Source organism: Xenorhabdus anantnagensis, from assembly GCF_028598555.1.
Lineage (GTDB): Bacteria > Pseudomonadota > Gammaproteobacteria > Enterobacterales > Enterobacteriaceae > Xenorhabdus > Xenorhabdus anantnagensis.
On the sequence record NZ_JAQRFN010000022.1, the window covers coordinates 1 to 57671 of the forward strand.

Here is a 57671-nt window from a genome sequence, read left to right on the forward strand (position 1 = left end):
AAGTGCTTCCGGGTTGCGAGGCTGCGTATCTTACGCGTTTCGCCTCCGAAGTCAAGCGCTTATTTTCGCTTTTTCTTCGCTGCCCGCCGCGGCGTGTCTCAGCTCAGCGTCGGTCAGTGGTGGCGCATTATAGGGAGTTTTCCGCCGCTGGCAATAGTTTTTTTGAAAAAAATTACCAACTGATGATTATTACAGCGAATTGCACTTAATCTGCTAGTTTTTCCAGCGTTAGGAAGCCTAATTCGCGTAAAACAGGGCGCAGAACTTCACTTGCTGGCTCTAATTTAGTGCAATACGCTAAGTTATCCGCTGTCGTTAAAAACAAATCTTCCCGATTTTTAATCAACCATGCAGTTCTACGGGCAATTGCAGCCCCCGAATCAATTAATCTTGTTCCATTTGGTAAAACTTGTGAAAGTTCTTCTGCTATCAGGGGAAAGTGAGTACAACCCAAAATGACAGTATCCGGTGGCTCTTTCATTTTCAGCCACGGTTTCAGTATTTTCTCTAATTCTTCTAGTGGAACATCCTTGCCATGTAATTTTCGCTCAGCTAATTCGACCAATTCAGCGGAACCAATTGAATACATCTGACAATTCGTCGCGAACCTTGCTATTAATTCTCTGGTATAGTCGCGATTCACTGTAGCGCGTGTCGCCAATAATCCTACAACACGATTACAAGTTAGCTTCGCAGCAGGTTTTATCGCCGGCACAGCACCAACAACAGGGAAAGAAAAACGTTCACGCAAGGCGGGTAAGCTAATTGTACTGGCAGTATTGCAAGCAATAACGACAACCGCCAACGGGTGTTTTTTCTGAATCGTATCAATAATCTGAACGACCCTTTCTATAATCACTTCCGCTGTTTTCTCGCCGTAAGGGAATGCTTCATTATCGAAAGTATATATATAGTGGAGATCCGGCAAGAGTTTCCGAATCTCTTGATAGACAGATAAACCACCCACTCCGGAATCAAAAACCAAAATCGTTGGGCGGGCGGTTTTGTTTAAATCAGAGGTCTTGTACAAATCAAAAATTGTAGCTGCCAGTGAGGTAGTATTCTCTTCCAGAGGTGCGATAGCCATAGGCTGTCTCATAATTCTTATCAAACACATTAGCTATTCTAGCACGAATTGTAAGATGGTCAGTGATTGAGTATGAGGCGTTGATATCCCATAAATTCACGCCACCTAGTTTCACTGCCTTTGGAGGATATGTACGATGGTCTTGGTCATAACGCCGACCAATGTACTGATAGGTTATTCCCCAATCGACATTAAAGGCTTCCCAGTCTAATTGGTATTTAACTTGCTGCTTAGCTCTGCGAGCTAACTGTTTATTATCGCCATCACGTGGGTCAACGTACTGCAATGTAAGCTGATGCTGAAATATGCCGGTGTCCATTGTTCCCGTCCATTCGGCACCGTTTATTTTTGCTTTACCAATGTTTTCATAACGGTCATTGGCAAAATTTATCAATTGCTCAATATCGTTACGATAAGCAGATAAACGCCAATTAAGTGGCCCACTCAACCCTTCAATTCCGATTTCCCATTGCTTGCTTTTTTCTGATGCCAGATTTTCATTTCCCCATTTACTATAAAGCTGACTTAGGGTAGGAGCCTTGAATGCTGTTCCATACGAAGAGATAAAGCGATAACCATCAATAAACTCCCAGCCGACACCAATTTGCCCCGTCGTATTCCATTCATATTCAGAATGATGATCTGAACGCACTGCGCCTTCTAAAATGACATCCTGAACCTTTTGCTGCGCAGTTAAATATAGCCCCGTGTTATCAACATCTTTTTGTACGGGAATATTATTGGAACCTGCGGCAACCGATTCTCTTTTCCAATCAATCCCACTGCTGATTGCACCATAACCAATCTGCCACGTATTTCCCCATTGGACATTATATTGTTTCGAATCGCTCAGACTGGAACTCTTGCCATAACGTCCATACTCAGGAACATAATTGTGATCTTTGACATGGCTGTAGCTAGCAATGAATTGAGAAGAATAAATGCCTTGATTAAATTGAATGCCAGCATCATAAGTACGATTGAATAGTTCGCGAGTATCCGTATCGCCGATACTCCATGAATCATAAGCTGTCCGATTATTAAAGCCATAGGCTCGAACAAATCCACTAATTTGCTCATTTATTTTATGATCTATTTCCAACCACAGCATTTTACTCATAAATCCATCACGATCCGGCTGACGATATCCCCCTGTTTTGCCATCAACTATCACATCAAACCCTTTGGTATAGTTATAACTTGCGGCTGTAGTTAATAAAGTATTCTCGCCGAGTTTTTGCTGTGTCGAACCATTATAGTTTTGGTATCCGTTCGAGCCGAATCCTGCATTCAGAGTTGTTCCCTGTTGCGTTCGCTTTGTGATGATATTGATCACTCCACCAATCGCATCAGAACCATATACGGCAGAACGCGCACCACGGATATATTCTATCCTTTGCACCATTGAAATCGGGATTTGGCTAAAATCGGCAGCTCCGGTAATACCGGCCTGATTCAAACGAATGCCATCCACCAGCACCAGCGTATGACTTGAATTTGTGCCACGAACAAATAAAGAAGAGTTTTGTCCAATTCCGCCATTCTGCGCAATATCAACACTCGGTAAGCGTCGCAAGACGTCAACCAGATTATTGGATTGCCAACGATCTATATCCTCACGTGTCACTACCGTCATTGGAGCCAAAACTGAAGAAATCGGCTGCTTAAAACGATTGGCGGTAACCACCAGCGGATCTTGATTATCAGCAACTGCAAAATGGCTCCAGCCAGAAAATACCGTCACAGATAAAATAATATGTTTTTTATTTTTCATACGATTTGTGATGAGAATGTGTGTGGTGTCTAGCTATATAAAAACCATGCTACGATGGAAGACCTTAGCGTGTCCAGAATGCCTTCCCATCAAAAAAGGAGCTGATAAACCAGAAAACTGGACATCCTTTGCACTTCACCTACAATGCCGCTCGGAAATTTTTCTTAACGCGACCATACGAGAACCAGATAATGCAGAATGTCTTGCCAACGGAAGATTATGAAAATCAATTGATGGAGAAGGCTCATCGTCTAAAAGGAATGATGACCCCCTTTAGCGCACCTGAGCCTGAAGTTTTCCGTTCCCCTGCATCACATTACAGAATGCGAGCAGAATTCCGTATCTGGCATGAGGAAGATGACCTCTACCACATTATGTTTGATCAGCAGACCAAACAGCGTATCCGTATTGATCAATTTCCAGTTGCCAATCAGCTAATCAATAAAATGATGCAAGCCATCATTGCTGGCGTAAAAGAAAACCCAGTATTACGTCACAAACTGTTTCAAGTGGATTACCTTTCCACACGCAGTAACAAAATCATTGTTTCCCTGCTTTATCACAAAAAACTGGGTGATGAATGGCGTGAACATGCAACCACTCTGCGTGCTCAACTCATAGCAGCAGGCTTTGATATCCAGCTTATTGGTCGTGCTTCAAAGACCAAGATCATGCTTGACCATGACTATATAGATGAAGAGTTGCCTGTTGCAGGTAAGACCATGATTTACCGTCAAGTTGAAAACAGCTTCACACAGCCGAATGCCAGCATCAATATTCATATGTTGGAATGGGCGATTGATTGCACCCAAAATTCCAAGGGTGACCTGCTTGAATTGTATTGTGGTAATGGCAATTTTTCTCTGGCACTGGCGCGAAACTTTGATCGGGTACTGGCGACAGAAATTGCTAAACCTTCGGTTGCAGCCGCACAATTTAATATCACAGCGAACCAGATTGATAATGTGCAGATTATCCGCATGTCAGCGGAAGAGTTTACACAAGCGATGAATGGAGAACGTGAGTTCAATCGCTTGCAAGGAATCGATTTAAGCAGTTATCAATGCGAAACCATTTTTGTTGACCCGCCACGCAGTGGGCTGGATGAAGAAACGGTCAAAATGGTTCAAGCGTATCCCCGCATTCTTTATATTTCCTGCAATCCAGAAACGCTCTGCCAAAATCTGGAAACACTGACGCAAACCCATAAAATCAGCAAATTGGCACTCTTTGATCAATTCCCTTATACCCATCATATGGAATGCGGTGTACTGCTGGAAAAAAGAACATAATAATCAGTAAACGGGCTTAAAAACAAAAACGCCACAGAGCTAAGGTTTGTGGCGTTGTTTGCTGAGACGTTCTCGATAAAAGTCGTTCTCGATAAAAACGATCAGCTTTGACTTTCTGACATCAGCGTTGATTGCTGCTTGCGCCCTTTCATCTTTAGGTAGATCCAAAACACCAAGGCAGTACTAATAATGACAGGCAGGAAATTAGAACCAATTCCTGGATATTCCATCCGAATGAATGCGCTGTACATGAACATACCTAAGAAGAAGCATCCCATGGCCAGTTTTGGCAATCCTTCAGCCATTGGATAATTCAAATAACGTTGATGAAGACAATACAGAGAAAGGACCAATGCAATAATAGGGAAAATAGAAAAAGGTACAAATGAATTGAAAAATGCTGAGAAAGTTCCGTGTGTTGCCATTCCAACGATAAGAGCCAGCAACATAGTGCTTTTATCTTGGCGGTATTGTTCCATCGTATTATTCTCCTTTCATTATTATTCAGAGGTTTTAGGGATCGCTTTAGGGACAGTGTTTTTTTCTTGCTCACGACGATACCAATAGTAGGCGCCTTTGGAAATCATGCGGAGTTGTAAAACCAAACGCTCTTCGAGGCGACGTCTTTTTTCTTCATCAATATCCAATGCTTCTGCACCTGCACTGAATACGATGGTCACCATCGCCTCGGCTTGTATTTCAGTAAAATGACGCGGCATATGACTGGCTTGCTCAAGATAGTCTGCCAATTCGGCGATAAAATGTTGGATTTCTCGTGCTACAGCTGCACGAAATTCAGCTGATGTGCCGGAGCGTTCGCGCAGCAACAGCCGGAACGCGTTGGGATTGTTGCCGATAAACTCCATAAACGTTGAAACAGAAGTACGGATGACACTGCCACCTTTTGCAATGCGCTGACGTGCCTGACGCATTAACTGACGCAGCATCAGACCGCTTTCATCCACCATCGTCAGCCCCAATTCATCCACATCCCTAAAATGTCGATAAAAAGAAGTCGGTGCAATGCCAGCTTCCCGAGCCACTTCTCGTAGACTCAGGCTTGTAAAACTGCGTTCAGCACTGAGTTGGCTGAATGCCGCTTCAATCAGGGAGCGACGGGTTTTTTCTTTCTGTTTTGCTCTGACTCCGGTTACGTTACTCACAACAATCCTGATCTATCTCGCCTCTGTAATCAGGCAAATATAACAGATTCTGTTAGGTTTGCTGTGATTGTTCTCTTAAAGATATTATTCGATGTTTTCCTGTTTTATTTCTAAACAATGAGATAAAAACCGTATGGTCATTGGGTTATTACATTAAGTAATGTTAAGATAGAGTTGTTATTTTGTGTAAAAACAGGTCATTCCTCTATGCAACATACTCATTTTGATGCCATTGTGATTGGCTCTGGTCCCGGAGGGGAAGGAGCAGCAATGGGGTTGGTGAAACAAGGCAAAAACGTTGCTGTTATAGAACGTTACAATAATGTCGGCGGTGGCTGTACTCATTGGGGTACAATACCGTCGAAAGCTCTCCGCCACGCCGTCAGTCGTATTATTGAATTTAATCAAAATCCCCTCTACAGTGATAACTCCCGCATTCTTCGCTCCTCGTTTTCAGAAATCCTGCGCCATGCTGAAGTCGTTATTAACCAGCAAACCAAGATGCGCCAAGGGTTTTATGAACGCAACCGTTGCCGAATGTTTGCAGGAGAAGCCACTTTCATCGATGAACATCAGGTAAGTGTTCGCTATGCCGATGATAGTGTTGATATCTTGAGTGCAGACAAAATAATCATTGCCACAGGTTCCCGCCCTTACTGCCCTCCTGATGTCGATTTCACCCATTCCCGTATTTATAACAGCGATACCATTCTGCAACTGGATCACGAACCACGCCATGTAATTATTTATGGTGCCGGGGTGATTGGTTGTGAGTATGCTTCTATTTTCCGGGGATTGGGTGTTAAGGTGGATTTGATCAATACCCGTGATCATCTTCTGTCCTTTCTTGATCAAGAAATGTCTGATGCCCTCTCCTACCATTTCTGGAATAGTGGCACTGTCATCCGCCACAACGAAGAATATGAAAAGATTGAAGGTCTTGATGATGGTGTCATTGTTCACCTGAAATCCGGCAAGAAAGTCAAAGCGGATTGCCTGCTGTATGCCAATGGTAGAACAGGTAATACAGACACGCTAGGTTTAGAAAATGTCGGGTTGGAAACAGATAACCGAGGCTTACTGAAAGTCAATCGCGTCTACCAGACCAGCAATGAAAACATCTACGCAGTGGGTGATGTTATTGGCTATCCAAGCTTAGCTTCCGCAGCCTATGATCAAGGGCGGATTGCTGCAAAAGCGATTACGACAGGCGATGCTAGTCTGTATCTGGTGGACGATATCCCAACCGGAATTTATACCATTCCTGAAATCAGCTCAGTTGGCAAAACCGAGCAGCAATTGACCGCAATGAAAATCCCTTATGAGGTAGGACGCGCTCAATTCAAACATCTGGCAAGGGCGCAAATTGCCGGCATGAACGTTGGCAGTATCAAGATCCTGTTCCATCGTGAAACAAAACAGATTTTAGGTATCCACTGTTTTGGCGAACGTGCCGCGGAGATCATTCATATTGGTCAAGCCATTATGGAACAAAAAGGTGAAGGCAATACTATCGAATATTTCGTTAATACTACCTTCAATTATCCAACAATGGCAGAAGCCTACCGTGTTGCAGCACTCAATGGACTAAACCGATTATTTTGATATTTTTCCGAGTACTTCAAAATAATTGCCCATTTTAATCCGAATCGCCTCTGCCAATTGCTCATAGCGACCACGCAGAGGTGAGCCGGGACGATAAACCAATATGACGGACCGCTTGGGTTCCGGTTCATAACATTCCAGATAACAAACCCCATCACGGCGTCTCTCATTCGGAACTGACAAATCTGGTAATAATGTAATTCCGCTGCCCGCTGCCACCATATTACGCAGCGTTTCTAGGCTAGTCGCCCTAAAATGCGTATCTTCTTTGGCCCCCGCTTGAAAACAGAACCCCATCGCCTGATCCCGCAAACAGTGCCCATCTTCCAGCATCAATAATTTCTCACCGGATAGCTCACTCATCTTAACTTTATCTCGCCCTGCCCATTTATGCTCTTCATATACCGCCAGTTTCATGGGTTCTTCAAACAGCGGCACTTCGATAAATGCTTCAGTTTCTTTCACCAACGCCAAGATAACGCAATCAAGCTTTCCACTATCGAGCTGTGCCAACAAGTTTTGAGTTTGTGCCTCATGCAGGTACATTTCCAATTTGGGGAATAATTTATGCAGTTCAGGGATGATAATAGGTAGGAGATAGGGGCCGATTGTTGGGATAAGACCGATATGCAACGGCCCGGACATACTTTCACCTTGAAGGGAGGCCATTTCCTGCAAGACCTTGACTTCTCTCAATACAGTTTTGGCCTGTTCCACCAGCAACATACCCTGTTGGGTAAATAATACCTTGCGGCTAGTGCGTTCCAGCAGCATCACGCCAAGCTCATCTTCCAGCTTGCGGATTTGTCCGCTCAGTGTCGGTTGGCTGACATGACAAGCATCAGCGGCTCGGCGAAAATGCCGGTATTCAGCAAGTGCTACAAGGTATTCTAGATCGCGGATATTCATTCCCAACCTCAGCATTTGATATCAATGAAAGTATTGATCAATAAATCATTATATCCATGAGGTGAAAAAACTATCAACTGCTTGTGATTATTGGTGTTTTTACCTAAAACGCTGTTTTGCCTGAGCAATCGCTTGCTTTACTTGTTTTTGCGCTACACCACCTTTTGCCAGACGTTTGTCCAGACAGGATTGCAGCGATAAAACATCATAAACATCCACAGAAATAACATGACTGAATTTTTGCAATTCAAGGAGAGAAAGCTCTTCCAGCGCCTTGCCTTTGTCGATTGCCACAACGACGACTTCACCAACAATGTGATGAGCCTCACGGAACGGAACACCTTTTGCCACCAGATAATCAGCCAATTCAGTCGCATTGGCATATCCTTGTTTTGCCGCTTCCTCACAACGGGAACGTTTTACTTCAATGCCATCCAGCACCAGTATCGCCATATGCAGACAATCCAACCAACTATCCAGTGCATCAAACAAGCCTTCCTTATCTTCCTGCATATCTTTATTGTAAGCGAGAGGCAGCCCTTTCAAAGTCATCATCATCCCTGTTAATGCCCCCTGAACTCGCCCACATTTACCACGGATAAGTTCCAATGCATCAGGGTTTTTCTTTTGTGGCATCAAAGAAGAACCAGACGTTACCCGATCCGACAACTCAACAAATCCGGCCTCTCCGCTATTGAAGAAAATCAGATCTTCAGCAAAACGCGAAAGATGGATCATACTAATGCTCGCATCTGACAGCAGCTCCAGAACATGGTCACGATCAGAAACGCTATCCAGACTATTGCGTGTCGCGGAAGAAAAACCTAGCCATGAAGCCAACTGCTCACGATCAATATCATAAGCCGTTCCTGCCAGCGCCCCACATCCCAACGGACTGACATCCAACCGTTTTAGCGCATCTTGCAAACGGCTTTCATCACGACTAAGCATTTCCACATAGGCCAAGCACCAATGGGCAAAAGTGACAGGTTGCGCCCGCTGCAAATGGGTATAACCCGGCATGACCGCATCCTGATTATTTTCAGCAGTGAACACCAACGCTTGTTGCAACTCGACCAATGCTTGCAGAATGTGAGAGATTTGGTCTTTACACCATAATTTCAGGTCAGTCGCAACCTGATCGTTACGGCTGCGTCCCGTATGGAGTTTCTTACCCAAATCCCCCACTTTCGTGATAAGTTGCCCTTCTACCCAGCTGTGAATATCTTCCGCCTCACTTTGCAGAATAGCTTTGGGGTTAGTACGCACTTCATCCAGTAGCTCATTTAAAGCCAGCTCCAGCTTTTGCTGCTCTTCGGAAGTTAATACTCCCACCGTAACCAACGCTTTTGACCACGCAACCGAGCCAACAATATCCTGCTCCGCCAAACGATAATCAAAACGCAGTGAATCATTAAATTGCTTGAATCGCTGATCGGCTTCCTGACTGAAACGCCCGCCCCAAAGTGCCATAATATCGTTCCTGTTCTCTCTTTATTTATTGCCAATATATTTATTGCCAATAGTTAAATTGATTGCCCAAAAATTATTTTTTGCCGTTCAGTGCCCGAATGCGTGAAGAAAGCGAATAGAGACGAATAAACCCTTCTGCATGGCTATGATCGTAAACTTCATCCTCGCCAAAAGTGGCAAACTCTTCAGAATAGAGACTATTGGCCGATTTTTTCTGCACCGCCGTGACTTGACCTTTATAAAGTTTCAGGACAACTTCACCGCTGACACCTGCCGCTAAAACTTCTGCTGCCGCTTGAATTGATTGACGCAATGGTGCAAACCAACGACCATCATAAACAACATAAGACATTTCCAGCCCCAGTTGTTGGCGCCACTTAAAGCTATCGCGATCCAAAACCAATTGCTCAATGCCACGCAACGCTTCCATCATGATGGTTCCCCCCGGCGTTTCATAACAACCACGGGATTTCATGCCTACCAGACGGTTTTCCACGATATCTATCCTGCCAATGCCATGCTTGGCCCCCAAACCATTTAACTCATTAAGGCATTGATAGGGTGAAAGCGCCTGACCATTCACGCCAACCACCTCACCATTTTCAACCGTCACCGTGATAAATTCCGCTTCATTAGGTGCTTCTTCTGGAGCAACAGTCCATGCCCAACAATCTTTATTGGCAGCATTCCACGTGCTTTCCAAAACCCCACCTTCGGTTGAAATGTGCCATGCGTTTTCATCACGGCTATAGATTTTTTCCAGCGTTGCGGTTGTCGGAATATCACGAACTTTCAAATAATCCAGCAGCGCTTCACGGGAGCGCAGATCCCATTCCCGCCATGGAGCAACAACCTTCAGATGTGGCGCCAACGCGGTATAAGTACTTTCGAACCTAACCTGATCATTACCTTTACCTGTTGCGCCGTGAGCGACGGCATCTGCCCCCACTTTTAATGCCAGTTCAACCTGTGCCTTGGCAATGATTGGACGAGCCATTGACGTACCAAGCAGATAACTTCCTTCATATAAAGCGCCAGTTTTCAGTACGGGATAAACATATTCTTTGATAAATTCTTCACGCAGATCGACGACATGGCATTCGGAAGCACCAGAACTCAATGCCTTCTGTTCCACGCCTTCCAAATCTTCACGACTTTGGCCAACGTCAGCGACAAACGCAACCACATCACAGTTACCATAATGTTCTTTCAACCACGGAATAATAGCGGATGTATCCAAACCACCCGAATACGCCAGAACGATTTTTTTAATGTTTGTAGTTATAGAAGTGGTTATAGAAGTAGTTATAGAAGTAATAGTCATAGGGATAACCTTTTTAATTTTATTTGTTTCAGCCAAGAGGCCGTGCTTTCAATCAACCCAAAATCAATCAACCCAAAATTCGAGTGCCAATGGGTATGCCATTAAATAACGCAATCAACTGATCCGCATGCCGCCAACACGCGATATCCACTGGTTGACCAAGTGTTTTCGCCGCCTCCAGCGCTGCTTTCACTTTAACGATCATGCCATCGGTGATAATGCCTTGATCGATAAGCTGCTCAATCTTCTCTGCCGTGATCTCTGGGATTTTTTGCCCTTTCCCATCCAGAATACCGCTGACATCGGACAACAAGATCAAATCCGCATTCAGCACTTGTGCAATGGCAGTAGCAGCTTGATCTGCATTCACATTCATCAGTTCTCCCTGCTCAGTGATACCAATTGAACTGATAATCGGCATATAACCCACATCCAGCAAAATTTTCAGGAGATCGGGTTTTCCTGACTGAGCCTTCCCGGTGTGGCCGAATTCTTCATCAAGTTGGGAAACCTTAACCATCTTTCCATCCCCCAGACATAATCCGATGGCAGGCAAACGATACTTTATTGCCCATGCCAGCAATTTTTTATTGGCCGTTCCGGCTAACGTTCCCGTAATGATGTCGATTTGCTCTTCTGGCGTGACCCGCAAGCCTTGTTTTTTCACAATCGGCATCTGCAATTGTTGCATCAACTCATCAACCAGACAGCCACCACCGTGTACAATAACCAGCGGACGTTTATGGGTTTTGCGGTATAACTGTAATGTGGTAAATAACCGTTCCAGTGCTTCTTCACTGTCTAACAACACACCGCCCAACTTGATAACTAATGGCTCCATCGGATTTATCCTCTGTCGGTATTAAAATCTGTGGGAATCTTAATTTTTCGGAATTCAGTTATTAGAAATTCAATCATTAGAAATTAAAGCAATGCCTCAATTTCTTCATAGCCAAAACGAATGTTCATGCACTGTACTGCTTGGGCTGCTGCACCTTTCAACAAATTATCCTCAGCACCTACGATGATCAGGTGTTGCCCCTGAACAGCAAAACCAATATCGCAGAATGGCAAACCAACAACCGCTTTCAACGCAGGAACCCCGTCACTGTATAAACGTACCAACGGCTTGTCATGATATGCCTGCTGATAAGCCTCTCTAATCTGTACCTCTGTCACACCTGATTTCAATTTACAGGTAATTGTGGCAAGAATACCGCGTGAGAAATTGCCCAAATGAGGGGTAAAAATCACCTCAGTCCCTAAATGTGTGGCGATTTCAGGTTGATGACGATGGTTAAAAATCCCATAAGGCCGCAAACTGACTTCACAAAAGCTATTTGTGATCGATGCTTTCCGGCCAGCGCCACTGACACCACTGACAGCATTGATAACCGGCCAATGTTCTGTATCTAATAAATTTTGCTCAAGCAATGGTTTCAAAGAAAGTTGGGAAACGGTAGGGTAACAGCCGGGCACTGCAATCAATTGTGCTTGCTTGATTTTCTCTGCTTGCCATTCAGCCAGTCCATACACCGCTTGCTCCAGCCACTCAGAATTTTTATGTTTAAAACCATAGTATTTTTCATAAAACTGTGTATTTTGTACGCGATAGGCACCAGATAAATCAAACACAATACAGCCCGCTTCCAGAAATACTGGCGCAATGTCATGGCTGACTTCATGGGCCGTGGCGAGGAAGACTACATCAATCCCCTTCGCTGCCTCAGTCACATCGGTCAACGGCTGTAAGGGCAAATCAAGAATACCCTTATATTGTGGATGAAGTTCTGAAAAACATTTCCCCGCATCTAAACTTTGAGAAGAAACCATCAAGCCGGAGAGATGGACATGGGGATGACGTTGCAGATATGCTGCTAACTCAGCTCCGGTATAACCACTGGCACCAACTATCAGCGTATTCAACATGGGATTTATTCACCTTATAGTATTAACCCAATAGTATTAGTTTAATCAGCTCATTGAATTTATATGCAATTAATTTGCATGAATATTGATACTATTATGAGTAAGGGCTGTCAACAGTGAATATGAAATTACCGTCTTTTATTAAATTATATCACCAGCTCATTGCGGCTCCTTCTATCAGCGCAACCGATGCTGAGCTAGATCAAAGCAATGAAATTGTTATCAGTCTGCTGGCTGAATGGCTAAAAGAGATTGGGTTTTCCATTGAAATTCAACCCGTCCCCGAAACCCGAGGCAAATTCAATCTGCTGGCAACATTGGGCAGTGGTTCGGGCGGTTTATTACTATGCGGTCATACAGATACCGTTCCTTTTGATGCGGGGCGCTGGACACAAGATCCATTCACACTGACTGAACGTGATAGCAAGTTATATGGGCTTGGGACTGCTGACATGAAAGGCTTTTTTGCCTTTATTGTTGATGCGCTGCGGGATATTGATGTCAGTAAACTCTCTCATCCCCTTTATATTCTGGCTACCGCTGACGAAGAAACATCAATGGCAGGTGCTCGTTACTTTGCTGCTAATACCCATATTCGGCCTGATTTTGCGATCATTGGCGAACCCACATCATTACAGCCAATCCGCGCCCATAAAGGGCATATGGCTCAAGCGATCCGCATTGAAGGAAAATCTGGGCATTCCAGCGATCCGGCCCGAGGTGTCAACGCCATTGATCTGATGCACGAATCCATAACCCAGCTGATACAGCTGCGCAATACCTTACAAGAGCGCTATCACAATCCGGCTTTCGTCATTCCTTACCCAACCATGAATTTCGGTCATATTCACGGCGGCGATGCCGCAAATCGCATTTGCGCCTGCTGCGAGTTGCATATGGATATCCGCCCGCTTCCCGGATTGACCTTACAGGATTTGAATGGATTGCTGAATGACGCACTGGAACCCGTAAAACAGCGCTGGCCTGGACGACTGAATGTGACTGAACTTCATCCCCCCATTCCGGGTTATGAATGCCCAACAGATCACAAACTGGTTGGCGTAATTGAAAAACTCTTGGGAACGAAAGCAGATACCGTCAATTACTGTACGGAAGCACCTTTTATTCAGGAATTGTGCCCAACCTTGGTCTTGGGACCGGGTTCGATTGAACAGGCGCATCAACCCGATGAATTTTTGGATATGGCGTTTATTGAACCCACAAGGAAACTGCTTTCACAGCTGGTGGAGCATTTTTGTTTGAATGCGGACGGACAATACATTTGACCTCGGTGGATGCATCGGGGTTTTTCGCTATCTCCAATCATGATGCAGTTTCGCATCCGCAAAACTGCGCTCTATCGTGGTCAGTCTTAGCTGACCACTATTCTTAGCCAACCACTATGATAGCCAAGAGATATCCTTTCTTATCGATGATTGCACTTGCTGCAAAAAAATAATTAAAGCCCGTATTCTGAAAGTCCAGGGTGATCATCAGGTCTGCGTCCCAACGGCCATAAAAAGAGACGTTCTTCTTCCCTGATCGACATATCATTAATACAGGCATATCTGTTGATCATGAGCCCTTGTTCATTAAATTCCCAGTTTTCATTACCATAGCTACGATACCAGTTTCCTGAATCGTCATGCCATTCATAGGCAAACCTGACAGCAATGCGGTTCTCATCATAGGCCCATAACTCTTTAATCAATCGGTATTCCATCTCTTTTGACCATTTCCGGCGTAAAAATTCCACTACAGCTTCACGTCCGTCAACAAACTCGGCACGATTGCGCCAGTGAGTATCCGGAGCATAAACACCTGAAACTCTCTCAGGGTCACAACTGTTCCATGCATCTTCAGCCAGACGTACTTTTTCAGTCGCTGTTTTTTTGTTAAAGGGAGGCAATGGAGAACGAATTTGCATAGCGTTATTCCTTGTTAATTACGTAGACAGGTCTGTCTACATTTTTTATCGTAATACAAGTAGACAACTCTGTCTACTTGGTTGATAATTTTATTAAAGGAGCCACTATGTCAAAAAATATCTCAACCGCACGTGAACGTATTCTTCGGGTTTCCCATGATCTTTTTTATCAGGAAGGGATTAGGGCAACAGGGATAGACCGTATCATCAAAGAAGCAAGTGTCACAAAAGTCACCTTCTATCGGCATTTCCCCTCTAAAAATGATTTGATTATGGCTTTTCTCGAATACAGACATCAGCGCTGGATCAACTGGTTCAGTACGACATTAACCGCTGAAATGTCTGTCTCTGGAACCCTCATAAAAGCACTTCCAGCAGTACTGAAAAAATGGTTTATGAGCACAGAATTCCGCGGCTGTGCTTTTATCAATTCTGTGGTTGAATTTTCTCAGGCATTACCTGAAATACAGCCTGTCGTGCAATTACATAAACAGGAAATGACAGAAATTCTCACAGAATTCCTGCCTGCCACACCTGAAAGATTGGTTCTGGCTAAGCAAATTGCATTGCTCATCGATGGAGCCATTGTAATGGCACAATATGGTGAAGAGAGTAACCAAGTCGTATCTCTAATGGAGAAGTGGTTGTCGTTGCACTCGGAGCTTTTGAATCAGTAATGCATGATTCACACCACGATTAACTGGAGTCATTATCATCTTATGGTGAAACTTAAAAGTTCCAGGTGAATAGATAGCAATAAGTTCCTTGATGTGGATACATTAGGACAATCGATGGCGGAAGATCACAGGAGTCGAACCTGCCGGGGGCCGCTGGCGGTCCCATCTGGATTTGAAGTCCAGCCGCCCCACCGGGGACGATGATCTTCCATTAAATAAATTGATGAGCGGAGGATTATAGCGCGTCTCCAGTCATATCTAAACTTCTCTGTAACCTCACAGATATCTGATAGAAAAAGAGTCCAATTATTCGCATAAAAGTGCGGCATCAGCATTGAACTCACGATATCTTATCCCCATCTATCGTCAACAACCCATTGGGATATAAAGCTGGTTTCAGCCTATACTCAACTACACATATAAGGCGCTCATTATGACTAATCCGTTACTGACATCTTCTGCATTGCCTAAGTTCTCTGCAATTGAACCAAAATATGTCGTGCCTGCTGTGAGAGAGGTGTTAGCCAACTACCGTCAAGTAATTGAGAAGATTTTATCCGAAAACTCCGCCTTTACTTGGGATAATCTGTGCCAACCTATTTCAGAAGAGAAAGATAAACTTTCCCGCGTATGGTCTCCTGTCGACCACCTGAATGCTGTCAAAAATAGTCCAGAGCTTCGCGAAGCCTATGAGCAAAGTCTGCCCCTGCTCTCCGAGTTCTATACTTGGCTGGGTCAACACAAAGGGTTATATCAAGCATATAAGTCTCTGAAAGAGAGCGACGCTTTCAAAGCACTTTCCCAGCCACAGCGCAAGGTTGTTGAAGATACTTTGCGTGATTTTGAATTGACCGGCATCAGCTTGCCAGAAGAGAAACAGAAACGTTACGGTGAAATTACTGCTCGTTTATCTGAGCTGGGCGCGAAGTTCGGCAATAATGTGCTGGATGCCACAATGGGATGGACCAAACTGATTACCGATGAGTGCGATCTGAACGGTATGCCTGAAAGTGCCAAAGCCGCAGCCAAGGCCGCTGCCGAAGCCAAGGAGCAAGAAGGATGGTTACTGACGCTGAATATGCCAAGTTATCTGCCAGTCATGACTTATGCCGATAATAGTGAACTGCGCAAGGAAATGTATTACGCCTCTACGACCCGGGCTTCGGATCAAGGGCCTGATGCCGGAAAATGGGATAACAGTGAAGTCATGGCAGAAATACTCGCGTTGCGCCATGAATTCGCCCAATTGCTGGGGTTCAAGAACTATGCTGAAAATTCCCTCGCAACCAAAATGGCTAAAACGCCTCAGCAAGTTCTCGATTTCCTGAACGACTTAGCCAAACGCGCCCGCCAACAAGGTAAGGAAGAGTTGGAGGCACTCGCCGATTTCGCCGAATCTCATTACTGTATTGATGAACTGGAAGCATGGGATCTGGCCTATTATAGCGAGAAGCAAAAACAGCATGATTTTTCCATTGATGATGAGCAGCTTCGTCCTTACTTCCCTGAACAACGCGCACTGGAAGGCTTGTTTGAAGTGGTTCATCGCATTTATGGTATCACCGCCAAAGAGCGACATGATGTAGATACATGGCATCCTGATGTGCGTTTCTTTGATCTGTATGATGACAAACAAGTATTACGCGGCAGTTTCTATTTGGATCTCTACGCACGTGAGCATAAACGCGGTGGAGCATGGATGAACAGTTATATCGGCAGAATGCGTCGCTCGTCTGGCGAATTGCAAAATCCTGTCGCTTATCTGACTTGTAACTTCAACAAGCCTGTCGGTGATCAGCCAGCCCTGTTCACGCACAGTGAAGTCACAACGCTGTTCCATGAATTTGGGCATGGCCTGCACCATATGCTGACTCAGATTGAAGCTCTGGATGTTGCCGGCATTGATGGTGTGCCTTGGGATGCGGTGGAGTGCCCAAGCCAGTTTCTGGAAAACTGGTGCTGGGAGCCGGAAGCGCTGGCGTTTATCTCCGGTCACTACCAAACAAATGAACCACTGCCGCAAGAGATGCTGGATAATATGCTGGCAGCCAAGAATTATCAGGCCGCGATGAGAATTCTGCGCCAGCTTGAATTTGGTCTGTTCGATTTCCGTCTGCATGCGGAATACGACCCAGCCAAAGGGGCACAAATTCTGGAAACGCTGCGATCAGTGAAAAAACAGGTTTCTGTTGTGCCATCACCAGATTGGGGGCGTTTCCCGAACGCCTTTAGCCATATCTTTAATGGTGGCTACGCTGCGGGTTATTACAGTTACCTATGGGCGGATGTTCTGGCAGCAGATGCCTATTCTCGCTTCTCGGAAGAGGGAATTTTCAATCGCGCAACGGGGCAGTCATTCCTTGACAATATTTTGACCCGTGGTGGTTCAGAAGATCCAATGACACTGTTTGTCCGCTTCCGTGGCCGTGAACCAAAACTGGATGCAATGCTGAAAAGCTATGGCATCGGCGGATAATAACTTGTGAAGATTTGTTTGATTTGTGAAGAAGGCGCTGATCGCAGCGCCTTATCGCTGTTGGCTGAACGCTGGAATCTGATCCACGATGAAGAATCAGTCATGGCGCTGGTATTAACTCCCGAACGGCTGGAATTGCGCAAGCGTGATGAACCAAAGCTGGGCGGGATTTATGTCGATTTTGTTGGCGGAACAATGGCACACCGTCGCCGCTTTGGTGGAGGTCGTGGCGAGGCCGTCGCTAAGGCTATAGGCATCAAGAAAGATTATTTACCGAATGTTGTGGATGCCACCGCCGGATTGGGGCGTGATGCCTTTGTTCTGGCGTCTATTGGTTGTCACGTCAGAATGTTGGAGCGCCATCCAGTGGTAGCAGCATTACTGGATGATGGTCTACAACGTGGCTATCAGGACAAAGAGATTGGTGGCTGGCTGAAAGAACGCATGACATTGATCCATGCCTCAAGCATTACGGCATTGACAGATATCACACCGCTACCGGATGTGGTTTATCTTGATCCAATGTATCCACACAAACAAAAAAGCGCGCTGGTCAAAAAAGAGATGCGGGTTTTCCAATCTCTGGTTGGGGCTGATGAGGATGCGGACAACTTGCTTGAACCCGCCCTAGCGCTGGCGAAACGGCGGGTTGTAGTGAAACGGCCTGATTATGCAGAGCCGTTGGCAGGGGTTAAAGCATCCGCAGCAATTACTACCAAAAACCATCGGTTTGATATTTATCCTTGCTGATCACATATCAGGAAAGCCGGCCTTATAAAGTAAGCGCCTTATATTAGACACGTTATATAGCGGTTATATGGTCTGAAGCCGATATTGTACCGGGTTCAGGCCGTTTAACTTAATGTTCATTTTTGGAATTTAAATTTCATTCAAGAAATTTCAGATTTTATCATTACTAAGTAAGTAAAATAAGAACAGAGCCACATCACCCAAGAACATGGTTTATTGTCTGACTAATTCAGAGTGTTTTGAGATGTTCGTTTTGAGATGTTCATTTTGAGATTCTATGGATTTCTTATCTGATTGATTTTGATTGAGTGGGATCACAATCCCACCCTATTGAAACTGGCCGTACTGTTTAATCATTTCAGCGGCCCATCCACGAAATTTGCGGGCTTATCCGCATTTCTTACTTCTTATTTCCAACTACATTCTTACCAATCTACACAATGCCTTGTGCCAACATCGCATCCGCCACTTTGACAAAGCCAGCGATATTGGCGCCCTGTACATAATTGATCTGCTTCCCTTCTCCACCATATTCGACGCAAGCGTGATGAATATCGAGCATGATGTGATGTAAGCGAATATCTACTTTCTCTGCCTTCCAACTCAGGCGTGCTGCGTTCTGTGCCATCTCCAGCCCCGAAGTTGCCACTCCACCCGCATTGGCAGCCTTACCCGGTGCAAACAAAACGCCTGCTTCACGGAAAGCATCAGTAGCCGCAATCGTCGCTGGCATGTTGGCTCCTTCTGCAACCGCTTTCACGCCATTTTTAATCAATGTCTTCGCCGCTTCCAAATCCAATTCGTTCTGAGTCGCACAAGGCAGGGCTATATCCACAGGAATGGCCCACGGATCTTGCCCCTTAAGGAAAGTCAGCCCACGCTCTTTGGCATACTCCTCCACACGACCGTAACGCTGATTTTTAATTTCTTCAAGATGAGCCAGTTTCTCCGGCGTAAAACCGTCTTCATCCAAGACCGTACCGCCAGAATCCGACGCAGTAACGACTTTCGCTCCCAGTTCCATACATTTTTCAATGGAATATTGGGCGACATTTCCCGCTCCAGACACAGATACCCGCATGCCTTCAATCCCCATGCCATGACGTTTAAGCATTTCATCGGTGAAATAAGCCAACCCATAGCCGGTAGCTTCAGGGCGGATCAGGCTGCCACCAAAGGAAAGTCCTTTGCCCGTAAAAACGCACGCCGTATTGTTGGACAGTTTTTTCATCATGCCCGCCATAAAACCAACTTCACGGCTACCCACACCAATATCTCCGGCAGGCACATCAGTATCAGGCCCTAAATGACGGTAAAGTTCAGTCATCAATGCCTGACAGAATCGCATGATTTCACCGTGGCTTTTCCCTTTGGGATCGAAATCAGAACCCCCTTTTCCGCCTCCCATTGGCAGCGTTGTCAACGCATTCTTCAGTGTCTGCTCAAAGCCCAGAAATTTCAGGATAGAAAGGTTCACAGAAGGATGGAAACGCATCCCACCTTTGAATGGCCCAATGGCAGAATTGAACTGTACTCGCCACGCACGGTTTACCTGCACTTTGCCTTGATCATCCACCCAGCAGACGCGGAATTGAATGACTCTTTCCGGCTCGACCAGACGCTCCAATAATCCTTGCTCACGATATTGCGGGTTTTGTTCAAGAAAAGGCCAAAGAGAGGTCAACACTTCTCGTACTGCCTGTAAGTATTCTGGTTGATGCGGATTGTGGAACTGGATCGAATCGAGAAATGAGACTAAAGATGATGAAACATTCATGTAGAGCTTCCTTTATTGTCATACAGAAGTGATGACTCCCAGCCATTTTCCATATTATTTTTTTGTCGAAAATGCGAGGTAAGTACGGTTTGCTTTCTGAATATAGCACTGTTTTACGCTTAAATTTCAACAACTATTTTTTATAGGTTTTCCTAAAAATATCTTTGACAATTTCTAAATCAGTTTCATCATCTTTTCTGGGGACAAAAAAATCGCCTGCATAAGCAGGCGATTTTACAGAATAAAATATCAACCGAAGATTATTCTTCGTCACGCAAAGGTACAATCAACATATCAACATGAACAGTGTTAATAAGCTGACGAGCTGAAGACATCAACTTGCTCCAAAAATCCTGATGGTGACCACATACAACCAGATCCATATCGTATTGTTTGATAGCATCAACAAGGACTTGCCCTAAATCACCACTCCCACTCAATGTTTCCTGAACGGGGTAGCCTGCACTGGCAGATAATTCTTTCAGAGAATTACGGGTTTCATCCGCGATACGCTCCTGCATATCGCCAAGGTTTACATCAATCAGGCCGGTATAAAGATCGGAGTAGTTAACATCAACATGGATCAGGGAAACTTTGGCATTGTACGGTTTCGCCATTGACACAGCTTTCTCCACCAATATCTGACTTTCTGGAGATAAATCAACCGCAACAAGAATATGTTTGTAAGCCATAAGAACTCCTTCCATAACGTTGATTAGACGGATTGGCAGTGTTAAACGCCACAATTCGATATTTATACTATAACTGTTCAATGTGTCTTTTGAGTGTTGTTTTGATCACAACTTATTGTTTTTACCTTCTTTACTAATTGAAAACATAGAATCCGTCCCAGAAAAAGACAACATGACTGGCAAATTCCCCATAATGGCTGATTATAAACCCAATAGATTTCCAGTTGCCGTGTAGCGAATAAAGCAGCAACTTAAAAAATGGCGGGGATAAGTGCTTCCCTCACTTTTTCTCTGCTATAAGCACATTAAACACTATATCTTTAACTAATATTTAACATAGTTATTATTGAGATTAAAACTTTTCCTATTGGTTTCTTCTTTACTGGCAACGTTTGTTGCCGCGATCAGGAGGGGGAAGTATGTTCAGTACCACCGCGCTATTTTGGGCAGTTTGCCTTATCTGCATTATTAACATGATTCGCTATTTTTCTTCGCTCCGTGTACTTCTGTCAATTTTGCGCGAATCAGACCCAATGCTGTATCAAGCCGTTGATGGAAATGGTTTTTTTAAAACTCATGGTCAGTTCAATAAACAGTTTCGGCTAGTGCGTTATATCAATTCACAAGGTTATATCAACCATCACAACCCTGACATCGTCTTATTGTGCGAAAGGATGAGGAAGCAATTTATATTGACGGGAATGCTATGTGGCGTTGTTCTGCTATGTCTGATAGCAATGATGATTTAACGTAAATTTGAGATATGAATGTGAACAAAAAACAAGTGATAATAAAAAAGGGTTGGCTTGCAATAACAAACAGCCAACCCTTTTTCTAAAATAGATATTAGATCAGTTTCAGGGCGATCCAATACAGTAAGCCTGACAATCCAATCGAAATCGGCAGCGTCAAAACCCACGCCAACATGATGTTTTTGATAGTCTTACTTTGCACACCACCACCATCAACCAGCATCGTCCCCGCTACCGCAGAAGAGAGCACTTGCGTTGTGGATACTGGCATTCCTGTGTAACTGGCAACACCAATAGAAACCGCCGCAGTAACCTGAGCAGAAACACCTTGGGCATAGGTCATGCCTTTTTTGCCAATCTTCTCACCGATAGTCACAGCAACACGTTTCCAACCAACCATTGTGCCCAAAGACAAGGCAAGAGCCACTGCAACAATGATCCACATCGGCGCATATTCCACCGTCTTCAATATATCTTTGCGGTAATCGTTCAGGAAACGTGCGTCTTTAGGTTTAGTTTCTGGCAGCTTGGCCACATCGCTTGCTGTATCAGCAATACACATCAGCATACGGCGCATTTTGCTACGCTGGTCCGGGGTCAAATCGCTGAAACTCTGAACATTCACCAGCATGTTTTCAGCGTTGTTCAGCATCACTAATGCACGTGCATTATCGCAATGGAGTGTCATGTCCAGTTGATCTCCAACAGAAGAAACAACCGGATTCAGTTCAATCGCATGAGCCAACTCTGAAGCATGCTGCTCATAATGAGTCCGCAAGTTGACAACAGCATCACGAGTGCGAGTGATGTCATAAGAGGCTGAATTCATATTGAGGACAAAGCCCGCAGGTGCAACGCCAATCAACACCAGCATGATCAAGCCAATACCTTTCTGACCATCGTTCGCTCCGTGGGAAAAACTCACACCAACAGCAGAGAGAATCAGGGCGGTACGCGTCCAGAATGGAGGTTTACGTTTACCATCCTGTTTTTCACGTTCGGCAGGCGTCATGTGGATACGGCGACGTTTTTTCGTACCGCTCCAGTAGCGGCGCAGCAAAAACACCATCGCTCCGGCAATCACCAGACCAACCAGAGGAGACAAGATCAAGGACATGAAAATCTGAATCATCTTCGGAATATTCAACGCATCCACCACCGACGAACTGGTTACTATCGCATTGGTCAAACCGATGCCAATAATAGAGCCAATCAACGTATGGGAACTAGATGCTGGAATACCGAAATACCACGTACCCAAATTCCAGATAATTGCCGCCAGCAGCATGGAAAAAACCATAGCCAAACCGTGAGCCGAACTGACATTTAGTAGAAGATTCGTAGGCAGTAGATGCACAATCGCATAAGCGACACTTAATCCACCAAGGAGAACACCCAAAAAATTAAAAACCCCTGCCATAACAACGGCAAGCTGCGAGCGCATCGCACGGGTATAAATAACAGTTGCTACTGCGTTTGCGGTATCATGAAACCCATTGATGGCTTCATAGAAAAGCACAAACAACAGAGCAAGCACTAACATAAGGCCGGTATAAAATTCCAAGCCAGTAAACAGATGTAGCATAAACGTTAAGCCAGTTAGTAGGACATGAACGCGCGCATTATCAGTGACAAACGTTAGCGGGAAAAGAGAAATATGACCTTTTTTTGATTTAATAACGTTCAATCGACATAGAAACCATTATATTTATCATATATATCAAATAGTTACTAAATTTTAATATTTTAATATTTTTTTGACGAAAAATGACTTTCTGCCGTAAAAAGTTAAACCAAATGCATAATTTTCTCTATGGTTCGTGAACGTAGCCCTCACAATGCAGTAAATTCCTACAAATAACTCGGCCAAAAGAGACAGACGAATGGAAAAATTTGATGTAATTGTTTTTGATGTAATTGTTATTGGTGCCGGCGCTGCTGGCTTATTCTGTGCTGCGCAGGCAGGACAAGCCGGATTAAACGTTCTGGTGCTAGATAACGGCAAAAAAGCAGGCCGCAAGATTTTGATGTCCGGTGGAGGACGCTGCAATTTTACCAACATGTATACCGAGCCGGCAGCATTCCTTTCTACCAATCCCCATTTTTGTAAGTCAGCACTTGCTCGCTATACCCAGTGGGATTTTATTAATCTGGTACAACGCCATGGCATCCCTTATCACGAAAAAACATTGGGGCAGCTTTTCTGTGATGACTCATCTCAACAAATTATAGACCTACTTTTAAAAGAGTGTGAAACAGGGCAAGTCACTATTCGATTGCGCAGTGAGGTCACTCACATCGAGAAGAAAGAGCAGGGTTTTGTCATTACAGCAGCAGGAAAAGAAGTAAGTGCGCACTCACTTGTTGTGGCATCCGGTGGATTGTCCATGCCCGGATTGGGAGCCTCTCCCCTTGGTTACCGTATCGCAGAGCAATTTGGACTCAATATCCTGCCTACGCGTGCAGCATTAGTTCCCTTTACCCTACATAAACCGCTACTGGATCAACTTCAAACTCTCTCCGGGGTCGCAGTTCCTTCCGTTGTAACTGCAAAAGATGGCACAATATTCAGGGAAAATATTTTGTTCACCCATCGCGGTCTTTCCGGCCCCGCTATTTTGCAGATTTCCAGCTATTGGCAATCTGGTGAGTATGTGAGTGTTAACTTACTTCCTGACACGGATTTAGAAAGTTTTCTGGATAAAGAACGGGAGTCTCATCCCAATCAGAGTTTGAAAAATACCCTGTCTAAATTACTGCCTAAGCGTTTGGTCGAGTGTTTGCAGTCTCTTGGGCAATTGCCGGAGCTGTCTCTGAAACAACTTAATCCCGCACAGAAAAAAGAGTTGCTCACCACCCTGCAATACTGGCAGGTACAACCGAATGGTACGGAAGGCTATCGCACGGCGGAAGTCACTCTTGGCGGAGTGGATACTAATGAGTTGTCATCAAAAACGATGGAATCTCATAAAGTGAAAGGGTTGTACTTTATTGGAGAAGTGGTCGATGTGACCGGCTGGCTTGGCGGGTATAACTTCCAATGGGCGTGGAGCTCAGCGTGGGCTTGTGCACAAGCGTTGGTTGCTGCGCAGCGACAATAAAGATTACCAATACCATTTCATAAATGGGACGAAAAATAAAATAATGCGAATTGGTAGTTAAGTGATGACCTGTCTATCAGCTATCCCAACATTGAGGTAACCGGATAATCTACCCATTAACGGTTCTCTGAGTGTCAACTCTAGACCGCCGAAAAAAGCTGGAAGGTTACCCGAAGTCTTCCAGCTTAAATAACCCACCGATCTGTACCTTATCCAAAAAAGTTCAAATTTAGACATCGTATCCTGCCATAACCATATATTTAGTGCGCGTAAAACGCCATTCACGTGTCAAAAGAAATTTAAGCCAATCATCATATAATAATAAATAATGAAATAAGTGTGTTAAATAATAATTGCGTTAAATACAAAAACAACCTTAAACATTAGAAAAATAGTTTGATTGTTACCATTTGGTTTGGAATAATGCGCCCCGCAAACACAGGACTGACATTAACTATAAAAATGGCAAAAAACACCTATTATTATCCATAAAATCGCCTTTTTACCACAAAATAGACTTAATTACTGTCAGAGACCAACGCATCATCCTCCAACAAAGCGCAAAGATTTAATTAAAATAGGCAACTCTATTCATTAAGTTAAATAACGAATAAATCCTATCAAAAATTATTAAGTTCAATAGAAGAATAAATAATTAATTAATTTTTTTAATTAATAACCCTTTGTAGCGATTACTGAAGAATGAGTGTTAATATGCAAAACTTACCTCACGTCAAAGCACTGTGTGCTATCACACATCCTTACCGTGCTTGTGCCGAATATGACGCATTATTTACTGACGCTATGCGTGAATTGACGCTATACCACTGTGAACATACCTCTGGTTATGAGCAGTGGCTGGCAGATCATGGTCTGGATAAACAAGCGATAATGACGCTGGATGACTGGTCAACTCTGCCTTTGCTATTTGCCAATTATTTCAAGCGTAATCTGATACTCAGTGATAGTGCTCAGGATGCTCTGGAACTGACTTCTTCCGGCACCACCGGGCAGAAAAGCCGCATGCGCTATGATTCTGAAAGTATTGCCGCCGCCCAGCATATGGTGGACTGTATTTTTGACTATTATGGCTGGAATACCCCTGATCAACCCTGTAACTATCTACTGCTTAGCTACGAACCCGCTGGTGCCATCACTCTGGGTACAGCCTACACTGATCAGTTCCTGTGCAAATATGCTCCCGTAAATCGGGCCTATTATGCTTTGCGCCATAACGGGCAAGGTAATGAATTCGATCCCTTCGGTACAATTACCGCACTCCAGCAATTTGCTCAGGAAGGATTGCCTGTGCGTATCTTCGGTTTCCCTGCCTTTTTGTGGTTTACCCTGCAAAGAATGGCGCAAATGGGACTGCCTGCATTGAAATTACATCCTGAATCGCTGGTTTTCCTCGGTGGAGGCTGGAAAACACATGCCGATAAATCCATTCCTAAAAAAGAATTGTATCAACGGTTGACCGAACAACTGGGTATTCCTGATATTCGCTGTCGTGATGGTTATGGTTCAGTTGAACATCCAGTACCTTATGTTGAATGTTCTCACCATAATTTTCATATCCCAATCTATGCCCGCGCATATGTACGCCATACCGCCAATTTGACATGCCAACCTTATGGAGAGCCGGGCTTTCTGCATTTCACATCTCCTTATATCACTTCCTGCCCAGCCCACAGCATCGTCACCAGTGACCTGGCCGTGCTGCATTCCGGCAAAAGCTGTGGATGTGAACTTGAAACAGATTGGTTTGAACTGCTTGGCCGAGCAGGTACTAGCAAAAGCCGTAGTTGTGCCATTGCCGCTTCTGAATTGATTAAGAGATCTTGATATGTCTTCCGTAAATACCGTTTCTACAAAAATAATGAATAACCCGGTTTCTTCAAAGCCTTTAGCAGGACAAAACGCGTTAGCAGGACAAGAGCAGTCGGCCGGACAAAAAATCGCGAAATTACGTGAGCAATTACCTGCGCTGCTGGCTCGCCCCCACACTTCTGAGCAAGTACTTAATTGCGCGCAACGCTTTGCCGAATATCTTTCCAATCTGAGTGAACATCCCCTGTTTGATGCCCAGACTCGGGAAGCGCTTATCGATTTTTGCCAACGCGAAGCGCTGGAAGCCAAACTGGAGCGGGAACTCGGACAAAATGCTTTTTCGCTGCGTCGATTCGATTATAACCAGAATCGATATGAGGCTTGGAAACCATTGGGATTGGTTGTCCATATTACGCCTTCCAATGCTGAACTTCTGCCCTTTATGGCTGTAATAGAAAGTTTGTTGGTGGGTAATATTAACTGGTTACGCCCAAGCAGCAGCGACAACGGGTTTAGTGCACAACTTCTGGCAGAATTTTTAGCCCACGATATTTCAGGTGATTTAGCTAATCGGGTAGCAGTATTGCCGTTGCCAGTGACACAATTAGCAGAATTGTTCAGTCAGGCCGATGCGGTTTCTGCTTGGGGAAGCGACTCATCTCTGGCATCCATTCGTGCTCAACTGCCCGCAGGTTGCCGCTGGATAGATTGGGGACATCGCATCAGTATTGCTTGGTTGAGTCCTGAAGCCGTCGATGATGCCCAATTGGATGCCTTGGCTGATGATATCTGTTGTTATGACCAGCAAGCCTGTTCCAGCCCCCAATGTTTGCTGATCGATAGCGATGATCCTGAAATTTTACAACATATCGGACAACGCATGGCTACCGCCCTGCAACGTCGTGCTGGATTGCATCCAGCCATGAAACAGGATATTCAGGAAGCCGCTGAAATTACGACTCAAACGGCTTTCCAACAACTTGATTTCGCGTTTACACAGGTACATGGTGAAATCTGGCGCACCGACGGATGGCGGGTAATATGGCGACATGAAGAGGAGTTGGCGGCTTCTCCTCTGTTCCGTACATTGCAAATACGTCCTGCTCCGCGTCAGCGTCTGTGTTCTATTTTGCAACCTTGGCGTAATCATCTACAAAGCTGTGCTTTGATTACCCGTCAAGAACATATCACCGAAATGAGCCATACTCTGTTTGCTGCGGGCGTCAGTCGCATCACTCCGGCAGGTCAGATGCATGGCGGCTATAATGGTGAACCACATGATGGTGTCTACGCACTATCACGCCTTACCAAACGAGTATCTGTCAGCCTTGCACCTGAGTTAATGGCAGGTTGCGCTCATCTTGATGTTCCTCCGTCTCGTCCACGCGGGTTAGAAAATCTTCCTGTCATGAATAAGGCCGATTTTCAAGCGTTGGTTCCCAATGATAAAGCCCGCCTGTTTTTCCGCAGTGGAGGCAGCAGTGGTGCGCCTAAACTGGCCGCTTATAGCTACCACGATTACCACAGGCAAATGCAGGCCGCCGCCGATGGCGTATTCGCCTCAGGGCTTGAACCCGCAACCGATCGTGTCATGAACCTGTTATATGGCGGAAAATTGTACGGCGGCATGATGAGCTTTTTCACCATTCTGGATAAATTGGATGTGGCGCAATATCCAATGGGCGGCCCTGCTGATAATGACTTTAGTGAAATCGCTGATTTTATCGTGAGTCAGCGCATCAATACGCTGGTAGGAATGCCAAGCACGTTACATCGGTTATTTCTGAATGAAGCCACCAAATTGCGCCAGTATGGCGGCATTCGTAAGCTCTTCTTGGGTGGTGAACACCTCAATATGAGCCAACGAAATTTCCTGACCAGTTTTGGCGTTACCCTGATACGTTCAACAATTTACGGTTCAGTCGATGCCGGCCCTGTGGGTCATGCGTGCGCAGCCAGCGAGGATGGAGTTTTCCATTTAATGGCTGATACCCAATGGCTGGAAATTCTCAATATAGAGAATGATCAACCCGTAGCAAATGGCGAAACCGGGCGTCTGGTATTTACTTCCCTCCATCGAGAGGCACAACCCGTTCAGCGCTACGATTTAGGGGATCTCGGCTGTTGGATTAATCAACCTTGTTCTTGTGGCTTGACTTCACCGCGCTTCCGACTTAAAGGGCGTAATGGCTCCCTGCTGCGCGTAGGCAGTATTTTTATCAACTTTGCTGATTTGTCCGAACAACTGGCATTGCCAGTGCAATGGATAATCGACCATAACCGCGATGGTATTGATGGCATTCAGCTATTGGTTGATCATGCTGAGCCTGCCAAAGTGCGCCAGAACATATTGAAAGATTCCAAAATTACCGAAGTTGTTAAAGGAAAGCTCCTGAATTTAGATGTTATTTCCACTTCAACTGCTGATTTTCGCCGGAATGAACATAGTGGGAAAACACCATTGTTAATCGACTTGCGTAAATATTAATTGAGTAAAATTAAGATGATGACCAAAACGACATTGATTGATTTGCTCCATCATGCACGTGAGCATTCTGCTTATTACCGAGAGCTATATAAGTCCGTTCCCGATAATTGGATTCTGGAAGATTTACCACTCGTGGAACCCAGTGATTACTGGGCACATTCAAACGATTTACAAAAATGGCCCGTGTTGACTGCACCGCTGGAAGGCGGCCATGTATTTAAAACGGGTGGTTCAACCAGTGATGGGCGCTTGTCGGTTTTCAGTCAACAAGAGTGGACAGCGTTTATTGACTCCTTTGGTCAAGGCATTGCCCGCCAATTAAAGACTGGGGATCGGGTGGCTAATCTGTTTTTTGCTGGTGATCTTTATACCAGCTTTATATTTATCCATGGCGCATTATCGAATGCGCCACTCCCCATATTGGAATTTCCTTTCACCTGTAAGGTCGAGGATGAATTGCTGGTTAACAATATCCATCTTCACAACATTAATGTGTTGGCAGGTGTACCGGTTCAGTTAATCCGCCTGGCCCATTACCTGAAAGATACAGGGCAAACACTGCCGATGGTGGAATCTATTCTTTATGGTGGGGAAAGTTTGTTTGATTCACAGATCGCAATCATACGACAAGTTTTCCCTCAGGCTCGTTTAGGTTCAATCGGTTGTGCCAGTGTTGATGCCGGCTTGATCGGCTATGCTGATCCAGAATGCAAACAGGGGGAGCACCGAGTATTTGGTAACGACACCATTATTGAAATCGTAGATGAAATAAATCATCAGCCGATTACTGAATCGGGTAAACGTGGCCTATTAGTTGTCACTAACCTGCAACGACGACTCATGCCCGTAATCCGCTATCCTACTGGTGATATGGCTTGCTGGTGCGAGTCAGAGCAAGCAGACCGTAAATTTGCCTTGCAAGGACGTGCAAATCAAGGCTACCGCATACGATTTGGCACGTTGTCATTATTCCCTGACGATTTAGCGACAGAGCTATCACAACAAACAGAGCTTTTGGCCTGGCAATTGGAGCTGAGCCAGAAGGCGGGGCAAGATCAAATCCGATTGTTGGTGGCAAGCCTGCAAGCGGTAGATATTGACACAATACGCCATAGAGTAATGACTGCTTTTCCAAATCTGGACAAAATTTGCATACACCAAAATATGCTGGAGATCGTGCAAACCAATATTGATGGTATGTATACACACCCACGTTCAGGGAAATTGCAGCGAGTTGTGGATCTGCGTAGTTATAACTAAAGGTTGAAATCAATGACTATCTTCCACTCCGCTATTCAGATTCGCAGCTATCAGTCAGGTGATGATAAAAAAATCAGCCAATTATTCCGTGAAGTTTACGGCGATTCGTATGTCTATCCTGACATCTATCTACCAAGACTCATCAATGACAACCAAACCACAGGGCAATGGCACTCGGCTTTAGCATTCCATCAAGGACGGCTCATTGGTCATGCTTCTCTGGTTAAGGATACCATGCAGCAAAATCAGGCAGAGCTGGCACTCATTGCTGTGTATCCCGATTTTCAAGGTTATGGTGTGGCGAAGTCTCTGGGCAGTTATTTATGCGGATATGCGAAAGAGCAAGGCTATAATTTGTTGACAATAAAGCAGGTATGTTCACACCCTAAAAGCCAGTACATCGCCCGAAATTTAGGTTTCTATTCGACAGCCTTGATGCTGGATTATGTCGATTCGCCATTTGGTTTGCCAGAACCTGAAAGTATCATTCAGGGCATTTTGCCGCTTAAGTCATTGCCATTACCTAAGCTGAACTGGCCACAGCCTTGGCAAAATTGGGTCTCCCAGATCAGCCAATATGTTGGCGAGTCATCATTAAATGCACAATCAGTGTATCGGCGTTCCATGCTTTCTGAGCCGTTTACCATTAAAAAATCCGGTCGACGTTTGGAGATCACTCTATACGATATTCATTCTGACTTTTTATCGGAGGTCATCGATTTCCCCGCCGGGCAGTTAATCTATTTGAAGCTGCCTGCGTGTGAAGAATCTCTGGGATTGTGTTCATTGCTCAAAAAAGGCGGTTTCCGATTCGCTGGACTTTGCCCAGACACCCATGATGGATGGTTTTTACTGTGGTTACGAGGCTACCAATTGATGCCATATCAATTTCACGACACGGGTACTCAACATCTCTATCAGATGGAATTAGGGGATAGCGAACAATATAGCTAACGTGACTAAACCACACTTTTAACTTGAACCTTTAAATAATACTTTCAAATTTGATTAAAAAAACACTTTACAAATGATATTGAGAACGATTATCATTCCTAACACTTTCAGTGCACCACCTTCAGGGTTCATGTGAAAGTACGACATTGCTCACATTGCTTCCAGTGTTTACTTTATAGGCCAACTTTATGTTGGCTTTTTTTTTGCCTGATATCACCTCATAATTAACTTTCAAAATTCAATTCCTAGACTAATCATTAGTTATATAGCCTTGTTTTTTATGGCGTTTCACATGAGGAAAAGCCAACCTCATTTTTCTTTGTTCAACTAATGGTGATAATTGCTTTTCACGAACATTTTGTGGTGTACGGTCAACTAACATAGCGATGACATGCAGAGGTATAAAATGGCCCTTACATAGTTCTAGCACAATTGAATCCATCATTTCGTTAGACAGGCGTTTTTTCTCTCTAGCTGGATGGGAAATATCCTTTAATTTATTCTGTAATACACTATTTAATAAAGAAAAATCATCAATATAGGGGTGAGAAAGTTTATTCGTCACAAAACGTCCCAATTCATCACGAAGTTGGTCATTTGCCGTTAAACAATTGACGTTATCCGTGATCATTTTTCCGTTATCCGTGATCATTTTTCCGTTATCCGTGATCATTTTTCCGTTATCCGTGATGAACGATTGATTAGAAGATAACGGATTAGTCTCAAACACGTCATCTGGGGAAAGTAATTCCATTCCCGGTAATGTATAAGATTTATCGCGTTTTTCACCATGTGGTATAAGAAAACCACGCTCTACTAATTTAGGTAACGCCAGTGTCACTTCGCGGGAATGTAAGCTAGTTAGTTGACAGGCACGTTCGTGATCTACCCAACCTTCAACTGCTGCGGTGATCACTATACAGCGTTCCAATTCACTGAGATTGTCCACGCTATCACCAAATTTTTGGTGCAATAATGATGCAGTTTTTTCAGAAACCAAACTACCAATAGAGAGTTCTAATAGGGTTTGTTCCGGTTCGGCTTTTTCGTACAGTCGTGGCACTCGCCAGTTAGCCCACTTCCAACCGCTGTAAATTTTAGGAATACCAGAACCTGAGCGCTCACCTGCTCCAATCATCAAAAACATCTGATGCATTAACCTATTACGACAATCACTTTCGTACCCTTTAATAGCTTGTTCTGGAGGAATACGCATTAAGCCAGGATTACGGAAACCAAACAAATCAGGACGCTTAACCACCAGAATCGATAAACGCCCTGTATAATCAGCATGCACCAACGTATTCACCAGAGCTTCACGCAGTGCTGTATGAATTTGGGTTTCATCTTGGCGAATACCATTTTTAAGCTCAAACGGGATCTTCAAATCAGCAATTAATTTACGATAGGTGCGACGGTAGAAATCAAACACATTACCAGACCAAGTTCCATCCGGGCAGATACGATCTATCCAGCGGCGTTCTGTCTTAGCTTCTGGCCGTTCCTGATAATCGACAAAATAATTAGGTGCTGCATCTTGAATTGCTTCCCATGTACCAAACATTAAAATACCAGCCAGAGTCATACCCTCCTGACCAGTTTGTCTATCCTTACGCCAACCTCCAATACTTCTTAAAAAATCAAAGTGATTCAATTCCAAAGCCGGATGTGTTGGTCTGGAAACAAACAATAATTGACGATATGTTTGTAAACTTTCGATATTGATATCATTCAGATCGAAATTTTGGAGTACTCTGTTATCACGACTATCTTCTAACTGCTCGACCATCATTCGCTTAACTTGTTCTTCAGTACAAACACGATCCCCCTCATGTAAGCGAATATATGTGTATTTCATTGGTTGATTTTTAAGGAACACAGGCTTTTTTTCACGTCGGGCAGTAGGAATTTCAATTACCAATACTTGTCTTCCATCAAGTTCAACAATACTGACTTGTTGCTCCGTCAGTAAATTGACATTTACTAATTGTGGATTATTTAGACCATTAAATAATTCTTGTCTCACCTTTTCCGGATTGTCTAATCCGGATACGGTAAATTTGCCATTCTTCTCCCGGACTCCCAATACAACAAATCCACCACGGCTATTAGCCATTGCACTGTAAGTGGGCCAGAAGTCATCTGGTAACTTGCCTTTCCCATCTTTTCCCTGAGCCAATTTAAATTCCAGCTCTGCCGATTCAAACAGCGTTTGCAAGTCAATCAGATCATTAATACGAAACATTGATGGCTCCTAAACATTGTCTACCGTTATAGAGAAAGCAAAGCTAAATTACCAACAACCAAATCCAGTGAAAAGAGAAGTGTAGTTTATTTTATAACCCAGCTGTATGTTGGCTTTTTTTGCCTGATATCACCTCATTTTCATTCAAAAATTTTGAGTTCCAAGATTAAATTTCCAATCTTTTATATTTCAGTCTTTCAATTAGACTACGAAAAAACATCGAGGGATTTTGAAAATGATCTACTTACGTCGAGCTTCAGAACGAGGTCATGCCAATCACGGCTGGCTGGACAGTTGGCATACTTTTTCATTCGCCAACTATTATGATGCAGATTTCATGGGATTTTCTGCTCTCAGGGTCATTAATGAAGATGTGATTGATGCTGGTCAGGGATTCGGTATGCACCCTCACAATGATATGGAAATATTGACTTATGTGCTGTCTGGCGCAGTAGAGCATCAGGACAGTATGGGGAACAAAGGGCAAGTGTCTGCGGGAGAATTCCAGATTATGAGTGCCGGAACGGGCATCCGTCATTCAGAATATAACCCGCATCATGATAGCCAACTGCATCTTTACCAGATCTGGATCATTCCGGAAAAAACGGGACTTACTCCCCGTTATGAACAACACCGTTTTGATACTACTGAGGGCTGCCAATTAGTGCTCTCTCCTGATGCCCGTGCCGGCTCCCTGAAAGTTTTTCAGGATATGACATTATGGCGCTGGACATTTAAAAATGGCGAAAATGGTGAATATCACATAGAGAAAACGCGAAAAATCTGGATTCAGGTCGTTTGTGGTGAAGTCATGATCAATGGAATACGGGCTACCACCAGCGATGGTGTTGCTATCTGGGATGAGTCTCATCTTCAATTAACTGCAAACCAAGAAAGTGAAATTCTATTGTTCGACTTGCCACCCAACTGATGCTGGGTTTTATTTCACTGTTTTTTGTCACTGACTTTCACAACTTTGCGAAATATAAATTAAAAAAGAACTCTATCTCACTGAATAGAGTTCTTTTATGGAAGGTTTAAATTTAATTAGATAGGTACTTTAGATAGATATTTTAGATAGGTACTACAGTTTAGGGCCTACTTTCACCAATGCAGCACCCGCAGCGGTATCGGTATATTTATCGAAGTTATCGATAAAGCGCTGTGCCAGATCTTCTGCCTTCACATTCCATTCGGATTTATCCGCATAGGTATTGCGGGGGTCCAAAATGCCCGTATCTACACCCGGCAATGTGGTCGGCACGGCCAAATCAAAAATCGGCAGTTGGATAGTATCCGCATCTTCAATGTCACCATTGAGAATCGCATCAATAATCGCTCGGGTATCCTTGATAGAGATGCGTTTGCCTGTGCCATTCCAACCCGTATTGACCAGATAGGCTTTCGCCCCTGATGACTGCATGCGTTTAACCAGAACTTCCGCATATTGTGTCGGATGCAGTGACAGGAATGCCGCACCGAAGCAAGCAGAAAAAGTTGGTGTGGGTTCCGTTACTCCGCGTTCAGTTCCCGCCAATTTTGCCGTGAAGCCAGACAGGAAATGATATTGGGTCTGTTCTGGTGTCAAACGGGAAACCGGAGGCAGTACGCCGAACGCATCTGCGGTCAGGAAAATAACCTTAGTCGCGTGCCCTGCTTTTGATACAGGCTTAACGATGTTTTCAATGTGGTAAATCGGATAAGAAACACGGGTATTTTCTGTTTTGGAGCCATCATTGAAATCAACCGTACCATCCGCCAGCACAGTGACGTTTTCCAGCAAGGCATCACGGCAAATGGCGTGATAGATATCCGGCTCAGCCTCTTTGGACAGATTGATGGTTTTCGCGTAGCAACCACCTTCAAAGTTAAACACGCCGTCATCATCCCAGCCATGTTCATCATCACCGATCAACTTACGTTTCGGATCAGTGGAAAGAGTGGTTTTCCCCGTCCCGGAAAGACCGAAGAAAATAGCAACATCACCTTTCTCGCCCACGTTGGCGGAACAGTGCATGGAAGCAATACCTTTCAGTGGCAACAGGTAGTTCATCATTGAGAACATCCCTTTTTTCATTTCACCACCGTACCAAGTACCACCAATCAACTGCATCCGCTCTGTCAGGTTAAACGCAACAAAGTTTTCAGAATTCAGCCCCTGTTCTTTCCATTGTGGATTCGTGCATTTCGCTCCGTTCATCACAATAAAATCAGGTGTGAAGCCAACCAATTCTTCGTCTGAGGGACGGATAAACATATTTTTCACAAAATGTGCCTGCCACGCCACTTCAGTGATAAAACGTACTTTCAGACGCGTATCCGCATTGGCTCCGCAGAAAGCATCAACCACAAACAAACGTTTGCCTGAAAGCTGCTGAGTAACCAAATCTTTAAGATGAGACCAGGTTTCCTGACCGAGCGGTTTGTTATCGTTCTTTCCTTTACCTTGATCAGCCCACCAGACGGTATCACGGGTAACATCATCGCGGACAATGTATTTATCTTTCGGGGAACGCCCGGTGAAAATACCTGTATCCACTGCGACAGCACCAAGGTTAGTCAATGTGCCGCGCTCATACCCTTGTAGTGAGGATTGAGTTTCTTCAGAGAATAACAATTCATAACTTGGGTTATAAACAATTTCACTAACACCACGAATACCATAAACCGCAAGTTCCTGCTCAGTAATGCCTGTAACGCTCATTTGTTGCTCCTGGTCAGTTATACTTTATCTCTGCGGGGGATAATAAATAATTATGACTAATTAACAGCGATTATTATCAAAAAATTGAAATCACATTATTTTTTTTAAGTTTATATGAGACACAGGGCACGAAATGGGAGAATAATTCATAATAAAAAGGGCGTATGTAACGCCCCTAAAAATCCGCTATTTATATAATCGGTGTCAATACAGCAGCAATATAATCAGTGTAATTACTCTTGTTTCACGGTCTTTATTTCGCTGACATCTTTCTCGCCGAAAATATCTTTCTCTTCAAAAACATCTTTCTCTTCAAAAATATAGTGCGTGCCACAGAATTCACATTCCATGTCAATTTTGCCATCTTCATGCAAAATTTCCTGAAGATCGGCTGCTGGTAATGTCACCAAAGAATCCGCACAACGTTGCCGGGAACAGGTGCAACGGAATTCTACCTGCTGAGGTTCATATAGCGTGACATCTTCTTCATGATAAAGACGATACAAAACCTCTTTCGCATCCAGCGTAAACAGCTCTTCTCCCTTAATGGTTGCAGTCAGTTGCACCAAGTGGTCAAGCATGTCTTCACTGTTTTCTTGCGCCCCCGGCAGGATCTGCAATAACATGCCGCCCGCTGCCATTTTTCCATCCTGCATCCCAGTACGGATAAACAGGCGGGTTGGCAACTGCTCTGACTGTTTGAAATACGCATCCAGACACTCCGCCAGCGTATCACCTTCCAGTGCCACAACCCCCTGATAACGCTCACCTTCTGTTGGTGTCACAGTGATGACCATATAGCCATTACCGAGCATATCGCGCAGGCGACTTGCCGCATTTACTTCACCATCAATGCGAGCTGTGCCACGCATCTGTTGCAGGTTGTTACCATTAATTACGGCCAGTTTAACCGGCCCATCACCCTGAATTTGTATCGTGATGTCCCCGTTAAATTTCAGTGTGGCTGTCAACAGACTGGTTGCGACCAACAATTCACCCAATAACTGCTGTACGGGTTGAGGAAAATGATGGTTCTCCAGCATCCGTTGGTAAGTTTCACTAACGGAAACGAGCTCACCCCTGACAGAATGGCTTTCAAATAAAAAGCGGTGTAATTGGTCATGCTTGGTCATAAATCTCTCTCATTTCACTGAGACGGTTATACTCTTTCTCTTTATTGAGTATCTTCCGACCCATTTAATTTCGTGTTCTTAAATTTTATTAGTGTACGCCGTTCTTTTTTATCTGGACGGCGATCGGGGTGCGGCATCGTGAGCGCATTCATTTTACGAGCCAATGCCATTTTTTCCCGATTGGTAATACTTTCTGCCGTTTCCTGATAAAGTTGCTGGGCTTCGGTAGCACTACGCCTGTGACTGCTCAATGCCAAGACGGTCACCGTTTTTTCATCATTTCCCTGACGCAGTTTGATCTTTGCATTCAACTCAACCAGTTTACTCGGCTTACTCCTCTGCCCATTATAATGAACTTTTCCCCCTTCAATCACGTCACGCGCAATGGAACGGGTTTTATAAAAACGGGCAGCCCACAGCCATTTATCAAGGCGAACAACCTGATCGGTATCTGAATTCTGCATGGATGTTTCTCCCAATGTTCTAATCCACACGCTTAATCGGCGCTGGCAAAAAACAGGCTGAGGGTAACACAGCCCATTGTGTCACCGCCAATTCATCGGCGTCGAAGGTAAGTTGAAACAGTTATTATAGTATTGAGTGATATGCTGAAGACGCCGTTGGTTCTTCTTCTTTTTCTTGATAATCAATATGGTGTTGATGACTAACGTCGACAACAATGTTGCCAATAGTAGACAACTTCCCAGATAACGAATGAAAGACGAGGAATCCGGTTCACTGTGCAACATGATATGACGAGTTCCATTGGGATCGACTGATAATCCTGTCACAATCCCCTCTATTTGAAATGGTGTTCTCATCAACATCTCTAAGATATCACTCAATTCGTACCACTGATCTAAAGCTGAGAAATCGAATATATAATTTGTCCGCGACGGATATTCAATAAATACTTTATTTTCATCACTACGCAGCAAAACGCCCCCCGGAGATGGACTGTTTATAAGAGCAACCACCTTATTAATTTCCTGAAGGATAAATGATTTAGTCGTGTCATGAACCAGCTTTTCCAATGCATCAGCACTGATAGAACGCAACAACACATTGGTTCCATCCAACTTTCCTGTTTCAGCACCTTTCAACAATTCATCCCAATTTTTGGCATTTCCCAAATTGGTCAGCGCATTTTTCAAACGATCACAATCAGGATCGTGAGCAAAGTAGTCGCACATTTTATGCGTATTCAAGATGATTTGTGAAAAATTGTCGAGCAGGATCATGCCCGATTTAGTAAAAGATTGGCTCAGTTCAGGACTAACTTTGCGGTTACGTTCATTTGGATGCAACTGCTCATCGACCACTTTTATCAATGCTGAGATATATTCAATAACTTCAGATTCCACTATCGGTAGTGGAATTTCACTATTCAAATAAACACCAGAACAATCAAATGGCGCGAATATTGTCATATCGAATTGGTGCAGAACCCTGGGCGGAGAATAACACATCCCAACCCCTTCAACCTTCAACACATCCCCTTTCTTCAACGGCATATTTTGTAGCTCATTGAAGTTGGTAATAACCTTGGTATTGCTGCCATATAACCAAGCCAAACTAAACCGCATGGATAAACTCACCGGCTGGAAAAAGTAAAGTACAAGCATGGCAGTGATAGAGAAAGCCACCAGAAGAAAGTTCTTACTGTAACGCTGATAAGGATAGTGCTTCTCTTCTTCATGCAAAGAGAGATAACGCCCTTGCCGCACAACATGGCAGTTGGTGTACATGTCGATATCTGTATTCTGATCAAGATCTTGGGAAATATAAGGCTCCCAATGTTCGGGGTATATCAGATCAATACCGCCCAAAGAGATATTTTTTCTTTGCTTCTGCTCAAATTCGCTGAATACTCCCCATCGCTTCGGAATGCCACTGAAACAATGGACATCTGCTAGTTTTCGGCCAGACGGCAATCGAAAAGACGACCAGAAGCTCCCCAGAATAAACAGGAATGCCACCAACATTAACCACGGAAGCATTGGGATGGGCACGAAAAGAGCCACAAACCATAGTGATAAACCAACACATACCAGAATACTTTCCTGAATGCCTGTTGGTTTTCGCAAACGATGTTCTTCTAATGTCTCTTTACGGGCATACAATAAATTAGCATTCGAATTGCCATTTTTTTGAATGGAGGCGTGCTCGGTTTTTGCCGCTGCTCGCGTGATGGATATCTCTTTTTGATAATCTTTCAGAGAGTGATCATTGACAGTGATGACAAGCGGCATTGATGCCGTTTGTACAATCTCAATCGTATTCTGTTGCTTGATGAATGACTCAAGCCATACAGGCAAATGTATTTCCATTTCATCAATATAATAGCGCCAATGGTGCACCCCATCCGTTGCAGCAGAAAACCGGGTGACAGGATGAGTGATGGTATAAACATTATTATATTTAATGGGTAGCACCGGATAATCTGCTCTATCCCTGCTACCCGTTTTCATCAGGAGACGGGCACTTCGCACATAAGATTCTATAGCTTGATATTCATCGGTATTCAGCTTACGACTGGTTGTTCTGGCGATTAACTGTAAATAACGCGCGTTATCAAGCCGCCTCCATCTGAAAGCCAGAAAGGAAGCCATTATAATCAGACTAATGATAAAAATAGCCAATATAATGACTAATGAGTTCATTTTTTCTCCATCCCGATAACAGCAGTACAGAGATCAGAAGAATAATGATCTCTTGAGACACATAAAATCAGGCTATTCCTATTCTTGCCTTCTATTTTTAATTTTATTCATGAAAGGTTATATAAATTTTCTAATACCTTTCCATAAAATATGGTCTTTTTGCAAGGGTAAAATAGCAACAAAAATACATTCAAGCGATAATCGCTATCATTTACTAACATAATCAGCCATATTAAAGCAAAGTTTGAATGCGTGTCCCATTTCATCACAAGGCTTAAATCAAACATTAATATTTAAGTTATTGGGCGCATTATTATTTTCAATTATCCGGTATATAACAACCATCAGGGGCAAGCATGATTGATCTGAAAAAACCTAAGATACTGAATATAAATAACATTGCCCACTCGCGCTTATTCAATATTCAATCTGTTGATCTTGAATTCAGCAATGGTGTAAAACGAGTTTATGAACGAATGAAACCCACAAATCATGAAGCAGTGCTAATTATTCCAGTTATTGGAGAAGAATTAATTCTTATTCATGAATATGCTGTTGGCATTGAACAATACGAATTAGGTTTTCCAAAGGGCGCCATTGATGCTGGAGAAAGCATTTTTGATGCTGCCAATCGTGAATTGAAGGAAGAAATTGGTTTCGGGGCGGAAAAATTAGAGCTGTTAACAAAATTGACCATGGCACCATCCTATTTCTCCAGTAAGATGAATATCGTGATTGCTCATGAGCTTTATCCAGAATGTCTGAAAGGGGATGAGCCTGAACCACTGGTGCAGATTCGATGGCCAATCTCTGACATGATGTCATTGCTGGAACATCCCGATTTCAACGAAGCCAGAAATGTCAGCGCACTATTTTTTGCCCAGCGATACTTGAAAGCAAAAAATAATGGGAAATATTAACCCATTAAATTTCTAAAAACGGGTAGGGAAAATTGATATCCCAATACCAATTTTGTACCCGTTTTAAACACGTTTCAAACAAAAACATAGAGATAAAAAATAAATATTTGAATTAAAGCAATGTCTAATTTTATGGATAGAGTCATCTTAATGATACTCATAAGAAAATAATTTGGTTTATTAAAAATAATAAATAAACACCTTAACTATATCTTTAAGATTAATTTTCATCATAATCATATATCTTCTATTAAAATATCTCTTTTATTAAGCAGTGATATATTGCTGTTAAGCATGTTGAAATAAAATCATTTTTAAAAAAATGATTAGAATCTAAATATATTTTAGGCCGGATAACCATCACTTTCAGGCCATAGTGTATCCACACACATCAACCAACTAAACATAACTCATAGTTATGAAGTGAAAATAAGTTATGAGCTGGAAATAAGTTATGGGCTGAAAGCTGAAAATAGGAATATTTAAAGATTCTCCATAATTATGGTGGTTAAAAGATATCAACATTAAGGCCCTGTCAATTTCATGACAGGGCCTTTTAATCTTTAGTTGCTTTAAATTTGATAGTTGCTTTAAATGTGATTATTGAAAATCAATCAGAACAACTCATGGCTTTCACCATTCTCAGTCACTGTCGTGCCCACATCCGGCACGGCATATTCCGTCGGCTGTGTGCCATCAATGAAATACTCTTTACGGGTATTACTACCACCGTCAGATAACTTACCCGTAGCGCGATCAATCGTGACCGAAACAATGCCAGTAGGCGGTTCGATCTTCTGCTCTGGAACACCTTCCAATGCGGCTTTCATGAAATCATCCCAAATTGGTTGAGCCGTCTTCGCGCCACCTTCGCCTTTGAAGACCGGAGTCCGCCCCAAGCTTCGACTATGCTCATCGAAACCAATCCAGGCCGTCGCCACCCTACCCGGGCCATAGCCAGAGAACCATGCATCTTTAGAACTGTTGGTTGTCCCTGTTTTGCCACCAATGTCACGGCGTTTTAAATCACGGGCAGCACGCCAGCCTGTCCCCATCCAACCCGGCTCACCAAAGATATTGGTATTCAAGGCATCATGGATAAGGAATGCCAACGGTGTACTGATAACGTGTGGAGCATACTGTTGGTCATCCGCATTAACAATTCCCGATACGCTCTTTAACTCTGGTTGAGGCGGCAAGACTGAATTTTGCGAAACATCAGAGTGAGCCACGTTCTCAATGGAATCTTCAGACAATTCGATGGAACGTGCTGTTTCACCATAAATCACCGGAATGTTTTCACATTGTGGGCAAGCAATTTTAGGTTTCGCCTCAAACAGCACTTTCCCTTCATCATTTTCAATTTTGCTGATGAAGTAGGGATCAACTAAATACCCTCCGTTCGCCATCACCCCATAGCCACGCACTAACTGCATCGGTGTAAAGGAAGGAGACCCCAGAGCCAAAGATTCCGTGCGTACAACGTTTTCCCCAGGAAAACCAAAACGCTTCAAGTAATCCGCAGCGTAATCAACTCCCATCGCACGCATGGCACGAACCATCACCACGTTTTTCGATTGTCCCAACCCCTGACGCAAGCGAACTGGCCCATCGTAAGTCGGTGGTGAATTTTTTGGACGCCAATCCGTCCCGGCTCCGGCATCCCAACGGCTGATAGGCGCGTCATTCAACAATGAGGCCAACGTCAGCCCTTTGTCCATTGCTGCGGTATACAGGAATGGCTTGATGTTGGAACCTACCTGACGCAGCGATTGTGTCACACGGTTAAATTTACTCAATTCAAAATCAAAACCACCTACCAACGCGTCTACCGCACCATTCATCGGATTGATGGAAACCAGAGCCGCATTAACTTCAGGAAGTTGAGCCAACCACCAAGTGTCATTGATTTTTCTGACCCAAATTTGTTCTCCTGCCCGAATGACTTCATTGACACTACGTGGCACAGCCCCTTGCAGGCTGTCAGTTTTGAATGGACGTGCCCAACGAACACCCGCCATCGTCAACTCAACTTTACTACCGTCCACCAGCATAGCCTGCGCCTGATTTGAATTGGATTTCATCACAACTGCCGGCAACAGGGGACCATATTTGGGCAAGGTTTTCAGCTTATCGATAACCTGTGTTTGGCTCCATTCCGGCTGATTGGCTTTCCATAACACTTCCTGAGGGCCGCGGTAACCATGACGAACATCATAGTCAATCACATTGGTACGAACAGCATCAACAGCCGCCAACTGAGATTTGCGCGTGATGGTGGTATACACCTTATAACCATCGGTATAAGCATTTTCACCATAACGGTTAATCATTTCCTGACGAGCCATTTCGGTTAAATAAGGCGCAGAGAAAACAATTTGTGGAGCATGATAACGGGCAACTAACTTCTCTCCTCTGGCTTCATCATACTGACGCCGAGTGATATATCCCTCTTCCAGCATCCGCCCCAGAACTATATTGCGGCGACTGACCGCTCGATCATAGGAATAAAGCGGGTTAAACGTTGAAGGCGCTTTCGGCAATCCGGCAATCATCGCCATCTCACTCAATGTCAGCTGATTGACACTCTTGCCAAAATAGACATGAGCCGCAGCACCAACACCATAAGCACGATAACCAAGGTAGATTTTGTTGAGGTATAACTCAAGGATTTCATCCTTAGTTAGCAATTGTTCGATCTTAATCGCCAGAAATGCTTCTTTCCCTTTACGTATCAACGTCTTCTCTCGGCTGAGAAAAAAGTTCCTCGCAAGTTGCTGAGTAATAGTACTCGCCCCCTGAGAAGCATGACCAGAAGTCATCACCACCGAAACAGCACGAATAACCCCGATGGGATCAATACCGTGGTGTTCATAAAAACGGCTATCTTCTGTGGCAATAAAAGCTTTCACCATTAAGGGAGGAATTTCTGACAAGGTAAGGGGCAAACGACGTTTTTCACCATATTGGGCTATTAATTCGCCATCAGCACTGAACACCTGCATCGGTGTTTGTAATCGGACATCCTTTAAAGTCGCAACATCTGGAAGCTGTGGCTCGATATATTTGTACAAACCAAAAATCGAGGCGGTTCCCAATAAAATGCAAACAACGATAAGGATCAAAAAATACTTTATGAACTTCACCTGAGATTTCTCACGCCATGTTAATCGGGCAGTTTATAAACGATCAGTACGTAGTATAAAAGGCTTAGTGTAAAGGAATTAGTATAAAGGCTATACAACGCGATGAATACGACCTTTCACCAATACCACTTTCATAAATAGCAGCTTTTCATTAGGTTTTTATTAACCTTAGGTTCGTAGATAGTAGTAGAAAGTAAATAGTAGTAGACAGTAAATAGTAGTAGACAGTAAATAGTAGATAAGGAGATCTCTACATGTATCCACCTAAATGGTATATCGGACTGGATATCCAAGAGCATTACATCCGCGCCCTTGCCGCCATTAAACGCCGTGACGGTTGGCAACTTCGACATTGCTGGCAATATCACCTATCCAGCGAAATTATTTCAGGAGGACGGCTACAAGATCCTGAAAAATTGCTTCATATTTTAATGCAATGGCGAAAAATATTACCTAAAAATCTTAGCGTCAGATTAGCACTCCCTGTTCAGCAAACTTTGCAGCGACAGATAACCTTGCCTAACCATACTGCCTTGCAGGAGCCGGAACTCGGCTGGTTTGTACATGCCAGTGCCGAAAAACAATTTCCTGTCAGTGAACTGGCGTTGGATTATCGTGTTCATGGTCAGCAGATTTGCATCAGCGCAACCCGTCAAAAAGATCTCAATCTCTGGCTGAATTTGTTCTCAGAACTCAATTTACCCCTTGATGCCATCGATATTGCACCCTGTGCATTGCGCTATATAGCCAAACTTGCAGGAGTGCCTGATGATAGTTGGTTAATTCACAAACGCATGATGGACTGGCTATGGGTTGCCCCTGCCAACCAACCTTTCAGCTATGGATTAGTGGCTTCACCATCAAATTCCCATCTGATTCAGATCATCAATCAGCTCCCCATGACTCAAGAAACTGAAAGTTATGCAATTTATTATAGCGATGAAGAGCAAGCGACATCAGTAAAAGTGGCATCAACAATATCAACACAGACATTAACATCAATAAAATCAGCCAATATTTGGCAACTCTTGATGGCATTCCGTCACTATCATCCTCCATTACCAGAAAAAATGAATGTGTTCATTATTGCCGCAGGTTTAGCACTCAGGCCGAGTGATCAGTAATGTATCAAGTCAATTTTTTACCTTGGCGGCAGAAAAAACTGAAACGGCAATGCCAAGTATGGGGGGCACTACTTTGCTTACAACTTGCGTTGTGGGCAACCGTATTGGTGTTCATTTCTACGCAGCAAACAAACCAAATGCGACAATATCGCGGACAATTAACGGAAATCACCCACCAGTTGGCTGAATTACAACAATCTATCAGAACAACAGACCAAGCCGTGCAAAAACACTATCAATTGTCACAACTATTACGGAAAAAACGAATATTTATGGAACAGAATCAACGCTATTTACAACTATTTCGTCAACTTCCCCACTTGTTACCAGAGAACAGTTGGCTGACTGCATTTAGTGACGACAATGGACAATTAATTTTCACTGCCCACAGTCAAAACTACACAGATATCTCCGATTTATTGGACAACCTGACTGACGACACTTCGCTTATCAATGTACAGCTGAAAAAAATGACAACGACGGAAGATCATTTCAAGGCCTTCACCATTGATGCAAATTGGTCAGAGGGAGAATCCGATGAGAAATAATTACGTTGAAGGGTTTCCTCAGCAATGGTTTTACCAACAATGGTTTTATCAGAAATGGCTTTATCTGCCTGTCTGGCAGCAATTTGCCTTGCAGCAATTGCTTATCATTTCACTGCTGTTGGGGTTCTATTTTTTGGTCTGGCATAAAAATCAGCACGAAATTCACGCTTTCCAGAGCAATATCAAGGAGCAGCAACACAATGCGATACTATCCCAACAGAGGCTTGCTGAACTGCCATCCCTGCCTGAAACCCAGCAGCAGATTCTGCAAATGACGGCAAACCTTGATCAAAATAGTTATCCTTCAATAAGGCATATATCCCCAAAAAATATTTCTCCCCAAAATACGACCATACTCAAACGGTTGCATATACCGCTAATTCGCTCTGGCAGCCAACTAATGGAGTGGAAAATCCACAAAGAAAACGAGCAAATTTTCTGGCATATCATGCTGTCACTAAATTATGACCAATTTCTCCATTTCTTAAATGAAATTCAAAAATTGCAGCCGCCGTTACTGATTAAGCACCTCACGATTACTCCAGCCGACAGCAGCCTGACAGTTCGCATGGTGTTTTCAGATCTTGCATTGCCAGATATGGCGGAGTCAGATGTGATCTTACCCAATGATGCACTCCCTGATCCTACTTATGAGGATAAATCATGAATAACCGTTTTTTGATCCTCATAACCTGCCTCTTACTACCCATATTCGGTTTTGCCGCAGCCACAGAAAGCTTCATCACAGAAAACCGTACAGGAGAAGAACCAGATTTCGAAATGTCAGTAAGAGATCCATTCCAACCCCCGATATACCCGACAGAGAACGAAACTGACTTCTCCTTAACAGGACAAAATGAGCAAGAACAAGAGATCGAATATCAGGTAATTGCCCTGCAATATGCCAATGCTGAACAAATAGCAGAGCAATTACAGAAAAATCAACCTGCACTACTGACAAAATGGGGGAAAATTGAACATGATCCCTTAACCAACAGCCTGATTCTGGAGGATAAATTTGATGCCATTACCCGTATCAAAAATTGGCTGAAAGAAGTCGATACTCCACAACAACAAGTACAAATTACTGCCCATATTGTTACCAGTAGCAGGGAAGCCCTGCATGAATTGGGCATTCACTGGGGAGTGAGCGCTGATCCACAGAACCAATCGGTGGGTCTGAACCGCCTGAATCTACACCAGCCTGCGGGTAACCAGCGTCATAGGCTGGTACTGAATACAGCCCGCATTCATGCAAACTTGCTAGAGCTGGAACTCAGTGCACTAGAACAGGAAAGCCAACTTGAGATTATTGCCAGCCCACGGCTAACAGCCTCACACCAGCAACCAGCCAGTATCAAGCAAGGTTCTGATATCCCTTATATCGTTCAGGATAAGGACAAAACAACCGTTCAGTTTAAAGAAGCGGTATTGGGCATGGAAGTAACACCTCATATTTTGAGGCAGGGAAAAATCCGGCTCGCGCTGAAAATCAGTCAAAATGCCCCCGGTTTCCCCATTAATCAGGGAGGAAATGAAAATCTGGCCATTGATAAACAAGAAATCATAACTCAAGTTACGATCCGAAATGGGGAAACCCTGATTCTCGGAGGGATCTTTCAACAAAAAAAAACCACAAGTTTGCAAAAAGTTCCTTACCTGTCAGATCTTCCCCTCTTGGGAGCATTATTTAACCAAAAAGGAGAACAACATAGCCGGAGGGAACTCGTAATTTTTATTACACCTCAACTGACCGATATTTAGCCAAATAAAAAAATATGGCATAAATATCAATATATTAATGAAGGTTATTGTGTTTTTTATGACAAATCGCCCACCATTTTTCTTGGTCCGGCCTGTTTATGGATTTGACGCTGAGAGTAATTTAGCATACAAGGATTATCTAATTGAGTGAGCAGATCTAATATCACAAGCAGGAGTCTATACCCAATAGATTTCGAATTACAGCGCAGCAGCAGGGAGCACACCCTCATAAACATAGATAACTCTATGTTTATAGCTATGTAGTTTATAGCTGAGTAGTTTATAACTGATATCGTTTGTAACTGTTTATAACTACGTAGCAGAGGTAAATTAACGCAACCAACAAAGCAGTAATTTGAAAGATGGAAGGTAGATACAGTAGGCACTCAATCAGCCAGCAGAAAGCATGAACCAGATGGCTTAGGTTTATGCCAGATTTATATAGTTGCAATACAGGCTGATGTGCTGAGATAATTTTCCTATCTGATCTCACATTCTCACTCATGAGGTTTCAGTTTAGGTCCCGCGGCTAATATCTGATTGGCGGGGCGGGTTATCATTAACAAACAGTCTTAGTAATACCAAAAACATGGCAGAGAAACGCAATATCTTTCTGGTTGGGCCTATGGGTGCCGGCAAAAGCACTATTGGTCGTCAGTTAGCTCAGCAACTCAATATGGAGTTTTACGACTCTGATCAAGAAATTGAGCGACGTACCGGAGCTGACGTGGGCTGGGTATTTGATGTGGAAGGCGAAGAAGGCTTCCGCGACCGCGAAGAAAAAATAATTAACGAACTGACTGAAAAACAGGGCATCGTATTGGCTACTGGGGGGGGTTCAGTTAAATCAAAAGAAACCCGCAATCGCCTGTCTGCCCGTGGTGTGGTCGTCTATTTAGAAACAACCATCGAAAAACAGTTAGCTCGTACCCAGCGCGATAAAAAACGCCCTTTACTTCAAGTTGATGCACCAGCACGAGAAGTTTTAGAAAATTTGGCTGATGAGCGTAATCCTCTTTATGAGGAAATTGCTGACGTGACTATTCGCACAGATGAGCAAAGCGCCAAAGTCGTCGCTAACCAAATCATTGAATTACTGGAAAAAAACTGATTATAGCGAGTCCGCACAGCGGCAAACGATAAGGCAAAAGCTGATATGGAACAAGTGACTGTTACGTTAGGTGAAAGAAGCTACCCAATTACCATAGCCGAAGGGCTATTTTCTGACAGTGAGGCATTCAAGCCCCTGCAAGCTGGTCAACAGGTCATGATAGTGACCAATGAAACGCTTGCACCCCTGTATCTTGAACAGGTGAAATCCACATTGCAGAGAATGGATCTTCGGGTAAATGAAGTTATCTTGCCTGACGGTGAACAGTACAAATCACTTTTTGTGCTCAATGACATTTTTTCCGCCTTACTGGAAAATAATCATGGTCGTGACACAACCCTTATCGCTCTTGGTGGTGGTGTAATCGGTGATATGACGGGATTTGCCGCAGCGAGTTATCAACGCGGCGTTCGTTTCATCCAAGTACCCACCACGCTACTTTCTCAGGTTGACTCTTCCGTTGGTGGAAAAACAGGAGTCAACCATCCCCTCGGCAAAAACATGATAGGCGCTTTCTACCAGCCGGCTTCTGTTATTGTCGATCTCAATTGTCTGAAAACATTGCCTGCTCAAGAGTTGTATTCAGGTCTGGCTGAAGTCATTAAATACGGTATCATTCTGGATGGTGAGTTCTTTAGCTGGCTTGAAGAGAATATCGAGAAATTACTGGCCCTCGACAGCCAAGCAATGGCCTATTGCATCCGTCGTTGTTGCGAACTCAAAGCGTTGGTTGTAGCGGCTGATGAGCAAGAACGCAGTGGAATGCGTGCATTGTTAAATCTCGGTCATACCTTTGGGCATGCGATTGAAGCTGAAATGGGTTATGGCGTCTGGTTGCATGGTCAAGCAGTTGCTGCGGGTATGGTGATGGCCGCAAGGGCATCTGAACTTGTCGGCACATTCTCAACACAAGATACCCAACGTATCATCCACTTGTTGGAGCGAGCAAAACTGCCTGTCAATGGCCCTGATACAATGTCTCCTGATGCTTATTTACCTCATATGATGCGAGACAAAAAAGTTTCTGCTGGGAAATTGCATCTGGTACTGCCAACAGCCATTGGGGAAGCAAAACTCCGTTCTGATATTGGGAAAGAAGTTATATTGGACGCTATTCGTCTATGTCAGCCATCTCCCCGCTAGATGCACGATGATTCCCGAACAACTCCAACTTACTGCTTTGGCATTAGATGAGATTCACTGCCAAAGCAGCAAGTTAGAAGATGAAGATAATGTCTGAATATGACAAAATTTGCGCCCAGTATAAAAGCTGAATGATGAATTATTCTCTAGCTGTTATGCTATAAAATAGCTACATTATCAAATAAAACGTTATCGGTTTTAGTTAGGTCAGGCTGCCAAACCTCTTAAATAACAATTGGCAGTATTATCTCTGCTGAGAGGGGCATATGGACGAATTAAAATCAGAAAATAAACAAAAAACAGAAAATGAATTAAAGCCAGATACTTCTGATCGCAGCCCTCAGCGATCTAAAAAGCAATTCAATCAACCAAAACTAGCAGTATCCCGTCAACAAATGATGATAGGTATTGGCATTCTGGTACTTTTGATTCTGATTATTGCCATCAGTTCTGCATTAAAATCCCCCACAGGGTCTGAAAAACAGCCATCTTCAAATGCAGCGGAAAAGAGTATCAACCTGTCTGGTTCTTCTTCACTGTCTTCCGATCCTTCTGGCAACGAGCAAAAAAACCTATCAGAGCCAGCAAATAATGGTGTACATGAAATTAGTCCACCACCAATTAATAGTATTCCAAGTAATAATACTTCAAGTAATAGCACTCCAACTCCTGCAACGGGAATAGGAACGGGTGGCTATAACCAACGCATAGAGTTACCCGGCGATATTTCTGATGCTTTGAACCAACAACAAAGTAACATTAATAATTCAGTGCAAAATAACCTGACACAACCGCAGGTCAAACCAACTCAACCAACGGTAACTCCACCTGTTGAACAGAAAAAGTCGGAGAAGGCTGCATCACCGAATCTGGAAAAACCTAAAAAAGAACATAAGGTCAGAGAAGATTATCACGCCAAGGCAACCGATAAACATGTGACAACGCATTATCAGGCTAATGGCAGTGATCTGCTTAAAGCACCTGCAAACCGATTCACAGTCCAATTGAGTAGCGCCAGCCGTTCTGATACCTTAATCGCTTTCGCGAAAAAAAATAACCTTTCCAATTACAAGGTTTATGAAACCAAACGCGACGGCAAGACATGGTTTATCTTAATCCACGGTAATTACAGTTCTGTTTCTGATGCTAAAAGAGCCATTTCTTCACTCCCCGCAGAAATTCAGGCCAAAAAACCTTGGGTCAGAAAACTACAACAGGTTCAGCAAGATCTGAAAAAATAAAACTATTTTGATTAGGCGCTGATATGCTGTCCTAAACAGAGTACAATCTGCGGCTCTGAAATTATTGAATAGCTAATTTGACGGCATGAAAAAAAAACGCGCTTTCTTAAAATGGGCCGGTGGAAAATACCCCTTGGTGGATGATATTAAACATCATCTGCCAGAGGGCGATTGCTTGATTGAGCCATTTGTTGGCGCAGGCTCGGTATTTCTGAATACCGATTATGATTCTTACATTTTGTCAGATATCAATAGCGATCTGATCAATTTGTACGACACCGTAAAATCTCGTGCGGATGAGTTTATTAATCATGCCCGTCCATTATTTTCATCGGAGTTCAACACTTCCGAAAACTTCTATCGTCTGAGAGAAGAGTTCAACAAAAGCAAAGATCCCTTTCGCCGCAGTATGTTGTTTCTTTACCTGAACCGCCACTGCTATAACGGTCTTTGTCGCTATAATTCTCGGGGTGAATTTAACGTTCCTTTCGGTCGCTATAAAAAACCCTATTTTCCTGAAGATGAGCTTTACTGGTTTGCAGAAAAGTCCCAAAAGGCAACGTTCATCTGCCAACATTACGAAATCGCATTGAACAATGCCCCAAAAGGCTCAGTGATTTACTGTGATCCCCCGTATGCCCCACTTTCAGCTACGGCTAATTTTACTGCCTACCATACAAATAGTTTTAACCTCCTTGATCAGGAAAATCTGGCGAAGATCGCCTATCATCTCTCGTCTAAAAAAGGCATTCCGGTACTCATATCTAATCATGACACGCTGATGACACGGGAATGGTATCATCAGGCTTCCCTCTACATTGTTAAAGCCCGCCGGACAATAAGTAGAAATATTCTTGCCCGAAGTAAAGTTGATGAACTTTTGGCGTTATACTGCCAGAAGTAATTGAGGTTTCTAGTCCCTGAAATTACGGGGATAAAACAATGAATTGGAGAAGATGATAATGAAGAAAGACTTTCTGATTGCCCCATCCATTCTATCCGCAGATTTTGCCCGATTAGGTGAAGATACCACTAAGGTTTTGGAAGCAGGTGCTGATGTTGTGCACTTTGATGTCATGGATAACCATTATGTGCCAAATCTGACTATTGGCCCAATGGTCTGTCAAGCTCTGCGCGATTATGGCATTACCGCACCGATTGATGTTCACCTAATGGTAAAACCTGTTGATCGCATTATCCCTGATTTTGCCAAGGCTGGTGCGACCTATATTACTTTCCATCCTGAAGCGAGTGAGCATATCGATCGCACGCTGCAACTAATCAAAGAACATGGCTGTAAAGCGGGTTTGGTCTTCAATCCAGCGACTCCCCTTAGCTATCTTGATTATGTATTGGATAAACTGGATGTGATTCTGTTGATGTCCGTCAACCCCGGCTTTGGTGGTCAGTCTTTCATTCCAGAAACACTGAAAAAACTGCGTCAGGTGCGCAAAATCATTGATGACAGCGGATACGATATCCGTCTCGAAATTGACGGCGGCATCAAACCCAATAATATTGCCGAGGCAGCTCAGGCTGGTGCTGATATGTTCGTCGCTGGCTCAGCTATTTTCAGTCAGCCAGATTATAAAGCGGTTATTGATGAGATGCGCCGTGAATTATTGAAGGTAGCATAATGAAAAATGACGTCGTGAAAGGAATTCGTGCCATTGCATTTGATTTGGATGGCACACTAGTGGACAGTGTCGGCGGGCTGGCAGATGCCTTGGATCAGGCCTTGATTGCCAAAGGATTACCCGCAGCAGGTAAAGAACAAGTCGCTGTCTGGATTGGCAATGGCGCTGACGTCATGGTTGAACGCGCATTGAAGTGGGCTGATGCTGAATCTTCTCCCGTATTGCATAGCGAAACACGCAAACTGTTTGATAAGTTTTATGAAACCAGCGTAACCACAGGCAGCCAACTGTTTCCTCACGTAAAAGAGACTTTGGCAGCACTGGCAAAACACAATTTGCCAATGGCGATTGTCACCAATAAACCAACACCTTTTATTGCTCCATTGCTGGAATCATTAGGTATCAGTGAATACTTTTCATTGGTACTGGGTGGTGATGATGTTAAAGAGAAAAAACCTCATCCCGCACCACTATATCTAACAATGGGTATGTTTGGTTTACATAAAGAAGAATTGCTTTTTGTCGGCGATTCCCGTAATGATATTTTGGCTGCACAAGCAGCTGGTTGCCCTTGTGTTGGCTTAACCTATGGATATAACTACGGAGAATCAATAGCATTAAGCCACCCAAATTATGTATTGAACCATTTTCCGGATTTACTCCCAACTCTTGGACTATCCACTTTAAAATTAGTATCCACTCTGAAAAGACAGGAAGCTTAATAAAATGAATGAACCCACTGTGATGAAACCAAACTCCCAAAAACCTATTGTATTCAGCGGCGCACAACCCTCCGGTGAATTGACCATCGGTAACTATATGGGGGCATTGCGTCAGTGGGCTAAAATGCAAGATGATTATGATTGCATCTACTGCATCGTTAACCAGCATGCCATTACCGTGCGCCAAGATCCCAATGAACTGAAAAAACGCACTCTGGATACGCTGGCACTTTACCTTGCCTGTGGTATTGATCCAAAGAAAAGCACTATCTTCGTTCAGTCACATGTTCCACAACATTCTCAGCTAAGTTGGGTACTGAACTGCTATGCCTATTTTGGAGAACTCAGCCGAATGACTCAATTCAAGGATAAATCAGCCCGTCACTCAGAAAATATCAACGCCGGGCTGTTTGATTATCCTGTTCTGATGGCCGCTGATATTTTGCTTTACCAAGCCAATCAGATCCCTGTGGGCAGTGACCAGAAGCAGCACCTTGAATTGAGCCGTGATTTGGCACTGCGTTTTAATGCCTTATACGGCGATATTTTCACTGTTCCAGAGCCATTTATTCCAAAAGGCGGCGCTCGCGTGATGTCATTGCAAGATCCGGACAAGAAGATGTCAAAATCCGATGATAACCGTAATAACGTGATTGCTTTACTGGAAGATCCTAAATCTGTCGCCAAGAAAATAAAACGTGCGGTTACCGATTCTGAAGAGCCACCCCGTGTACGTTATGATCTGGAAAATAAACCGGGTGTTTCCAATTTACTGGATATTCTTGCTGGCGTAACAGGCAAAACTATCCCTGAATTAGAAGCAGAGTTTGAAGGAAAAATGTACGGTCATTTGAAAGGGGCTGTTGCAGATGCTGTATGTGAAATGCTGACAGGATTACAGGAACGTTACCATCATTTCCGTAATGATGAAGCATTACTTAACCAAATCATGGCAGAAGGGGCCGCTAAGGCACAAGCTCGTGCTCAGGCAACCTTGGATAAAGTCTATGCAGCGGTAGGCTTGCTAGCTCACCCATAAGCTTATCCATTAATAGGATATAAATGCCAAAGGGTATTAATTCATCCTTTGGCATTATTTTTTGTCACGAGTTTGTTGTCACTTTGCATTATTATTTTTTAATAAATTTCATTATCTTATTATGATGCATAAGACTCAAATTAGACGAAGAAGGAAACTCTGTATCATCATGGTGAATATCATGAATTTTACTGACATTTCTCCACTTTCCACTCGCATCAACCTTTTCGAAAAGATGCTCTTTACCTTTCTCAACCCTAAATGCAGCCGAAGGCCTCGCATCATTAGGTAGTCTGTCTTTATCAATGTCCTTTAAATATTTCTCATACATTCCTGGCCCAGTATTCTGATAAGCCATATCAAAACGAATCTCTGGAATGACTCTTGAAGCAACCCATGTATCCTTTATGCCATCTGGATATTTTTTATATCGATTATCTTGCCAACCAATTTGGTTGTTAGAATTATTTCTACTCGTTTGATTTACTGGCTCAAGTGGATTAGCTAGGTTAATTAGTTTAATTTGCTTAGTTGGATGAATAGGGTTTTGAGCATAGTGTGAACTAATCTGATTTTTTAATTCCCCCATATTTTCTTCATTTTCTGTGGATTTTTTTCTTCTTATTTTATCAAAATCACACCCAAATATCTCACCACAATTTTTTGTCATGGCTCTAAATGTTTTTATAATCAATACCTTATTGCTTACCCATAAATTAATTTCAAAACCAGGGTTTTCCGCTTTCATTATAATGATATTTTCTATAAAACTTTCTGATACATTATTCCCAGTCCAAAAATAATGTATTTTCTTTGGTGTTCTCATATTACCTTTCCTTTAAAAACAAACGACAGTTTACATTAATAATTTTACTTAAAGAGTCATATAGAAAAAATTTAATTATGGATGGTAGGTTAGAATTAATATTTAGGAGGCACAAGAAATTATCTTATTTAAGATATATACTTTAGTCTTTTAAATTCATAATGTTGTGCTTAACATCACATTAAAAATATGATTACATCATTAATAGATTGCATTAATTACCCAATAAACGACGATTAAAATCCTCAATTTTTCCATGCAATATGCGTTTTTGCATCGTCAGATTCCAACTGGCAGATAATCCAGCAGCTCCCATTAAACGACGATATTGTTCTTCATCAAATGGATAATGAAAAGCAATGGAAATAGCTTCCTTAACAGAAACATCACTATTACGGCTTAACAGTTTTATCGGCTCGCCCGCACTTACCAAACCAGAAGAGATAACACGGTATAACCAGCCACAATGCCCATTATTTTGCATTATCGCAGCAAAATCTCTGATGTTTGTAACAAGATTGAGTTTAAAACAGGGAGAACGTGGCTGAGTAACCTGAATCAGCGTTTCACCCCATTGGAAAATATCGCCAATATAGACATTATCTTCCGTCATTCCTTCTGTGGATATGTTTTCACCAAACAAAGGGGATACAAATAACTCCATTAATTCAGGAAATTGCCTTTTCCAAAATAGGTAATGTTCTCTTGGATAATGACAAAGAGCACGATCAGACCCACCATGAAAACGAGCTTCCGCTTGTTCATCACCTTCCAGTCCAAGAGAGGTTAGCTGTAGCCGCCCATTCACCACCAGTTTATTGATTGCACTGTAACCCAGTGTTTCTGATGATAATATCTTGCCTCTATATACTTGTGGATAATACATTTTTGTTTCCTCTTAATGAGCTAGTAAAAGTGAACAAGTATTACTCAGGCATAATAGCCAAGATTATGCACAATAAAAATGCCGATCACGAGCATGACCAGCATTATTGTGGAAAATAATAGAATGGATTACTTAATTTTTTCTTCGTAGCGTCTTGCCGCTTCGTCCCAGTTTACGACGTACCAAAACGCTTTGATGTAGTCAGGACGGCGATTCTGATATTTCAGGTAATAAGCGTGTTCCCACACATCCAAACCCACTATAGGGTAACCGGAAGCACCAGCTATTTCTTCCCCCATGAGTGGGCTATCCTGATTAACTGTTGAAACAACAGCAAGTTTGCCATCGTCTTTCAGCACCAACCACGCCCAGCCAGAGCCAAAACGAGTTGCTGCCGCTTGTTCAAATTTTTCCTTGAAGCTGTCGATACTTCCAAAATCACGCTCAATAGCCGCTTTCAAAGCACCACCCAATACTGTACCCAGCTTTAATCCTTTCCAAAACAGGCTGTGGTTTGAGTGCCCACCCGCATTGTTGCGAATAAAAGTGCGTTTATCCGCTGGAATTTTATCAAGTTGTTGGATTAGGTCATCAATGCCCAGTTTGCTCAGTTCTGGGAAAGCTTCCAGAGCGGTATTCGCGTTAGTGACATACGTCTGATGGTGCTTAGTATGATGAATTTCCATCGTCTGTTTGTCGAAATGAGGCTCTAACGCATCATAGGAGTAAGGTAGAGAAGGCAGTGAATAGCTCATATCATATCTCCAGTTGTTTAGAATATATAAAGCTCACACCTTGTGAACAACACTATTACTATAGTGAATGGCTATTATAGTGAATTGCACGATAATGAAAATGATTATCAATTCCATGTATTCACTATGGTTTCCTTTGTATGCTCACGTTTCACACTCCCATTAAACTGAAAATCCAACTAATGTCGATTTTATGAAATATTTAGCCGTTATCAAAACTAACAGGCTTATTTAATATTAATCAAATAGGTTGTACTAAATGATCATGCCATGAAATTCATTCTCTTTATTGCGTGATCTTCCGCGCAAAAAAGAAACAAAAATTCTTCTTACAGTTTAGTTAACCTTGTTTTGACATAGTATTAACAATTGCAAGGAGATAAAAATATGACTCAAATAATCAAGCATCTTATTCCTGCTGATATTGCAGATACGGCCCTGATAAACAAACAACAGTACCTACAGGACTACCAGTGGTCCTTACAAGATCCTGAAGGGTTCTGGGGGGAAAAAGGTAACATAGTTGATTGGATTAGGCCTTACACCAAGATCAAAAATACTTCTTTCGATCCTGGGCATATCAGCATCCGCTGGTTTGAAGATGGCACTCTGAACTTAAGTGCCAACTGCCTTGATCGCCATTTGCAAGAGCGTGGCGATCAAACTGCTATTATATGGGAGGGAGATAATCCCGCAGAATCCCGCCATGTTACGTATCGGGAATTACATCATGACGTCTGCCAATTCTCTAATGTATTGAAAAAACTTGGGATCAAAAAAGGCGATGTTGTTGCTATCTATATGCCAATGGTGCCAGAAGCTGC

The 57671-nt window shown here is 43.4% G+C and carries 49 protein-coding genes and 1 tRNA gene (1 of these 50 running past the window's edge); 27 read left to right on the forward strand and 23 right to left on the reverse strand.

The genetic code is table 11. The features are described 5' to 3' along the window. The coding region (locus tag PSI14_RS14935; protein WP_273576630.1) for a hypothetical protein at positions 1-183 on the forward strand (183 nt) is incomplete at its 5' end. A 22-nt stretch (positions 184-205) separates the two neighbouring features. Here the strand turns inward: PSI14_RS14935 and murI are convergent. Together murI and btuB are read right to left on the reverse strand one after the other, a co-directional pair. Beyond that, positions 206-1087 (reverse strand): glutamate racemase, encoded by an 882-nt coding sequence (gene murI / locus PSI14_RS14940; RefSeq protein WP_273576631.1) that lies wholly within the window; start codon positions 1085-1087, stop codon positions 206-208. Then, positions 1032-2861, reverse strand: coding sequence for a TonB-dependent vitamin B12 receptor BtuB (gene btuB, locus PSI14_RS14945; RefSeq protein WP_273576632.1), 1830 nt, complete (start codon positions 2859-2861; stop codon positions 1032-1034). The genes murI and btuB overlap by 56 nt, the downstream gene beginning before the upstream one ends. Before the next feature lie 188 nt (positions 2862-3049). On the opposite strand from btuB, the gene trmA reads away from it, so the two are divergent. Then, on the forward strand, positions 3050-4153 hold the full coding sequence (gene trmA / locus PSI14_RS14950) for a tRNA (uridine(54)-C5)-methyltransferase TrmA (protein ID WP_273576676.1): 1104 nt from the start codon (positions 3050-3052) through the stop codon (positions 4151-4153). A 101-nt stretch (positions 4154-4254) separates the two neighbouring features. On the opposite strand, the gene PSI14_RS14955 is transcribed toward trmA, so the two are convergent. Together PSI14_RS14955 and fabR are read right to left on the reverse strand one after the other, a co-directional pair. After that, the gene (locus PSI14_RS14955; protein ID WP_273576633.1) at positions 4255-4632 is read right to left on the reverse strand and encodes a YijD family membrane protein; all 378 of its coding nucleotides are present in this window, start codon (positions 4630-4632) and stop codon (positions 4255-4257) included. Between the two features lie 21 nt (positions 4633-4653). Then, positions 4654-5316, reverse strand: coding sequence for an HTH-type transcriptional repressor FabR (gene fabR / locus PSI14_RS14960; RefSeq protein ID WP_099115397.1), 663 nt, complete (start codon positions 5314-5316; stop codon positions 4654-4656). 207 nt (positions 5317-5523) lie between these two features. On the opposite strand from fabR, the gene sthA reads away from it, so the two are divergent. After that, positions 5524-6921 (forward strand): Si-specific NAD(P)(+) transhydrogenase, encoded by a 1398-nt coding sequence (gene sthA, locus PSI14_RS14965; RefSeq protein ID WP_273576634.1) that lies wholly within the window; start codon positions 5524-5526, stop codon positions 6919-6921. Here sthA and oxyR read toward each other — a convergent pair. From oxyR to argC, 5 genes are all read right to left on the reverse strand, one after another. Next, a complete protein-coding gene (gene oxyR, locus PSI14_RS14970; protein ID WP_273576635.1) occupies positions 6913-7830 on the reverse strand; it encodes a DNA-binding transcriptional regulator OxyR in 918 nt (305 codons plus the stop codon). The genes sthA and oxyR overlap by 9 nt on opposite strands. A gap of 99 nt (positions 7831-7929) precedes the next feature. Further along, positions 7930-9303: an argininosuccinate lyase gene (gene argH / locus PSI14_RS14975; RefSeq protein WP_273576636.1), complete on the reverse strand. Its 1374-nt coding sequence runs from the start codon at positions 9301-9303 to the stop codon at positions 7930-7932. A 73-nt stretch (positions 9304-9376) separates the two neighbouring features. Then, a complete protein-coding gene (locus tag PSI14_RS14980) occupies positions 9377-10627 on the reverse strand; it encodes an argininosuccinate synthase (protein ID WP_273576637.1) in 1251 nt (416 codons plus the stop codon). A 67-nt stretch (positions 10628-10694) separates the two neighbouring features. Beyond that, positions 10695-11468 carry an acetylglutamate kinase gene (gene argB / locus PSI14_RS14985; RefSeq protein ID WP_273576638.1) on the reverse strand — a complete coding sequence of 258 codons (774 nt, stop codon included), beginning with the start codon at positions 11466-11468 and terminating at the stop codon, positions 10695-10697. A gap of 83 nt (positions 11469-11551) precedes the next feature. Next, a complete protein-coding gene (gene argC / locus PSI14_RS14990; RefSeq protein WP_273576639.1) occupies positions 11552-12556 on the reverse strand; it encodes an N-acetyl-gamma-glutamyl-phosphate reductase in 1005 nt (334 codons plus the stop codon). A 116-nt stretch (positions 12557-12672) separates the two neighbouring features. On the opposite strand from argC, the gene argE reads away from it, so the two are divergent. Next, positions 12673-13842 carry an acetylornithine deacetylase gene (gene argE, locus PSI14_RS14995; protein ID WP_273576640.1) on the forward strand — a complete coding sequence of 390 codons (1170 nt, stop codon included), beginning with the start codon at positions 12673-12675 and terminating at the stop codon, positions 13840-13842. Between the two features lie 173 nt (positions 13843-14015). Here argE and PSI14_RS15000 read toward each other — a convergent pair whose 3' ends face one another. Next, entirely contained in the window at positions 14016-14483 is a 468-nt protein-coding gene (locus tag PSI14_RS15000; protein ID WP_273576641.1) for a nuclear transport factor 2 family protein, read from the reverse strand. A 107-nt stretch (positions 14484-14590) separates the two neighbouring features. Here PSI14_RS15000 and PSI14_RS15005 point away from each other — a divergent pair, with 107 nt between their 5' ends. Continuing rightward, complete coding sequence (locus PSI14_RS15005) at positions 14591-15160, forward strand: TetR/AcrR family transcriptional regulator (RefSeq protein ID WP_273576642.1); 570 nt, start codon at positions 14591-14593, stop codon at positions 15158-15160. 115 nt (positions 15161-15275) lie between these two features. Here the strand turns inward: PSI14_RS15005 and PSI14_RS15010 are convergent. Next, positions 15276-15370, reverse strand: a tRNA-Sec gene (locus tag PSI14_RS15010). Positions 15371-15593: 223 nt separating this feature from the next. Here PSI14_RS15010 and prlC point away from each other — a divergent pair. Continuing rightward, the gene (gene prlC / locus PSI14_RS15015; RefSeq protein WP_273576643.1) at positions 15594-17636 is read left to right on the forward strand and encodes an oligopeptidase A; all 2043 of its coding nucleotides are present in this window, start codon (positions 15594-15596) and stop codon (positions 17634-17636) included. A 6-nt stretch (positions 17637-17642) separates the two neighbouring features. Continuing rightward, positions 17643-18386, forward strand: coding sequence for a 16S rRNA (guanine(1516)-N(2))-methyltransferase RsmJ (rsmJ, locus tag PSI14_RS15020; protein WP_273576644.1), 744 nt, complete (start codon positions 17643-17645; stop codon positions 18384-18386). Between the two features lie 433 nt (positions 18387-18819). On the opposite strand, the gene gdhA is transcribed toward rsmJ, so the two are convergent. Together gdhA and uspA are read right to left on the reverse strand one after the other, a co-directional pair. Continuing rightward, positions 18820-20163, reverse strand: a complete 1344-nt coding sequence (gdhA, locus tag PSI14_RS15025; RefSeq protein ID WP_273576645.1) for an NADP-specific glutamate dehydrogenase — start codon at positions 20161-20163, stop codon at positions 18820-18822. A gap of 260 nt (positions 20164-20423) precedes the next feature. Continuing rightward, positions 20424-20855, reverse strand: coding sequence for a universal stress protein UspA (uspA, locus tag PSI14_RS15030; protein WP_086109436.1), 432 nt, complete (start codon positions 20853-20855; stop codon positions 20424-20426). 419 nt (positions 20856-21274) lie between these two features. Here uspA and uspB point away from each other — a divergent pair, with 419 nt between their 5' ends. Then, positions 21275-21604, forward strand: a complete 330-nt coding sequence (gene uspB, locus PSI14_RS15035) for a universal stress protein UspB (RefSeq protein ID WP_273576646.1) — start codon at positions 21275-21277, stop codon at positions 21602-21604. 97 nt (positions 21605-21701) lie between these two features. Here the strand turns inward: uspB and pitA are convergent, their stop codons facing one another. Beyond that, positions 21702-23192, reverse strand: a complete 1491-nt coding sequence (gene pitA / locus PSI14_RS15040; RefSeq protein ID WP_273576647.1) for an inorganic phosphate transporter PitA — start codon at positions 23190-23192, stop codon at positions 21702-21704. 298 nt (positions 23193-23490) lie between these two features. Here pitA and PSI14_RS15045 point away from each other — a divergent pair, with 298 nt between their 5' ends. The 5 genes from PSI14_RS15045 (at position 23491) to PSI14_RS15065 (ending at position 31240) form a co-directional block, all read left to right on the forward strand. Beyond that, positions 23491-24708 carry a BaiN/RdsA family NAD(P)/FAD-dependent oxidoreductase gene (locus tag PSI14_RS15045; protein WP_273576648.1) on the forward strand — a complete coding sequence of 406 codons (1218 nt, stop codon included), beginning with the start codon at positions 23491-23493 and terminating at the stop codon, positions 24706-24708. A gap of 714 nt (positions 24709-25422) precedes the next feature. Beyond that, complete coding sequence (locus PSI14_RS15050; RefSeq protein ID WP_273576649.1) at positions 25423-26553, forward strand: LuxE/PaaK family acyltransferase; 1131 nt, start codon at positions 25423-25425, stop codon at positions 26551-26553. Between the two features lie 34 nt (positions 26554-26587). Next, a complete protein-coding gene (locus PSI14_RS15055) occupies positions 26588-29026 on the forward strand; it encodes an acyl-CoA reductase (protein ID WP_370688866.1) in 2439 nt (812 codons plus the stop codon). A gap of 15 nt (positions 29027-29041) precedes the next feature. Further along, a complete protein-coding gene (locus PSI14_RS15060; RefSeq protein ID WP_273576651.1) occupies positions 29042-30286 on the forward strand; it encodes a phenylacetate--CoA ligase family protein in 1245 nt (414 codons plus the stop codon). 12 nt (positions 30287-30298) lie between these two features. Next, on the forward strand, positions 30299-31240 hold the full coding sequence (locus tag PSI14_RS15065) for a GNAT family N-acetyltransferase (RefSeq protein WP_273576652.1): 942 nt from the start codon (positions 30299-30301) through the stop codon (positions 31238-31240). A 250-nt stretch (positions 31241-31490) separates the two neighbouring features. Here PSI14_RS15065 and PSI14_RS15070 read toward each other — a convergent pair whose 3' ends face one another. Further along, complete coding sequence (locus PSI14_RS15070) at positions 31491-33485, reverse strand: RNA/DNA-binding domain-containing protein (RefSeq protein ID WP_273576653.1); 1995 nt, start codon at positions 33483-33485, stop codon at positions 31491-31493. A gap of 235 nt (positions 33486-33720) precedes the next feature. Between PSI14_RS15070 and PSI14_RS15075 the strand changes: the two genes are divergently transcribed. Further along, positions 33721-34416 carry a pirin family protein gene (locus PSI14_RS15075; protein ID WP_273576654.1) on the forward strand — a complete coding sequence of 232 codons (696 nt, stop codon included), beginning with the start codon at positions 33721-33723 and terminating at the stop codon, positions 34414-34416. A gap of 153 nt (positions 34417-34569) precedes the next feature. Here the strand turns inward: PSI14_RS15075 and pckA are convergent, their stop codons facing one another. The 4 genes from pckA to PSI14_RS15095 form a co-directional block, all read right to left on the reverse strand. Continuing rightward, positions 34570-36189: a phosphoenolpyruvate carboxykinase (ATP) gene (gene pckA / locus PSI14_RS15080; RefSeq protein WP_273576655.1), complete on the reverse strand. Its 1620-nt coding sequence runs from the start codon at positions 36187-36189 to the stop codon at positions 34570-34572. Positions 36190-36422: 233 nt separating this feature from the next. After that, a complete protein-coding gene (gene hslO / locus PSI14_RS15085) occupies positions 36423-37322 on the reverse strand; it encodes an Hsp33 family molecular chaperone HslO (protein ID WP_273576656.1) in 900 nt (299 codons plus the stop codon). Positions 37323-37363: 41 nt separating this feature from the next. Continuing rightward, positions 37364-37786, reverse strand: coding sequence for a ribosome-associated heat shock protein Hsp15 (hslR, locus tag PSI14_RS15090; protein ID WP_273576657.1), 423 nt, complete (start codon positions 37784-37786; stop codon positions 37364-37366). Positions 37787-37867: 81 nt separating this feature from the next. After that, entirely contained in the window at positions 37868-39985 is a 2118-nt protein-coding gene (locus PSI14_RS15095; protein WP_273576658.1) for an IgaA/UmoB family intracellular growth attenuator, read from the reverse strand. A 356-nt stretch (positions 39986-40341) separates the two neighbouring features. Between PSI14_RS15095 and nudE the strand changes: the two genes are divergently transcribed. Next, the gene (gene nudE, locus PSI14_RS15100) at positions 40342-40905 is read left to right on the forward strand and encodes an ADP compounds hydrolase NudE (protein ID WP_273576659.1); all 564 of its coding nucleotides are present in this window, start codon (positions 40342-40344) and stop codon (positions 40903-40905) included. 614 nt (positions 40906-41519) lie between these two features. Here nudE and mrcA read toward each other — a convergent pair. Then, positions 41520-44051 carry a peptidoglycan glycosyltransferase/peptidoglycan DD-transpeptidase MrcA gene (gene mrcA, locus PSI14_RS15105; RefSeq protein WP_273576660.1) on the reverse strand — a complete coding sequence of 844 codons (2532 nt, stop codon included), beginning with the start codon at positions 44049-44051 and terminating at the stop codon, positions 41520-41522. A gap of 254 nt (positions 44052-44305) precedes the next feature. Between mrcA and pilM the strand changes: the two genes are divergently transcribed. The 11 genes from pilM (at position 44306) to trpS (ending at position 54380) form a co-directional block, all read left to right on the forward strand. Then, positions 44306-45175: a type IV pilus biogenesis protein PilM gene (pilM, locus tag PSI14_RS15110; protein WP_273576661.1), complete on the forward strand. Its 870-nt coding sequence runs from the start codon at positions 44306-44308 to the stop codon at positions 45173-45175. Then, entirely contained in the window at positions 45175-45723 is a 549-nt protein-coding gene (locus PSI14_RS15115; protein WP_273576662.1) for a PilN domain-containing protein, read from the forward strand. The genes pilM and PSI14_RS15115 overlap by 1 nt, the downstream gene beginning before the upstream one ends. Further along, positions 45713-46390 carry a hypothetical protein gene (locus PSI14_RS15120; protein ID WP_273576663.1) on the forward strand — a complete coding sequence of 226 codons (678 nt, stop codon included), beginning with the start codon at positions 45713-45715 and terminating at the stop codon, positions 46388-46390. Before PSI14_RS15115 ends, PSI14_RS15120 begins: the two co-directional genes overlap by 11 nt. Next, positions 46387-47487: a secretin GspD/PilQ domain-containing protein gene (locus PSI14_RS15125; protein ID WP_273576664.1), complete on the forward strand. Its 1101-nt coding sequence runs from the start codon at positions 46387-46389 to the stop codon at positions 47485-47487. The genes PSI14_RS15120 and PSI14_RS15125 overlap by 4 nt, the downstream gene beginning before the upstream one ends. Positions 47488-48076: 589 nt before the next feature. Then, entirely contained in the window at positions 48077-48598 is a 522-nt protein-coding gene (gene aroK, locus PSI14_RS15130) for a shikimate kinase AroK (protein WP_038237472.1), read from the forward strand. Positions 48599-48643: 45 nt separating this feature from the next. Then, positions 48644-49741, forward strand: coding sequence for a 3-dehydroquinate synthase (gene aroB, locus PSI14_RS15135; protein ID WP_273576665.1), 1098 nt, complete (start codon positions 48644-48646; stop codon positions 49739-49741). Positions 49742-50007: 266 nt separating this feature from the next. Further along, positions 50008-50982 carry an SPOR domain-containing protein gene (locus PSI14_RS15140; RefSeq protein WP_273576666.1) on the forward strand — a complete coding sequence of 325 codons (975 nt, stop codon included), beginning with the start codon at positions 50008-50010 and terminating at the stop codon, positions 50980-50982. A gap of 85 nt (positions 50983-51067) precedes the next feature. After that, complete coding sequence (gene dam, locus PSI14_RS15145; RefSeq protein WP_273576667.1) at positions 51068-51886, forward strand: adenine-specific DNA-methyltransferase; 819 nt, start codon at positions 51068-51070, stop codon at positions 51884-51886. A gap of 58 nt (positions 51887-51944) precedes the next feature. Continuing rightward, positions 51945-52619, forward strand: coding sequence for a ribulose-phosphate 3-epimerase (gene rpe, locus PSI14_RS15150; protein ID WP_273576668.1), 675 nt, complete (start codon positions 51945-51947; stop codon positions 52617-52619). Next, a complete protein-coding gene (locus PSI14_RS15155; protein ID WP_273576669.1) occupies positions 52619-53341 on the forward strand; it encodes a phosphoglycolate phosphatase in 723 nt (240 codons plus the stop codon). The genes rpe and PSI14_RS15155 overlap by 1 nt, the downstream gene beginning before the upstream one ends. 4 nt (positions 53342-53345) lie before the next feature. Further along, a complete protein-coding gene (trpS, locus tag PSI14_RS15160; RefSeq protein ID WP_273576670.1) occupies positions 53346-54380 on the forward strand; it encodes a tryptophan--tRNA ligase in 1035 nt (344 codons plus the stop codon). Between the two features lie 91 nt (positions 54381-54471). Here trpS and PSI14_RS15165 read toward each other — a convergent pair whose 3' ends face one another. From PSI14_RS15165 to sodA, 3 genes are all read right to left on the reverse strand, one after another. Further along, positions 54472-55206 (reverse strand): glycosyltransferase family 32 protein, encoded by a 735-nt coding sequence (locus PSI14_RS15165; protein WP_273576671.1) that lies wholly within the window; start codon positions 55204-55206, stop codon positions 54472-54474. 214 nt (positions 55207-55420) lie between these two features. After that, positions 55421-56092, reverse strand: coding sequence for a 6-hydroxyaminopurine reductase (gene yiiM / locus PSI14_RS15170; protein WP_273576672.1), 672 nt, complete (start codon positions 56090-56092; stop codon positions 55421-55423). A gap of 128 nt (positions 56093-56220) precedes the next feature. Next, positions 56221-56847, reverse strand: a complete 627-nt coding sequence (gene sodA, locus PSI14_RS15175; protein WP_273576673.1) for a superoxide dismutase [Mn] — start codon at positions 56845-56847, stop codon at positions 56221-56223. Positions 56848-57234: 387 nt separating this feature from the next. On the opposite strand from sodA, the gene acs reads away from it, so the two are divergent. Then, positions 57235-57671: the start of an acetate--CoA ligase gene (gene acs, locus PSI14_RS15180; protein ID WP_273576674.1), read on the forward strand. The gene runs 1519 nt beyond the window's last position; 437 of the gene's 1956 nt are visible here — the first part of the coding sequence; it begins with the start codon at positions 57235-57237; the stop codon falls past the right edge of the window.

What these genes read in the sequence shown, in the direction of transcription:
- murI (WP_273576631.1), bottom strand. Translation starts at nt 1,087, where the DNA reads ATGGCTATCGCACCTCTGGAAGAGAATACTACCTCACTGGCAGCTACA.
- btuB (WP_273576632.1), bottom strand. Translation starts at nt 2,861, where the DNA reads ATGAAAAATAAAAAACATATTATTTTATCTGTGACGGTATTTTCTGGC.
- PSI14_RS14955 (WP_273576633.1), bottom strand. Translation starts at nt 4,632, where the DNA reads ATGGAACAATACCGCCAAGATAAAAGCACTATGTTGCTGGCTCTTATC.
- sthA (WP_273576634.1), top strand. Translation starts at nt 5,524, where the DNA reads ATGCAACATACTCATTTTGATGCCATTGTGATTGGCTCTGGTCCCGGA.
- oxyR (WP_273576635.1), bottom strand. Translation starts at nt 7,830, where the DNA reads ATGAATATCCGCGATCTAGAATACCTTGTAGCACTTGCTGAATACCGG.
- argH (WP_273576636.1), bottom strand. Translation starts at nt 9,303, where the DNA reads ATGGCACTTTGGGGCGGGCGTTTCAGTCAGGAAGCCGATCAGCGATTC.
- PSI14_RS14980 (WP_273576637.1), bottom strand. Translation starts at nt 10,627, where the DNA reads ATGACTATTACTTCTATAACTACTTCTATAACCACTTCTATAACTACA.
- argB (WP_273576638.1), bottom strand. Translation starts at nt 11,468, where the DNA reads ATGGAGCCATTAGTTATCAAGTTGGGCGGTGTGTTGTTAGACAGTGAA.
- argC (WP_273576639.1), bottom strand. Translation starts at nt 12,556, where the DNA reads ATGTTGAATACGCTGATAGTTGGTGCCAGTGGTTATACCGGAGCTGAG.
- PSI14_RS15000 (WP_273576641.1), bottom strand. Translation starts at nt 14,483, where the DNA reads ATGCAAATTCGTTCTCCATTGCCTCCCTTTAACAAAAAAACAGCGACT.
- PSI14_RS15005 (WP_273576642.1), top strand. Translation starts at nt 14,591, where the DNA reads ATGTCAAAAAATATCTCAACCGCACGTGAACGTATTCTTCGGGTTTCC.
- prlC (WP_273576643.1), top strand. Translation starts at nt 15,594, where the DNA reads ATGACTAATCCGTTACTGACATCTTCTGCATTGCCTAAGTTCTCTGCA.
- gdhA (WP_273576645.1), bottom strand. Translation starts at nt 20,163, where the DNA reads ATGAATGTTTCATCATCTTTAGTCTCATTTCTCGATTCGATCCAGTTC.
- uspA (WP_086109436.1), bottom strand. Translation starts at nt 20,855, where the DNA reads ATGGCTTACAAACATATTCTTGTTGCGGTTGATTTATCTCCAGAAAGT.
- uspB (WP_273576646.1), top strand. Translation starts at nt 21,275, where the DNA reads ATGTTCAGTACCACCGCGCTATTTTGGGCAGTTTGCCTTATCTGCATT.
- pitA (WP_273576647.1), bottom strand. Translation starts at nt 23,192, where the DNA reads ATGCTACATCTGTTTACTGGCTTGGAATTTTATACCGGCCTTATGTTA.
- PSI14_RS15045 (WP_273576648.1), top strand. Translation starts at nt 23,491, where the DNA reads ATGGAAAAATTTGATGTAATTGTTTTTGATGTAATTGTTATTGGTGCC.
- PSI14_RS15050 (WP_273576649.1), top strand. Translation starts at nt 25,423, where the DNA reads ATGCAAAACTTACCTCACGTCAAAGCACTGTGTGCTATCACACATCCT.
- PSI14_RS15055 (WP_370688866.1), top strand. Translation starts at nt 26,588, where the DNA reads ATGAATAACCCGGTTTCTTCAAAGCCTTTAGCAGGACAAAACGCGTTA.
- PSI14_RS15060 (WP_273576651.1), top strand. Translation starts at nt 29,042, where the DNA reads ATGATGACCAAAACGACATTGATTGATTTGCTCCATCATGCACGTGAG.
- PSI14_RS15065 (WP_273576652.1), top strand. Translation starts at nt 30,299, where the DNA reads ATGACTATCTTCCACTCCGCTATTCAGATTCGCAGCTATCAGTCAGGT.
- PSI14_RS15070 (WP_273576653.1), bottom strand. Translation starts at nt 33,485, where the DNA reads ATGTTTCGTATTAATGATCTGATTGACTTGCAAACGCTGTTTGAATCG.
- PSI14_RS15075 (WP_273576654.1), top strand. Translation starts at nt 33,721, where the DNA reads ATGATCTACTTACGTCGAGCTTCAGAACGAGGTCATGCCAATCACGGC.
- pckA (WP_273576655.1), bottom strand. Translation starts at nt 36,189, where the DNA reads ATGAGCGTTACAGGCATTACTGAGCAGGAACTTGCGGTTTATGGTATT.
- hslO (WP_273576656.1), bottom strand. Translation starts at nt 37,322, where the DNA reads ATGACCAAGCATGACCAATTACACCGCTTTTTATTTGAAAGCCATTCT.
- hslR (WP_273576657.1), bottom strand. Translation starts at nt 37,786, where the DNA reads ATGCAGAATTCAGATACCGATCAGGTTGTTCGCCTTGATAAATGGCTG.
- PSI14_RS15095 (WP_273576658.1), bottom strand. Translation starts at nt 39,985, where the DNA reads ATGAACTCATTAGTCATTATATTGGCTATTTTTATCATTAGTCTGATT.
- nudE (WP_273576659.1), top strand. Translation starts at nt 40,342, where the DNA reads ATGATTGATCTGAAAAAACCTAAGATACTGAATATAAATAACATTGCC.
- pilM (WP_273576661.1), top strand. Translation starts at nt 44,306, where the DNA reads ATGTATCCACCTAAATGGTATATCGGACTGGATATCCAAGAGCATTAC.
- PSI14_RS15115 (WP_273576662.1), top strand. Translation starts at nt 45,175, where the DNA reads ATGTATCAAGTCAATTTTTTACCTTGGCGGCAGAAAAAACTGAAACGG.
- PSI14_RS15120 (WP_273576663.1), top strand. Translation starts at nt 45,713, where the DNA reads ATGAGAAATAATTACGTTGAAGGGTTTCCTCAGCAATGGTTTTACCAA.
- PSI14_RS15125 (WP_273576664.1), top strand. Translation starts at nt 46,387, where the DNA reads ATGAATAACCGTTTTTTGATCCTCATAACCTGCCTCTTACTACCCATA.
- aroK (WP_038237472.1), top strand. Translation starts at nt 48,077, where the DNA reads ATGGCAGAGAAACGCAATATCTTTCTGGTTGGGCCTATGGGTGCCGGC.
- aroB (WP_273576665.1), top strand. Translation starts at nt 48,644, where the DNA reads ATGGAACAAGTGACTGTTACGTTAGGTGAAAGAAGCTACCCAATTACC.
- PSI14_RS15140 (WP_273576666.1), top strand. Translation starts at nt 50,008, where the DNA reads ATGGACGAATTAAAATCAGAAAATAAACAAAAAACAGAAAATGAATTA.
- dam (WP_273576667.1), top strand. Translation starts at nt 51,068, where the DNA reads ATGAAAAAAAAACGCGCTTTCTTAAAATGGGCCGGTGGAAAATACCCC.
- rpe (WP_273576668.1), top strand. Translation starts at nt 51,945, where the DNA reads ATGAAGAAAGACTTTCTGATTGCCCCATCCATTCTATCCGCAGATTTT.
- PSI14_RS15155 (WP_273576669.1), top strand. Translation starts at nt 52,619, where the DNA reads ATGAAAAATGACGTCGTGAAAGGAATTCGTGCCATTGCATTTGATTTG.
- trpS (WP_273576670.1), top strand. Translation starts at nt 53,346, where the DNA reads ATGAATGAACCCACTGTGATGAAACCAAACTCCCAAAAACCTATTGTA.
- PSI14_RS15165 (WP_273576671.1), bottom strand. Translation starts at nt 55,206, where the DNA reads ATGAGAACACCAAAGAAAATACATTATTTTTGGACTGGGAATAATGTA.
- yiiM (WP_273576672.1), bottom strand. Translation starts at nt 56,092, where the DNA reads ATGTATTATCCACAAGTATATAGAGGCAAGATATTATCATCAGAAACA.
- sodA (WP_273576673.1), bottom strand. Translation starts at nt 56,847, where the DNA reads ATGAGCTATTCACTGCCTTCTCTACCTTACTCCTATGATGCGTTAGAG.